Source organism: Butyrivibrio sp. AE2032 (genome assembly GCF_000702965.1).
The window spans coordinates 1,213,015-1,270,685 of the sequence record NZ_JNLF01000003.1; the positions used below are offsets into that span (position 1 = coordinate 1,213,015).

Annotated in this window: 46 protein-coding genes and 1 tRNA gene (2 of these 47 only partly in view); 9 read left to right on the forward strand and 38 right to left on the reverse strand. The window is 44.1% G+C overall.

Features of this window, described 5'->3' with window-relative positions; genetic code table 11:
- The 16 genes from BO18_RS07425 to BO18_RS07500 all read right to left on the reverse strand — a co-directional run.
- Nucleotides 1-602 carry the 5' portion of an AAA family ATPase gene (locus BO18_RS07425; RefSeq protein WP_081860948.1) on the reverse strand. 589 nt of this gene lie to the left of the window's left edge, so only the first 602 of its 1,191 coding nucleotides appear in the window; it begins with the start codon at nt 600-602; the stop codon falls past the left edge of the window.
- 119 nt (nt 603-721) lie between these two features.
- Nucleotides 722-2,371 (reverse strand): DUF5722 domain-containing protein, encoded by a 1,650-nt coding sequence (locus BO18_RS07430; RefSeq protein WP_185752372.1) that lies wholly within the window; start codon nt 2,369-2,371, stop codon nt 722-724.
- Nucleotides 2,372-2,394: 23 nt separating this feature from the next.
- Complete coding sequence (locus tag BO18_RS07435; RefSeq protein WP_034444994.1) at nt 2,395-3,591, reverse strand: FprA family A-type flavoprotein; 1,197 nt, start codon at nt 3,589-3,591, stop codon at nt 2,395-2,397.
- Nucleotides 3,592-3,642: 51 nt separating this feature from the next.
- A complete protein-coding gene (locus BO18_RS07440) occupies nt 3,643-6,720 on the reverse strand; it encodes a hybrid sensor histidine kinase/response regulator (protein WP_051688563.1) in 3,078 nt (1,025 codons plus the stop codon).
- An 11-nt stretch (nt 6,721-6,731) separates the two neighbouring features.
- Nucleotides 6,732-8,030, reverse strand: coding sequence for an ABC transporter substrate-binding protein (locus BO18_RS07445; RefSeq protein WP_034444995.1), 1,299 nt, complete (start codon nt 8,028-8,030; stop codon nt 6,732-6,734).
- 31 nt (nt 8,031-8,061) lie between these two features.
- Nucleotides 8,062-8,574, reverse strand: coding sequence for a flavin reductase (locus BO18_RS07450; protein WP_034444997.1), 513 nt, complete (start codon nt 8,572-8,574; stop codon nt 8,062-8,064).
- A gap of 16 nt (nt 8,575-8,590) precedes the next feature.
- The gene (locus BO18_RS07455) at nt 8,591-9,094 is read right to left on the reverse strand and encodes a GreA/GreB family elongation factor (RefSeq protein ID WP_034445000.1); all 504 of its coding nucleotides are present in this window, start codon (nt 9,092-9,094) and stop codon (nt 8,591-8,593) included.
- Nucleotides 9,095-9,176: 82 nt separating this feature from the next.
- Nucleotides 9,177-10,040, reverse strand: a complete 864-nt coding sequence (fba, locus tag BO18_RS07460) for a class II fructose-1,6-bisphosphate aldolase (protein WP_034445002.1) — start codon at nt 10,038-10,040, stop codon at nt 9,177-9,179.
- 85 nt (nt 10,041-10,125) lie between these two features.
- Nucleotides 10,126-12,219: an alpha-glycosidase gene (locus BO18_RS07465; RefSeq protein WP_034445004.1), complete on the reverse strand. Its 2,094-nt coding sequence runs from the start codon at nt 12,217-12,219 to the stop codon at nt 10,126-10,128.
- A 214-nt stretch (nt 12,220-12,433) separates the two neighbouring features.
- Nucleotides 12,434-14,293 (reverse strand): ATP-dependent zinc metalloprotease FtsH, encoded by a 1,860-nt coding sequence (gene ftsH / locus BO18_RS07470; RefSeq protein ID WP_034445006.1) that lies wholly within the window; start codon nt 14,291-14,293, stop codon nt 12,434-12,436.
- Nucleotides 14,294-14,332: 39 nt separating this feature from the next.
- Nucleotides 14,333-14,857 (reverse strand): hypoxanthine phosphoribosyltransferase, encoded by a 525-nt coding sequence (hpt, locus tag BO18_RS07475; RefSeq protein ID WP_034445009.1) that lies wholly within the window; start codon nt 14,855-14,857, stop codon nt 14,333-14,335.
- Nucleotides 14,850-16,280, reverse strand: coding sequence for a tRNA lysidine(34) synthetase TilS (gene tilS / locus BO18_RS07480; protein ID WP_051688564.1), 1,431 nt, complete (start codon nt 16,278-16,280; stop codon nt 14,850-14,852). The genes hpt and tilS overlap by 8 nt, the downstream gene beginning before the upstream one ends.
- Nucleotides 16,281-16,342: 62 nt before the next feature.
- On the reverse strand, nt 16,343-16,654 hold the full coding sequence (locus BO18_RS07485) for a septum formation initiator family protein (RefSeq protein ID WP_034445012.1): 312 nt from the start codon (nt 16,652-16,654) through the stop codon (nt 16,343-16,345).
- A gap of 75 nt (nt 16,655-16,729) precedes the next feature.
- Nucleotides 16,730-16,969 carry an RNA-binding S4 domain-containing protein gene (locus tag BO18_RS07490; protein WP_034445013.1) on the reverse strand — a complete coding sequence of 80 codons (240 nt, stop codon included), beginning with the start codon at nt 16,967-16,969 and terminating at the stop codon, nt 16,730-16,732.
- Between the two features lies 1 nt (nt 16,970).
- The gene (locus BO18_RS07495) at nt 16,971-18,824 is read right to left on the reverse strand and encodes a PEGA domain-containing protein (RefSeq protein ID WP_081860951.1); all 1,854 of its coding nucleotides are present in this window, start codon (nt 18,822-18,824) and stop codon (nt 16,971-16,973) included.
- Nucleotides 18,825-18,836: 12 nt separating this feature from the next.
- Nucleotides 18,837-20,180: a CCA tRNA nucleotidyltransferase gene (locus BO18_RS07500; protein ID WP_034445019.1), complete on the reverse strand. Its 1,344-nt coding sequence runs from the start codon at nt 20,178-20,180 to the stop codon at nt 18,837-18,839.
- A 77-nt stretch (nt 20,181-20,257) separates the two neighbouring features.
- On the opposite strand from BO18_RS07500, the gene BO18_RS07505 reads away from it, so the two are divergent.
- A complete protein-coding gene (locus tag BO18_RS07505) occupies nt 20,258-21,982 on the forward strand; it encodes a GGDEF domain-containing protein (protein ID WP_034445022.1) in 1,725 nt (574 codons plus the stop codon).
- Nucleotides 21,975-23,657: a GGDEF domain-containing protein gene (locus tag BO18_RS07510; protein WP_034445024.1), complete on the forward strand. Its 1,683-nt coding sequence runs from the start codon at nt 21,975-21,977 to the stop codon at nt 23,655-23,657. Before BO18_RS07505 ends, BO18_RS07510 begins: the two co-directional genes overlap by 8 nt.
- A 61-nt stretch (nt 23,658-23,718) precedes the next feature.
- Here the strand turns inward: BO18_RS07510 and proS are convergent, their stop codons facing one another.
- The 4 genes from proS to murI form a co-directional block, all read right to left on the reverse strand.
- Nucleotides 23,719-25,152, reverse strand: coding sequence for a proline--tRNA ligase (proS, locus tag BO18_RS07515; RefSeq protein WP_034445026.1), 1,434 nt, complete (start codon nt 25,150-25,152; stop codon nt 23,719-23,721).
- Nucleotides 25,153-25,236: 84 nt separating this feature from the next.
- On the reverse strand, nt 25,237-25,794 hold the full coding sequence (nrdG, locus tag BO18_RS07520; protein WP_034445028.1) for an anaerobic ribonucleoside-triphosphate reductase activating protein: 558 nt from the start codon (nt 25,792-25,794) through the stop codon (nt 25,237-25,239).
- 112 nt (nt 25,795-25,906) lie between these two features.
- Nucleotides 25,907-28,144 (reverse strand): anaerobic ribonucleoside-triphosphate reductase, encoded by a 2,238-nt coding sequence (gene nrdD / locus BO18_RS07525; RefSeq protein WP_034445031.1) that lies wholly within the window; start codon nt 28,142-28,144, stop codon nt 25,907-25,909.
- A 123-nt stretch (nt 28,145-28,267) separates the two neighbouring features.
- Nucleotides 28,268-29,080, reverse strand: a complete 813-nt coding sequence (gene murI / locus BO18_RS07530) for a glutamate racemase (RefSeq protein WP_034445033.1) — start codon at nt 29,078-29,080, stop codon at nt 28,268-28,270.
- A gap of 34 nt (nt 29,081-29,114) precedes the next feature.
- On the opposite strand from murI, the gene BO18_RS07535 reads away from it, so the two are divergent.
- Nucleotides 29,115-29,564: a hypothetical protein gene (locus tag BO18_RS07535; RefSeq protein WP_034445035.1), complete on the forward strand. Its 450-nt coding sequence runs from the start codon at nt 29,115-29,117 to the stop codon at nt 29,562-29,564.
- Between the two features lie 25 nt (nt 29,565-29,589).
- On the opposite strand, the gene BO18_RS07540 is transcribed toward BO18_RS07535, so the two are convergent.
- From BO18_RS07540 to trmB, 3 genes are read right to left on the reverse strand one after another with little or no spacing between them, the layout of a single operon-like run.
- The gene (locus BO18_RS07540) at nt 29,590-30,288 is read right to left on the reverse strand and encodes an SH3 domain-containing protein (protein WP_034445036.1); all 699 of its coding nucleotides are present in this window, start codon (nt 30,286-30,288) and stop codon (nt 29,590-29,592) included.
- 28 nt (nt 30,289-30,316) lie between these two features.
- Nucleotides 30,317-30,637, reverse strand: coding sequence for a thioredoxin (gene trxA, locus BO18_RS07545; protein WP_034445038.1), 321 nt, complete (start codon nt 30,635-30,637; stop codon nt 30,317-30,319).
- Nucleotides 30,637-31,326 carry a tRNA (guanosine(46)-N7)-methyltransferase TrmB gene (trmB, locus tag BO18_RS07550; protein ID WP_255350949.1) on the reverse strand — a complete coding sequence of 230 codons (690 nt, stop codon included), beginning with the start codon at nt 31,324-31,326 and terminating at the stop codon, nt 30,637-30,639. Before trmB ends, trxA begins: the two co-directional genes overlap by 1 nt.
- 115 nt (nt 31,327-31,441) lie before the next feature.
- On the opposite strand from trmB, the gene BO18_RS07555 reads away from it, so the two are divergent.
- Nucleotides 31,442-32,809, forward strand: coding sequence for a D-alanyl-D-alanine carboxypeptidase family protein (locus BO18_RS07555; protein ID WP_242856530.1), 1,368 nt, complete (start codon nt 31,442-31,444; stop codon nt 32,807-32,809).
- 53 nt (nt 32,810-32,862) lie between these two features.
- On the opposite strand, the gene BO18_RS07560 is transcribed toward BO18_RS07555, so the two are convergent.
- On the reverse strand, nt 32,863-33,672 hold the full coding sequence (locus tag BO18_RS07560; protein WP_051688565.1) for a YlmH/Sll1252 family protein: 810 nt from the start codon (nt 33,670-33,672) through the stop codon (nt 32,863-32,865).
- Between the two features lie 137 nt (nt 33,673-33,809).
- Nucleotides 33,810-34,352 carry a glutathione peroxidase gene (locus tag BO18_RS07565; protein WP_034445044.1) on the reverse strand — a complete coding sequence of 181 codons (543 nt, stop codon included), beginning with the start codon at nt 34,350-34,352 and terminating at the stop codon, nt 33,810-33,812.
- A gap of 234 nt (nt 34,353-34,586) precedes the next feature.
- On the opposite strand from BO18_RS07565, the gene BO18_RS07570 reads away from it, so the two are divergent.
- Complete coding sequence (locus BO18_RS07570) at nt 34,587-35,525, forward strand: 3'-5' exonuclease (protein ID WP_034445046.1); 939 nt, start codon at nt 34,587-34,589, stop codon at nt 35,523-35,525.
- Between the two features lie 22 nt (nt 35,526-35,547).
- Here the strand turns inward: BO18_RS07570 and BO18_RS07575 are convergent, their stop codons facing one another.
- The 8 genes from BO18_RS07575 to BO18_RS07610 all read right to left on the reverse strand — a co-directional run bounded on the left by BO18_RS07575 (nt 35,548) and on the right by BO18_RS07610 (nt 48,432).
- On the reverse strand, nt 35,548-38,043 hold the full coding sequence (locus BO18_RS07575; protein WP_034445048.1) for a clostripain-related cysteine peptidase: 2,496 nt from the start codon (nt 38,041-38,043) through the stop codon (nt 35,548-35,550).
- A gap of 70 nt (nt 38,044-38,113) precedes the next feature.
- Nucleotides 38,114-39,760, reverse strand: coding sequence for an ABC transporter ATP-binding protein (locus BO18_RS07580; RefSeq protein WP_034445050.1), 1,647 nt, complete (start codon nt 39,758-39,760; stop codon nt 38,114-38,116).
- A gap of 2 nt (nt 39,761-39,762) precedes the next feature.
- Nucleotides 39,763-41,589: an ABC transporter permease gene (locus BO18_RS07585; protein ID WP_034445051.1), complete on the reverse strand. Its 1,827-nt coding sequence runs from the start codon at nt 41,587-41,589 to the stop codon at nt 39,763-39,765.
- 90 nt (nt 41,590-41,679) lie between these two features.
- Nucleotides 41,680-43,065, reverse strand: coding sequence for a hypothetical protein (locus tag BO18_RS07590; RefSeq protein WP_442856566.1), 1,386 nt, complete (start codon nt 43,063-43,065; stop codon nt 41,680-41,682).
- A gap of 189 nt (nt 43,066-43,254) precedes the next feature.
- Nucleotides 43,255-44,022, reverse strand: coding sequence for a response regulator transcription factor (locus BO18_RS07595; RefSeq protein WP_034445056.1), 768 nt, complete (start codon nt 44,020-44,022; stop codon nt 43,255-43,257).
- A complete protein-coding gene (locus tag BO18_RS07600) occupies nt 44,019-45,770 on the reverse strand; it encodes a sensor histidine kinase (protein WP_034445058.1) in 1,752 nt (583 codons plus the stop codon). Before BO18_RS07600 ends, BO18_RS07595 begins: the two co-directional genes overlap by 4 nt.
- Before the next feature lie 2 nt (nt 45,771-45,772).
- On the reverse strand, nt 45,773-46,834 hold the full coding sequence (locus tag BO18_RS07605) for an extracellular solute-binding protein (RefSeq protein WP_034445061.1): 1,062 nt from the start codon (nt 46,832-46,834) through the stop codon (nt 45,773-45,775).
- On the reverse strand, nt 46,834-48,432 hold the full coding sequence (locus BO18_RS07610; protein ID WP_034445064.1) for a GGDEF domain-containing protein: 1,599 nt from the start codon (nt 48,430-48,432) through the stop codon (nt 46,834-46,836). Before BO18_RS07610 ends, BO18_RS07605 begins: the two co-directional genes overlap by 1 nt.
- Before the next feature lie 155 nt (nt 48,433-48,587).
- Between BO18_RS07610 and BO18_RS07615 the strand changes: the two genes are divergently transcribed.
- Together BO18_RS07615 and BO18_RS07620 are read left to right on the forward strand one after the other, a co-directional pair.
- Nucleotides 48,588-48,661 (forward strand) — tRNA-Arg (locus BO18_RS07615).
- A 399-nt stretch (nt 48,662-49,060) separates the two neighbouring features.
- Nucleotides 49,061-49,909 carry an AraC family transcriptional regulator gene (locus tag BO18_RS07620; protein WP_034445066.1) on the forward strand — a complete coding sequence of 283 codons (849 nt, stop codon included), beginning with the start codon at nt 49,061-49,063 and terminating at the stop codon, nt 49,907-49,909.
- A 1-nt stretch (nt 49,910) separates the two neighbouring features.
- Here BO18_RS07620 and BO18_RS07625 read toward each other — a convergent pair whose 3' ends face one another.
- Nucleotides 49,911-51,041 carry an SLC13 family permease gene (locus tag BO18_RS07625; protein WP_034445068.1) on the reverse strand — a complete coding sequence of 377 codons (1,131 nt, stop codon included), beginning with the start codon at nt 51,039-51,041 and terminating at the stop codon, nt 49,911-49,913.
- 440 nt (nt 51,042-51,481) lie between these two features.
- On the opposite strand from BO18_RS07625, the gene BO18_RS07630 reads away from it, so the two are divergent.
- Both BO18_RS07630 and abc-f read left to right on the forward strand, forming a co-directional pair.
- The gene (locus tag BO18_RS07630) at nt 51,482-52,768 is read left to right on the forward strand and encodes an MFS transporter (protein ID WP_034445071.1); all 1,287 of its coding nucleotides are present in this window, start codon (nt 51,482-51,484) and stop codon (nt 52,766-52,768) included.
- Between the two features lie 27 nt (nt 52,769-52,795).
- Complete coding sequence (gene abc-f / locus BO18_RS07635; protein ID WP_051688566.1) at nt 52,796-54,256, forward strand: ribosomal protection-like ABC-F family protein; 1,461 nt, start codon at nt 52,796-52,798, stop codon at nt 54,254-54,256.
- A 112-nt stretch (nt 54,257-54,368) separates the two neighbouring features.
- Here abc-f and deoD read toward each other — a convergent pair whose 3' ends face one another.
- The 4 genes in view from deoD to BO18_RS07655 are tightly spaced (at most 25 nt apart) and all read right to left on the reverse strand, a layout consistent with a single transcriptional unit that may run on beyond the window.
- Complete coding sequence (gene deoD / locus BO18_RS07640) at nt 54,369-55,076, reverse strand: purine-nucleoside phosphorylase (protein ID WP_034445073.1); 708 nt, start codon at nt 55,074-55,076, stop codon at nt 54,369-54,371.
- A 14-nt stretch (nt 55,077-55,090) separates the two neighbouring features.
- On the reverse strand, nt 55,091-55,978 hold the full coding sequence (locus BO18_RS07645) for a DUF3881 family protein (RefSeq protein WP_034445074.1): 888 nt from the start codon (nt 55,976-55,978) through the stop codon (nt 55,091-55,093).
- A 5-nt stretch (nt 55,979-55,983) separates the two neighbouring features.
- Nucleotides 55,984-57,276, reverse strand: a complete 1,293-nt coding sequence (serS, locus tag BO18_RS07650) for a serine--tRNA ligase (protein ID WP_034445076.1) — start codon at nt 57,274-57,276, stop codon at nt 55,984-55,986.
- A gap of 25 nt (nt 57,277-57,301) precedes the next feature.
- Nucleotides 57,302-57,671: the 3' portion of a DUF4446 family protein gene (locus BO18_RS07655; protein WP_034445078.1), read on the reverse strand. Its footprint extends 152 nt past the window's final position; 370 of the gene's 522 nt are visible here — the last part of the coding sequence; its start codon lies off the right edge, out of view; the stop codon is at nt 57,302-57,304.

Consider the following 57,671-nt stretch of genomic DNA (forward strand, 5'->3'; position numbering starts at 1 on the left):
GCTTTAGCAATCTGTTCCTGGGTCTTAATAGCTGTCTGGCCAACATATCCTGCAACCAGTCCTGATCTGTCAACCTCCACCAGCTGTCCCTTTGAGAGTACTCCAATCTGCTTATAGATCTGAGCAATTATCCTGGCAACGGTTGTCTTACCTGTTCCGGGATTTCCTGTAAACACAAGGTGTAAAGATACAGGCACTGACTTAAGCCCCTGTTCCTGCCTTGCCTTCTGTACCTTAACAAAAGCCGTAAGCTCTTTTACATCCTCTTTGATAGTTGTAAGACCGATGAGCTTCTCAAGGGTCTCCATTGGGTCTTCCTCTGGCTCAGCAGGTTTTTCCTCTTCCTTAGGTGCCGGGGCTCCGCCTCCATTAGCGAAAAGAGCTTTTGCCTCCTCTAAAGCCTCGTTGGCGCTTGTCATTGCATCCTTTTGTGAAGTCTCATTTGCTTCATCAGCTCTTTTCTCGGGCTCTGAAACCTGTGGCTTATCAGAAGGCTTCGATGCATCATTTGTCGAGAAAAAATCCCCATATAAGCTTCCCAGAAGGTCCTTTTGCATGTTAGTGATCTTCTGGAGTGTCTCCAGTTCCTTATTTCTTTCCATACCTGTCTCCATCCAAAATAATAATTACTTAATTCATTATAACTTTAACTTCAAAAAAGCTAAAGAATAAAATACGGCATATCCCCAAGCAGGATACGCCGTATCAATAGTATCTTTTATCAGTCGTTCAAGAACCATCCGCCTCTTGATAAGAAGGTTCTGTTTGTAACGAGAGCATCCACATCCTGTCCAATGATCTGAGATGCCTGTGCCTTGTAGGTAGCTGCATTGGCTGTTCCAAGGTTCTTGTAGAAGTCATAGGCCATCTTCTTGCTTCCATCAAGGTTCTTAAGTCCCTGTGCAATGTGGCTCTCCATCTCGTGGGCATCATCTGTCTCTCTAAAGAGAATGAAGCTTGAGATGTATGGATTGTTCTCAGCCATTGTGTAAGCATATGTGATTGATGCTGCCTGAGCATCCTCACCAAAGCTTGATGTAAATCCAATCTCTGAAAGAGAAATGTCTCTTACCTTTCCACCTGGTGCAAGGAATGAAGCCTGGCACATGTAATCAGTCAGAAGATAAATGTTCTCCATTGTGATGTAAGGAGTCGTAAGCTTTGTGCTTACATACTGTGACTGCTGCTTCCAAGCATAAGGATCATACAAAGGTGCATTGTATGGGTGGAATGAAAGTGACCAGTCAATGTTACCCTCACGGTTCATGTAGTAATTAAATCTGTCCAGATACTCTTTTGAAAGGAAGCATCCAGGGTTAGACTTTCTGTTCCACTCCTGATCGAAGGAGGTGTAAACCCTTGCATTAGCATTAACAGCCTTTATCTCGTTGTAGAAGATACGGAAGGCCTTTACGTACTCACTAACGTTGAGCTCGATATTTGTTGAATTCAAGTAGTACCACTCAGTTCTTGCGTTAACTTCGTTTCCTACAACCCAGTTATCAACTGTTCCGTAGGTTCCGCCTGAGTATCTCTGAGCAAGAAAAGCAGCGATAGCCTTAAGATGCTGTGTACCGCCATCCTCATCTGTGTTCATGGCATATCCGGGACATACATGTGCATCCCTTGAAAGAGGATGGATAAGGTCAGCGCCTGCCTCTGTCTTGTTGTTGAGGATTGTCATGGTAAGCTGGAAGCCGTTTAAGCTGCACCAGCGAACAAATCCGTCATACTGTGCAAGAGCAGTTCCGTTGAACTGATAGTCCACTCCATTGTATGAGAAAGGAATCACATTTGAGCCATCTCCAGGTCCAACGATATCGCCCATGTAAAGGTTGTAAACCATCTGAGCAACTCCGAGGTCTCTGAAGGTAGCAGCATCTGCGCTGTTAGGAAGGATTCCCTTCATTCCATGGTCATTTCTTCCTGCAGTCTTTGTGGCAATAGCCTCAGGGTTTGTAATGTAGTGCTCATCACTGACCTGAACCATTGATCCGCCGCTCTTAACTGCAACAAGGAATTTCTTATCAAGGTTTGATCCCTGCTGATAGTGGTTTAATGGGAAGGTAAAAGAAGCATTTGGCGATCTGTCAGTAGTAGCAACTATTTCGCCAACTGTTCCATCCTGATAAACCTCATCGGCATAAAGATAATATTTTCCGTCATCGGAAGATGGAAGGGAAGAAGAAGAAACATCCACTACCACGTTTCCACCTGAAATAACGCAGGAATTGATCTTCACTATTCTTCCTGCTGCCTCTGCTACAGTAGCATTTGTTCCCACTACAGCAGATGTCTTACCAGCCAGTGCTACAGTTGCAAAAACCATAATGCCGGCAAGAACTCTTTTCATCACACACTTTTTTCTCACAACAAACCTCCACATACTTTCACTTACGCGTTAACGATAGCATCAGTGAAGCTATTAAGTGCTTCTGCATCCTTTGCATGAAGCGCACTTTTGATAGTCAAAATGTTTTCCAGAATTGTCACATTTTGAAGCTGTGACAGCTTTTCGCTCATAAGCTTACCGGTAACAGGTGCCCAGGTTCCGTTCTGAGCCAGAGCAAATACCCTGTTCTTCACTCCAAGAGCCGCCATGTCGCTAAGGAAGTTCTCCATAGGAGTGTAAATTCCGTTGTTATAGGTCGGGCACATGAGAACAATTCGTCTGCAGCGCCAAACCTCGCCGATAAGGTATGATACGTCGGTTCCGGATACATCGTAGACCTTCACGCCCTTTTCCCCTTTTTCTCTAAGGGAAGAAGCAACTGCCTCTGCAGCACTTGCCGTGTGACCATAAAGGCTACCGTATATTACTATAACACCATTTTCTTCAGATTCATAGGTGGACCATTTCTGATATTTCTCTAAAATTTCGTCCAGATTCTGTCTCCATACCGGTCCGTGAAGTGGAAGTATCATCTGAACATCCAGTCCTTGCGCCTTCTTAAGCACTGCCTGGACCTGAGGACCGTACTTTCCGACAATGTTTGCATAGTACCTTCTTGCAGAATCAAGGAAATCCTTTTTAAAATCATACTCATCTGCAAATATTCCACCATCAAGAGCCCCAAATGTACCAAATGCGTCAGCAGTTAAAAGAGCTTTTGATGCCTCATCATGCGCAAACAAAACTTCCGGCCAGTGAACCATTGGCGCTGCAATGAAGCTGAAGGTATGCGCTCCTGTTGAAAGAGTATCCCCTTCCTTGACCTCAAGACGATTATAGTCCTTAGCCTCCGGGAAGAACTGTTCCATAAATACGAAGGTCTGCTTTCCTCCAACCACTGTAACCTCAGGGAAAAGAGCTATAACCTTGTCTATACATGAGCAGTGGTCGGGCTCCATGTGGAGCACTATAAGATAATCCAGATTCCTTCCGCCCAAAGCTTCCTTAAGATTCTCAATATACTGATCTGCAACAGTTACATCAGCAGTATCAAAGACAGCTGTCTTTTCATCATCAACGAAATAGCTGTTGTAAGACACCCCTTCGGGTATAGGAAAAATATTCTCAAATCTCTCAAGTCTGCGGTCACTACCGCCAATCCAGAAAATTCCGTCAGTAATCTTTTTAAGTCCCTTCATGAATATCTCCTTCCCGATACTGTTATTTGCGCGTATATTTATTTTATCACGTTAATTCTTAAATTCCAAAATAGTCTTTTCCACAACTCTGATATCAATAGGCTTGGTAACATGGGCGTTCATTCCTGCATCAAAGGCCTGCTGAACATCATCTGCATAAGCATTGGCTGTCATCGCTATGATAGGTATCCTGTGAGCCCATTCGCTGTCTAGCGCCCTGATGGCAGCTGCTGCCTCATATCCGTTCATGACAGGCATCTGGATATCCATAAGGATCATATCGTAATCACCTTCGTTGGCAGCCTTGAACATCTCAACCACTTCCTGTCCGTTGACGCCACGGGTAACAGTAGCTCCGTACATATCCATAAGCTCTGTGAGGATGTCTGCATTGATATCATTGTCCTCGGCAGCAAGGAACTTCATGCCCTCAAGAGGATTCTTAACCTCCTCTTCTTTTTCTTCTACTACATTAGTAAGCTCTTTTATAGTCTGCTTCAGGATGTACGGGAATACAGGCTTTTGCAAAAGCTCATTTGCTCCTGCTGCCATGATCTCATCCTGAACCTGATCATAAAGGGATGTCACAGCAATGATAAGGCTGTTACTGCTCTTACTCTTGGCTCTGATATTCTTTATAAGCTCGGCCTGAGTCATATCCTTGATATTATCATCTATGATCATCATGTCAAAATGCTTGTTTTCTTCTGCCAGCTCATCAATGAACTTAATCGCCTCAAATCCAGAGTAAGCTGCTGTCACATCCAGATCTTCATTGGCAAAGTTGTTCCTGTGAGCCTCAAATACCTTCTCTTCATCGTTTACCACAAGAAGCGATCTGATTCCATGGGCGGTCCAGAAATCAACCTCCTCCAGATCCACAGCCTTAAGACGAAGGTTAACAACAAAGGTACTTCCCTTTCCTTCTTCAGACTCAACCCTTATAGTTCCGCCCATGAGCTCAACAAGACTCTTTGTAATGGCCATGCCAAGTCCTGTTCCCTGGATAGTCTTTGTGGCGCCCTTCTCCTCTCTCGAGAATGCATCAAAGATCTTGTCCTTGTACTCAGGCTTCATACCGATACCATTGTCGGCAATTGTAAACTTCAAATTCTGGAAGCCCTCTGAGGATGAGGAAGACTCCTCGATAGTAAACTCAATCTTTCCTCCTTCAGGAGTATATTTAATGGCATTTCCAAGAATATTCATCAGGATCTCATTGATCCTTTGCTTGTCTCCCATAAATACATCATGCTGAATGTTTTCAGCCTTCATGATATATTCCTGGTTCTTTGCTTTAGCCTGGAAGCTGATAACCGAATTGATCTCTTCAAGCACCAGACCCAAAGGCATTTCCTGGATATCCAGCGTGGTCTTTCCACTCTCGATCTTACTCATATCAAGAACATCGTTGAGCAGAGCCAGAAGATTATGGGATGCAAGTGATATTTTATGAGTATACTCTTTTACCTTATCAGGCTCATCTGCATGCTTCTCAATAAGCAGATTGAAGCCGGTGATGGCATTCATAGGAGTACGGAAGTCATGGGACATATTTGCCAAAAAGCTCGTCTTAGCTTTGTTGGCTGTCTCCGCAGCATTAAGCGCTTCCTGAAGAGTATGATTCCTTCTGATCTCCTGAGTTCTGTCATAGAGAGCCACAGCAAGTCTCTTACCGCCATCATCTATAGTACATACTATGATTCCACGATAATACAGATGCTCATTGGTCTTCACATTGGCGAACCGGATCTCTTCAAGTACCACCTCTTCGCCAGTCTCCATGGCTTCTGTGATCACGTCATTAAGCCTTCTGTCTTCACCCTCACGCTGAGCCTTGACCACATTCCTTATATCAGCTTTTAGCTCATCAAGAGGTATTCCAAGAACCGCCTCTGCATTGGCGGTAATAAAGCTTGGCTCAAAGCTGCCCTCATTTACCACAGCAAGAATATCGTTATTGTTTTCAACCACAAAATCGAAGAGCCACTCTCTGTAATGGATGTCATTGTCCTTGAGCTTTAGCTGCTCCTGGTTCATCCTGTCGATCTCAAGCACCATCTTAAGGAGCGTATCTGCCATCTCCTTCATGGAGGTGGCCAGCTGACCGATCTCATCAGAGTGAAGGTCAACATCCTCTACGTAGAAATTACCTCTGGTGATCTCTCCGGCCACTGCTGTCAGCTTATTTACACGTCCGCTAAGATTATTGGCAAATGCTGTTCCTATGAACAGGGCCACCAGGAAAAGAGCTATTGCAATCACAAGGACAGATGCCAATATTTTGAAAACATCTGCAGTAATCTCACGTCTGTCAATATAGTAATAAAGCGTCCATCCGTTGCTTGTATGCTCCGAGGGGCAGAGGAAGTAATCATTTGTAGTAACAAAGGATTTTATGTCTCCGCCTTGGATATGCTCAACTATCCTGTTATCCAGGTCGGAATCCTCAATTTCTCTATGGTTGATCTCGTTTCCCTCGCTATCAAGGATAATTAGACCGTTCTCAAGATAATTTGACTGCTGGACAATGGAAAAGAAGGTTCTTTCATCTACTTTTAGAGCTATCATTCCGATTCGCTTTGAAGAGGTTGCAGAATCCACCAGGGCTTTGATCAGATAAACGCCGCCCTCACCATCTGTGACCCAGGTAGCAGCATATTCCTCATTGGAGAGCTCATACCATTCCTTTTCCTTGTCTGTTTCAGGTTGCAAAAGGAAATCTCCCATGTGTTTTTCTTCAATGAGATGGGTATAAATAGCGATAGATTCAATATTGGTATCACTACTTAGGTAGTACCAGATCAAAGGCTCAATTGTGTCGTTCAGCTCTTCCGTCAGTGTATAAGGATCTACCAGTCCTCTTTCAAGGGCCTTTCTGAAGGAATCTTCATAGGAAAAGAACTTTACAACGTCATTTTCTTTTTTGACATTACTTTCTATTCCATGGGAAATAACATCAACATTACCTTCCATGGCAATCTTGGTCTGCTTAATAAGATTAGTTCTTGCAACCAGATAGGAATAGGTACCCAAAATCAGGATAGGGATAACAATTAGAGCTGTAATAGTCCTGATAAGGGTTTTCTTTATGCTGTCTGCATAGCTAAATCGGCCAATTCTACTCATATTTTCTTGCCTCATCCGTTTTGAAGTATGTCTTTTACCAGTGCATCAACGTTATCAAATGCGTCTTCCATGGTTTCCCTGTTAAGGAGCACCTTTTGAAGCTCTCTGCCAAGTTTATAGTGAACCTGCTTATTCAGTTCAAAACTCCAGTCCATCCAGGGCGTAAATACCAGTCCGTCTCTGTAGCAGCTCTCTATGCCTCTGAATTCATCTCCGTTTTTGAATGAAGTATCCTTTAGATAGGTTTGACTTCCGGGCCTGTCCTTCCAAAGAGCCATCTGACCCTCGTAAGTAGTAAGTGATTCAACCACCTCTTTTGCCCTTTCAGGGTTCATGGAGTTTGCGTTTATTGCTATACCCACATCACAGCCACCTATGATAGCTTTTCTTGCTCCGTTTGTGCCATAGAAAGGTAGTGTACCAATATTCATATCAGGGTTGGCTTCAATGACAGCCTTATAGATATCCGGACCTCCTACTATCATGGCAGCCTGTTCTCCCACGAACTTCTCCACCGCAGTCCTGTTATCGATGACATACATTTTCTTGGTAAGTATCATATGGGTAAGTAGTTCTTCCCAGTCACCCATATAAGGGTGCAGCTCTTCCTGGAAGGTTGTCCTTCCATACTGGAGCCTACCTCCAAAGCCGCTTCCTCTGTCGGTAGAGAAGTAATTGGCAGAAAGAACGCCCAGGGCACTGTCAGCCACATCATAAGGATCCTCAAGGCTTGCTATTACAGGCTGAACTCCGGCAACAAGCCTAAGGTAATCACAACTTGCCAAAAAACTCTCAAAAGAAACCGGTATGGGCGCCTTTGCTTTCTCAAGAAGGTCCTTATTGTAATAAATACACACAAACTGGGAAGTGTTTGGCACAGCATATACTGCATTTCCATACTCAAAGGCCAACCTTCCTTCATCTGTAAAATCACCGCACATATCTGTCAGATTAAGGATATAACCTGTCCTTGCATGCTTTTCTGCCATCTCCTGGTCCACATAGATTATGTCAGGAGCCCCTTTATAGGAAAGCTTTGAGTCCATAATGGGCTCATAGTTACTCTTTGCAATATATTCAAATTCAAATTTGTAATCAGGAAATGTTTTGACCAGATAGGCCTTTAGATATTTCAGATCCTCCTGGGTGTACCAGGAGCCTATACGAATAATATTGTCTCTATTTTCGGTATTTACCGCAGCAAAAGACAAGTTCGCTTTACCGGACCATGAACCCAAAAGCGCACCTGTCATGATTGTTATTGTGGAAATGATACTTACAAAGATCTTCCTTAGCTTAACGCCTTTCATCTGTTCCCTCATAAGAAAATCGAAAGTCCGCTTATCTTACCAGTATCTTTGTTATCTCCCCAATATACATATAGTGATAATCACCATCTTTATAGACCTCATCCACTATGGAATCGTCTATAAAACCCTCTTTTTCATACAGCTGTTTATAGAGTACCCTGCAGGTGATGACATTATCTGCCTCATCAATAAAAGGGATACCCTCGTAATAATTTACGTTAAGCCTTGCCCCTGCAATCTTGTCCTCATCGCGGCCGGAAACAGCCTCCATGTACTTTAATGCTCCCCTGTAGTCATTCTTGTTAAGAAAACTTATGGAGAACTCTCCGGAAGCATCAAGAAATTCCTTTGTATATCTGCTGGAACGCACATAAACAATGACAACTCTCTTACCCCATAGATAACCAACACAGCCCCAGGAGCAGGCAGTAGAATTGACCTTATCTCCATTGGCAGCTGTCACCAGCATCTTTCCGCCATCAAAGGTAAATGGTCCTTCATCCACTTCTTCTGGGTTAACGGGCTGAAATACATGAATAGGCATAGGTATCCTCCATCTGTTAGAAGTCTCTTATCTTATCCTCTTCTGTCAAACCGGTGTTCTCAATATTCGTTATGGTAACATCATACGAAATTTCATTACTTACTGTAATAGTAACACGTTCACCCACCCTATGTCCAAGCAATTGTTTGCCAAGTGGTGATTCTATGCTTATAAGACCTTTTAGAGAATTCTTTCTCATGGTGGTCACGATCTTATAGGTCTCTACAGAGCCGTCATCCTCCATCCTTAAGGTTACCGTCTTATTGACTCCAACCTCGTCCTCCTTGGACTCGTCATCAATGACTCTGGCAGTCTTTACCATCCTCTCAAGGAATCTGATCCTGCTCTCATTCTGGTTCTTCGCTTTTTTAGCTGCGTAGTACTCGAAGTTCTCAGACAGATCCCCATGAGCTCTTGCCTCTTTTACATGCTCCAAAAGCTCTTTTCTCACAACCACTTTGCGGTGTTCGATTTCTGCCTCCATGTCTTCAATGTCTTTTCTGGTAAGCTCGTTATTCATATTGTCCCCCTGATGTTAGTAGTAAAAAAGAAGGGTAAAGCCGGTGGCTCTACCCTTCCAAAGAAATTCTTTATTTTCCGTATCAAGCCTTGCCAACTGATCCGAAGAGTTCCATCTTCTCCTTAACTGTAGCCTTGATAGCCTCAGCACCAGGAGCAAGAAGCTTACGAGGATCAAATCCCTTGCCTTCAAGATCCTTGCCTGCCTCAACGTACTTACGTGTAGCATCAGCAAATGAAAGCTGGCACTCTGTATTAACATTGATCTTTGAAACGCCAAGATTGATAGCTTTCTTGATCATGTCTGCAGGAATTCCTGTGCCGCCGTGAAGAACAAGTGGCATAATGCCTGTCTTCTGCTGGATAGCATCAAGAACGTCGAATCTGAGTCCTGGCCATCCCTCTGGATACTTACCATGGATGTTACCGATACCTGCTGCAAGCATATCTACACCAAGATCAGCGATTCTCTTGCACTCATCAGGATCAGCGCACTCACCCATACCAACAACGCCGTCCTCTTCGCCACCGATTGAACCAACCTCAGCCTCGATTGAAAGGCCAAGCTGATGAGAAACATTTACAAGCTCTGATGTCTTTGCAACGTTCTCTTCGATGTCATAGTGTGAACCATCGAACATGATTGATGTGAAACCAGCCTTGATGCACTTGTAGCATCCTTCGTATGTACCATGATCAAGGTGAAGAGCTACAGGAACAGTGATTCCAAGGCTCTCGTCCATAGCCTTAACCATTGCTGCAACAGTTGTGAAGCCTGTCATGTACTTGCCGGCACCCTCAGATACACCGAGGATTACAGGAGACTTAAGCTCTTCAGCTGTTAAAAGAACTGACTTTGTCCACTCAAGGTTGTTGATGTTGAACTGGCCAACTGCATAGTGGCCTTCTTTTGCTTTTACAAGCATGTCTTTTGCGGATACTAACATTTTGTTTCTCCCCTTTGTTCGTAGATTTGATAGTTAAAGATATTATATACTCGTTGCTTTGAAAAATAAAGCAAGAACCTCATATTTAGTCGAATTTGAAGAAGTTGTCTGACCAGAATTCCTCGTCACTTACTGCCTCGAAACTGTTGTATCTGAGAACATAACCTGTGTTCCTTGACATTGTCAGGCACATAACGCCGTCCTTAGCAGTTTTTGTGGTTGGTGCAGTATCAAATCCGGTTCCATCTGAAACCAGAAGCTGCTTGAACTTTGCATTCCTTGGAATACCCAGTGGCCATACCTGTATGTCCCTTGTAACCTCAAAACTATTGTTGTTTATAGCTACTATTATTGCAGCAGTTCTGTTGAATCTTCCGTATATGATTATGTTATTCTCTGCGTAAAGTTCCCTTATTGAACCGGTCTTCAGCTCAGGGCAGGCCTTGTGGATCCTGATCATCTCCTTGTGGAAACGGATCATCTCCTTGTCCTCATGGCCCCATGGGTAGGTTCTCCTGTTGTCAGGATCGGTAAATCCGCAAACTCCCGCCTCATCGCCGTAATAGATAGTTGGCGCTCCCGGCCATGTAAACTGCACTATAACAGCCTGTCTCATCTGATACTTCTTAATTCCGGTATCTGCTGACGCTGACATAAGGGTGTCACATCTTCCAACCTTCTGGCTGGTCCTTGTTAAAAACCTGGAGTGATCATGGTTTGACAGCTCGTTCATTGAGGTGTAGAGAGATGGCATGGAAAAGTTCTCTCCTGCCTGATAGAGCATCGTGTCAAAAAACTCCCTGGCATTTCCCACACGGATTGGCTTAAACTCGTCACTGTGCTTATCCATACCTGTAAGGAACCAGGTAAGTGGCTCCATGAAGGCGTCATAGTTCATGACAGTGTCCCATTCGCCTCCCTTAAGCCATTCTCTGGCAGGACCATAATGCTCCGCCAGGATTATCGCCTGAGGGTTAGCTTTTTTGACTTCCTGTCTGAATCTCTTCCAGAAACGGTGATTATACTCCGCAGAGTGTCCCAGATCTGCTGCCACATCAAGTCTCCAGCCATCTGCGTTGTAGGGCTCAGATACCCATTTCTTTCCGATACCGATTATATAATCTTCAAGCTCTTTTGAGCCCTCGTAATTAAGCTTTGGAAGTGTGTCGTAGCCCCACCATCCATCATAGTTTCCGTTATAGGGCCACTGATCTCTGGAAAAAGAGAAGTAGTTTCTATAGGGGCTTTCTCCGGAAATATAGGCGCCCTTCTCATATCCCCTGGCATCCTCGTATATTCTCTCTCTGTCCAGCCACTTATTAAAGGATCCGCAGTGGTTAAATACTCCGTCCAGGATTACCTTGATATCCCTTTTATGGGCCTCTTCCACCAGCTTGGCAAAGAGTTCGTCGCTGGCCTCAAGGTTCCTTTTTGAGGTCACCCTGGAGATATACCTGGAAGCCTTCTTGTTGCTCTTTTCAAATTGAGGAAGTATATCACCGTCATCCTCAATAATCTTTCCGAAATGAGGATCTATATGGTCATAATCCTGAATATCATATTTATGTGAAGATGGAGATACAAAAAGAGGATTAAAATAAATGACATCTATTCCCAGGTCCTGAAGGTAATCAAGCTTACTGATAACTCCGGCAAGATCACCACCATAGAACTCACAAAAGTCGGTCTTTGGGTCCGGATACTGGTTCCAGTCATCTACCTTTTTTGCAGATAGGCCGTTGTAAGAATACTCCCCGTTCATTACATCGTTGGATTCATCCCCATTGCAGAATCTGTCTACAAAAATCTGGTACATTACTGCACCCTTTGCCCAGGCGGGAGTTGAAAAGCCAGGTATTACCTCAAACTTCATGCTCTCAAAAATGTCGTGAACCGGTCCTCGCTTGTCATAGCGGATAAAGCTGCCATCCTTGCCTGTTATCTCAAAGTAGTATCTGAAGGGATCCTTACCAATATTTACTGAAATATCGAAATAATCAAATCCATTGTCTGTCTCGGAAAGCTTCATTTTCCGATGTTCCTGTCCCCACACCAAAAGAACCTGGCTTGCTTCTGACTGGGCACATCTGAATCTGAAATCAGTAATACGCCCAACATCCGGCTCGGCAGGCCTTAGGTAGTCCAAGGTCATATCGTGAAATAAAGCATCGTAATTCATATCGTTTCCTTTAAATATCTGAGTATAGCAAAAAAGACAGCGGGTAAGCTGTCTTTTTAGAGAAGGTATTTCTTTCTTATGGGGTATAGCAAAAAACTATATAATGTATTGGGGGGTTACGCTTATTATACTAGCACCCGCCTATACCCGCGTAAAGACTAATACTTCACAAATTTGTCAAAAACAGCTGATAGTTTTTGTGAATATTGCACAATTATATTTCCACATTCAGGTCTTCGGCAGAGGGCTGATCCTCAAAAAGAGCTTCAAATTCCTCTCTTCCGATCTTTTCCTTCTCCACTAAAAGCGCTGCGCTCTTATGAAGAACATCCTCATACTGGAGGATTACCTCTTTTGCCTTCTGATAGCATCTGTCGATAATGCTCTTTACTTCCTTATCGATCTCGCCTGCCACAAGCTCTGAATGCTTCTTGGAATGTGAGATGTCATATCCGATAAATACATCTTCCTCGTTGTCATCGTAGCTCACAACGCCTATATTATCTGACATTCCATACTTGGTAACCATACTTCTGGCTTCCTGGGTAGCTTTTCTGATATCGCTGGAGGCGCCAGTGGTGATATCTCCAAAGATTATCTCCTCAGCAATCCTTCCGCCAAGTGAAACCATAATATCCTGAAGCATCTTGCCCTTAGTAAGGAACATTTCGTCCTTCTCAGGCAAAGGCATTGTATAGCCTGCTGCTCCAAGACCGGTAGGTATTATTGAAATGGTGTGTACAGGACCTGCATCCGGAAGTACATGCATAAGGATCGCATGTCCGGCTTCGTGATAAGCAGTGATCTTCTTGTCCTTTTCTGATATGATCCTGCTTCTCTTCTCGGTACCAATTCCCACCTGAATAAAGGCCTTGTTGATATCAGCCTGTCTGATAACCTGTCTGTCATCAACTGCTGCATTAATGGCAGATTCGTTGAGGAGGTTCTCAAGGTCTGCTCCGGTAAAGCCTGCTGTGGTCTGTGCCACCTGCTTGATGTCCACATCATCTGAAAGAGGCTTGTTCCTTGCATGGATTCTGAGGATATCCTCTCTTCCTCCAACATCAGGTCTCTGAACAGTGATCTTTCTGTCAAATCGTCCGGGTCTTAAAATAGCCGGATCAAGAATGTCCACACGGTTTGTGGCAGCCATTACAATGATGCCTTCGTTTACTCCAAAGCCATCCATCTCAACAAGGAGCTGATTCAGGGTCTGCTCCCTCTCATCGTGTCCGCCGCCCATTCCGGTTCCACGTCTTCTTGCTACAGCATCAATCTCATCTATAAATACAATACAAGGTGAATTCTTCTTAGCATCAGCAAACAGGTCTCTTACTCTGGAAGCACCTACGCCGACAAACATCTCAACAAAGTCAGAACCGGAAATACTAAAGAAGGGAACTCCTGCTTCTCCTGCAACTGCCCTTGCCAAAAGAGTCTTACCTGTACCGGGAGCGCCTTCCAAAAGAACACCTTTGGGGATCCTTGCTCCAACCTTGGTGAACTTATCAGGGTCTTTAAGGAACTGAATGATCTCATAGAGCTGGTCCTTTTCCTCCTTAAGGCCTGCCACCTCATTGAGAGTAATTGTATTTTCCTCTCCGTTGGTCATTCTGGCGCGGCTCTTTCCGAAATTCATCATCCGGTTGTTACCGCCTCCGGCGTTCTGGGCATTGGTGAACAGCGTAAACATAAAGACCATGACAATAAGCCCCACGATAATGGGGATTATTCCGGTAATAAGGATATTGTCTGAAGGAACATCCTTGACCTCAACATTTATGCCGTTGGTAGAAAGGTAAGTCTCGATCAACGACACATCTGTTGAATAAAAGACTACGTCATCGCTGCCGTCATTAAAGCTGACCCTCACCGATCCGGTGGGCGTCTCAGCATTAGGCGTGATAGTAACAAACCTTACCCTCTGGGCTGTAACGTCGCTCTCAAGGGAGTTTCTTGAATAGGTTGTGGCGTTGGTATTAACCAGTCCTCTTCCATACTCCAGCAGCACTACAGCCACAAGAAGGATTATTACAAACACAAAAATGGAATTAAAACTCTTTGAACGATTCAACTTCGCTCTTATCCCCCTTTAACAAAACTCTTCACACAATCAGTTAAACTCTACTACTCCAATGTAAGGAAGGTTACGATATCTCTGATCATAATCAAGTCCATATCCCACAACGAACTCATCAGGGATCTCAAATCCTGTGTAATCAACCTTTACATCTGTAACTCTTCTCTCAGGCTTATCAAGGAGAGTGCACAGCTTGATGTCAGCTGGTCCTCTGTCTCCAAGCATCTTGATAAGATATGACAGAGTCCTTCCGGAATCCACGATATCCTCTACAATGATAACGTGTCTGTCCTTAAGAGGCTCATCCAGATCCTTAACAATCTTTACTACACCACTGGACTTTGTTGAACTTCCATAGCTTGAAGCAGACATAAAATCCATGGTTACGGGTACTGTGATGCGCTTTGCAAGCTCACACATGAAGAACACACCGCCCTTTAAAACGCAAACCAGATGAACGGTCTTCCCAGCATAATCCTTACTGATTCTCTCTCCCAGTTCTTTGATCTTCTGATCAACCTCTTCCTCTGATAATAACTCGCGTACAGATTCAGCCATTAGTATTTCCTCCATTAGTGATTTTTATAGCTAATATTCTTTTAGTATCTTTACTGACTTTAGCATTGTCGCCCATCCGATATCCCGGAATCCACAATATCTTCTCTCCATCAGCAAGAAGAACCATCCTGTCCCTAAGATCCTGCGGAACCTTTTCATCAGTCATGAACTTTCTCAGTTCCTTCCTGTGAAGACCGTCTTCCTGCTCCAGTAAGATCACATCCTTGGGTTTCCTTGTACGAAAAGCGACTGTTTCTATTCTATCATAATCGAACCATTTCGTATACGTTTCCCGGGGTGGTTCCTTCTTGCCATCATAGAGAAACTCAGCAATTGTGGCCATTCCGAAACCAGGGATTTCTATCTGAGTTTCCTTGCCTGGTGCTACCTCAACGGGTATTTCGTCAAAGGCCCCGTTCTCGTTTTCCTTTGGTCCTATCGATAACTTGTTATAACTTCGTATTGCAATAAGTCCATAGGGCAGGTCTGCGCTGGCTGTTCCAGCCAGATTCTCCAAAAGTCCCAGGACCATCTCCACATGTACGGCTGCAATATCCTTCCTTCCGGGCACAAGCTTTTCAAAGCACATAAGAATCACGTTCTGCCTGATGACCTCAGGCTCCTTTAAAAGCTCTTCGCAGTCAAAGCTAAGCTCTTTCCCATCAGTCGTTACCAGCCGTTCATATGCTTTTTTTGCGAAGTCTCTGATAAATTCATCTGCCTTTTCAAAAGACGCTGCTGCCCTTGCAATATGCTCCACGCTCCTTGGATTTATGTCCCTTTCCATCGCAGGGATTATGGTGTTCCTTATAATATTTCTCGTGTGGGTATTTTCAAGGTTTGTCTTATCCGTGCAAAAAGAGATATCTCTTTTTGCCAGGTACTCCTCAATCTCACTTCGGCTCACACATAAAAGGGGTCTGATTATATTGTCCCTGACCGGCCTTATACTGCTGCCTCCATGTAGTCCTGTGCCCCTAAGAAGGTTCAAAAGAAGTGTCTCCGCCACATCATTTTCATGGTGTGCTACAGCGATATACTGCGCTCCAAGGTCCCTGGCATACTCATTAAAGGCCTCATACCGTACCTTTCTTCCGGCTTCTTCCTCAGTGAGCTTAAGCTCTTTTGCCATTTCAGGTACATTTACACTGACAATTTTGCATTCAATGCCGCGGCTTTCGCAGAACCTTTGGCAAAAGCTCTCATCCTCAAATGCTTCTTTTCGTATCCCGTGGTTTACATGGAGTGCATAAACCTTTATGCCAAGGATATCTTTAATATCCCACAAAACATTTAATAAAGCTGTGGAATCCGCGCCACCAGAAAAGCCCACCACCACAGTTTCTGTACCGGTGAGCATGTTGTTTTTTCTTATGAAATTCAATACCTTTTCTGTAAACTCGTCCATAGCTCTTTTTGTCATATAAAAACGCAGACCCCATACGAACAACGTAATGATGTCTGCGTCATTGCCACATAGATCAACTAGTTATCCGTATTCTTAAAGATTATCTCCCCCGGATAAACCAGCCCCAGCTTCTCCTTTGCTGTGTCCTCTATATATTTACGCGTCTGCGTATATCTCTCGAAGTCTGCGATCTCTTCGCTGCGAGCATTCTCATACTCGATCTGCTCTTCGAGAGTCTCCTCACGGGCCTGTAATTCATTGGCTTTCTGCAAAAGACTGATGCTCTTGATTGACACTACTGTCACAAGAATGAGCACCACAATGCTAGCCCAGACAATTCCAGCCCGGTTTTGAACACGACGCCTTTTATAGCGTGCTCTGGTTGCCATATTTCACCCCACTCACAAATAAAATAACACTTAATATCTCTAATTATTGTAATACAGCCGTTTCCGGGCTGTCAATCAGATGTATCTGTAGAGATTTGTCACATCTTCCTTGTGGATTGTCTCCTGAACATCAAGTACTTCTACAGAAACATCCTTGTTCCCAAAGCCTATGGTTATCTTGTCTCCGACCTTGACCTCAGCTGATGCCTTGGCAGGTTTTCCATTGATCTGTACTCTTCCTGCATCACAGGCCTCGTTGGCAACTGTCCTTCTCTTTATAAGTCTGGTTACTTTTAAATACTTGTCTAATCTCATTTCATCCGCCCGAAGCAGCACTTGCTGCGTCTGTGGCTTCCTCCTTACTATTTGATGATCCGGTACTAGCCCCTTCTGATGGACTATCCTTTGATTCTTCTGTGTTATTGGTGCTTCCGCTTGTTGCCACGGTGCTGGCATCCTCACTTGATGTTGTGGTATCAGCAGTGGAAGAAGCCCCGGTTCCGCTGGAGGTATCTCCTGTGGATGCCCCATCTGTTGAAGATCCTTCCTTTGATGAAGAACCATCTGTAGCCGAAGTTTCCGCTGAAGAAGCATCTGTTGAAGCTCCTGTACCACCTGATCCCGAGTCTCCCGTAGTCGCAGAATCTCCGGTAGATGCAGAGCTGCTGCCTGACGAATCATCAGTACTTGCTGATGAAGCGCTGCTGGATGCACTGCTTGATGAGCTGCTGTCTTCGGACTCTATCTTAACAAGATCCGGGAAGGTATAATTCAAATCCACTTCATCTGAATCAACATTTATCCTGTAGCTCTTGGTCTCATATCCATCCTGTTTAAGTATGACCTCATGGGTTCCGGATATCTTTGTTACGCTTGTGGGGATCATACCAATATATCCCCCATCAAAGTAAAGCTCTGCTCCGTATGGCTTATCAAAGTAAAGCTTGTATCCGTCAATTACCTGATTGGTGCCCTTTTTCTTTTCATCGGATGAGTTGGCACTTACTGTTGAAGCAGTAGATGCAGCAGAACTGGTTATTGAAGATACATCTCCAACGCTGACTCCTATGCTGTTTGCAGTGGAGCTTGCGCTTGCAACATTACCAATATCACCGACAGTACTGCCTGTTGTTGAGGATCCTGAAGATCCAGACTCTGCTTCCAGCTCAATGCTTATGACAGACTTAGGTGTACCGATCTTCAGATATTTATCCTGAGTAATATATCCATCAGCCATTATCTTAAGGCTGTGGTATCCGTATCTTATTGACTGTGGAACGTCTGTCAAAACCTTCTGACCGTCAACAAAGACTTCCGCATGATCCGGAATGATCTCAAAGGTAACAAGTCCTTCCTTAGGTTTTGTGATGTTCACGTTGCTTGTGTCAACCACCGTTTCCTGGTTTCGACTGATATTGACTTCAGACTGGTAATTTGCACCATTTCCCAGTATCTGCAGGTTGTAATCTCCTTCCGGAGCGCTAAGCAGCATGTTGGGAGATATCTTGTAGATAACTTCATTATCGAGTTCTATCCATGCGCCCACCAGACTGTGATCCTCTACAGTATCTGAGGAAAGACTCACATACCCGTGGCCTCCTGTCACCATAACGCTGTAAATATCTTTTCCGATTCCGCTTACGGTAACTGTATCAGTGGAAAGTACATCCTCAGCAAGAGCCAGGGCTCCATCAGCCATAACAAGGGTCCTTGCATCTATCTTGTAGATCTCGCCCTTTACCTTAGCTGTGCCATCTCCCCTTACAAGCTCATGATCTCTGGTGTTTTCCACCACCCAGGCATCCTTCGACACATTTAAAGTGGTTATATGTTTGGTGCTTTTTAAGAAGGTCACATCAACAATTTGTCCCACTTCAAGCAGAGAGGCAGAAAGAGCTGTACCCCTGGCATCATAGATCATGCTGGTATTGTCATAGTTTAAAGTATAGGTTTTACCTGTGGAATGATTGCGAAAACGAATCTGTTTTCTGACAGTATCGATATCCCTTATGGCAGCAGTATCTGCAGAATCGTACTTGCCGATCAAAGAGACACTGACCTTGTCAGCGCTCTCACCTGCCCATACTATGCTCTTTGGCGAAGAAACCAGCATTACTGCCACCAGGAAAAGAGCTGGTAATGTCCTGTAAAATTGTTTCGATCTTTTCATTTTCCCCTCGATTCAACAATCCTTTTTGAACTCACTTAGGCGCTCCGGCTCTAGCAAATACTCCTTTGTGTTGTGGGTCGGCTCATCAATCACATCCTTTAGCATATTGCCAAGGATCTTCCCAAGTTCCTTCCCGGGATTTACACCAAGTTCAATAAGATCCCTGCCATTTACAGCCAGAGTCTTTAAACTGGTGCAGTCCTTTCTTTCAATCACTTTTTCATACACAGCCTTTGTATCCTCTATGAGCTTAAGCTTTTCTTCCCTCATATAGGTACTCTGGGCCATTGTATCCGCATACTGTATCTCAAAAAGGAGCGGATAATCCTCTTCTCCAACCCTGTGGATCTGCCTCCTGACATTCTTTTCCGTGGCAGGGAACCTGTCATCATGGTAAAGGATCAGGTTGCAGACACGATCCATGGTGTCTCTGTCAAACTTAAGGCGCCGAAAAATACCATGAGCAATCTTCTTTCCTTCCTCTGCGTGCCCATAGTAATGATTGATGCCCTTTTCATCTATACTTATTGTAGCAGGTTTTCCCATGTCATGCATCAGCATTGTGAGCCTCAAAACCCTGTCAGGCCTGATATTTTGAAGTGTTGCTATGGTGTGTTCACCAACACTGTACATGTGATGGATATTATTTTGCGGAGTTTCCATGCATCTGTCGAACTCCGGCAGGATCTGCTTCGTTATCCCAAGTTCATAGGCCAGTCTTATCTTTTCCGGATGATCAGACAAAAGAAGCTTTACCAGCTCTGTCTGTATTCTCTCCGCGCTGATATTCTTAAGATTTGGAGAAAGCTCTTTTACCGCATCCCTTGTATCCTGCTCTATGTCGTAATCCAACTGAGCTGCAAATCTCACTGCCCTCATTATCCTCAGGGCATCCTCGGAAAACCTCTCCCTGGGGCTTCCCACGCACCTTATTATCCTGGCGTTTAAGTCTTCCACTCCGCCAAATCTGTCGATGAGACCTTCCTCATCGTTGTAGGCCATGGCGTTTATGGTAAAATCCCTTCGCTTCATGTCCTCTGTAAGGTCTCTTGTAAAGGTCACTTCGCTTGGGTGCCTTGAATCCTCGTACTTGCCATCTATCCTGTAGGTGGTAACTTCGTAGCCTTCCTTTCCCACCATTACAGTCACAGTTCCATGTTCTATCCCGGTGTCGATAGTTCTTTTAAAAAGCTTTTTCACCTGAACCGGAAGGGCATTTGTAGTGATGTCCCAGTCCCCGGGCTCTCTTCCAAGAAGGGCATCCCTAACACATCCCCCAACAACGTAGGCCTCATACCCTGCCCGGTGCATGGTATCCAATATCATCTTTGCATTCTCTGGAATAGTTATCTTCATACCTTCATAATATAATTCTCTATGCTTTTTGTGCAATAGGATATATACTTAATATATGGAATTATGAGGATAAATATATGAAATTGTGGAATTATCAGCGCTTAAACCGGATAATTGCTGCATTTATCCTACTGTCAGCTTTAGCCGTTGTAGCGCTATTTTTTTCCAAAAACTATCTTCAGCCCAACTTCGCTATTTATGATCTTAACGAGGGCTGGGACATATCCTTAAATGGTGTTAAGCAGAGCTCAACCTCTCTGCTTGATTCGAATGTAGGCGTTATCGGAGCTGGTGACGTTATCACCATCAGCCGGACTATCCCGGATTTTGGGCTTGATAGTCCCTGCGTTTGCACAACCAGTATCCATGCAATGATAGATGCCTATCTTGATGATACACTTATCTATTCCTTCGGCCGTGACTATCTTTTTGCCGAAAAAACTGTCCCCAAAAAGACAAATTACTTTCCTCTGGGTCAGGATTATGCCGGTAAAAAACTGACTATCGTTCTTTCTGGTTCCAGAAGGGATACTTTTACCGGTGTTTCTCCCGTTACAGTTGGAGAGAGAAACGATCTTCTGTCCAGTCAGATCATCAAAAACCGCTACAATATTTTGGCCGGGATGTTCCTTATAATCCTTGGTCAGGTTCTCATGGTGCTTTCTCCCTATATGATCGTCTACCATAACAATGATTACAGACTGTTCTTTAGCGGATTAGTATCATTGTTGTTTGGCATCTATACCTACTCCTTCTACGGACTTATTGACTTTATATGTGACAATCCCAATGTCAACACCATCTGTGAATACTCATCACTATACAACATTCCTACAGCAATCCTTGGATATCTTATGTCCGTTTATCACGGAAAACTCAAAAAAGTGTTCAGGCTCCTGTTTTGTGGGAATATTGGCGTGTTTCTGACAGTGTTTTTCTTATGCGTTATGGGAAAATATCGTATATTTGAATTCACAGTTCTTTTGCATGGAATGGCCATGTCCGAAGCTGTATTTTCAACAATTGTCATCGTAACGGATGAGTTCAAAAAAAGGAAGGAGAAAGGACACTGGGTCTTCACCTCCGGAAATGTTTTTTCTATTGGACTTATTTCCTTCATGGCTTTGTCACTTGTGGATATTGTCCGGTATAACTATGCCAAATACTTTGGTTCAGGAGGCGAGCCGGCATCAACTATAGACGGTTTTGTTCTGGGTTCAATTTTCCTGGTTTCCAGCCTTCTTATAAGCTACATACTTTACATCATCTATAATTCAGATCTTGATTCCATGCAGAACAAGATCGCATCCCTGGCCTACACCGATCCATTGACAGGCCTAGCTAACAGAGCAAGGTGCGAGCAGGTGATGGATATGCTTTCTCAGGAGCATATTGCCTATACCATAATCAGTCTTGATCTGAACAAGCTCAAGGAAGTAAACGACACTCTTGGACACCATGAGGGTGACAGGCTTCTTCAGGGCTTTGCCACCATATTGTCTGACTCCTTCATGGATGCTAATCTCGTCGGAAGAATGGGCGGAGATGAATTCCTTGTCATCATGACTGAAGAAAGAGCCCTAAATACAACCAGAAGGATCCATGATCTTTACTCAATGATAAACGACTGGAACCGAAAAGAGCAGATGTTCCAGTATAGCGCTTCCTATGGCTATGCTTACAGCTACGAGGTTCCAACAGGTTCTGCCCAGGAAGTTTACATGCTTGCTGACAACAGAATGTATGAGATGAAAAAAGAGCACCACAACGGCAGGTACAAGGGGGTGGTAAAGAATGCGTAAACTCCTCACCTTCCTTGGATCAGCCCTGTTTATAATGCTTGCCCTTTTGTTCCTGTCCATCAGGTTTTTCAGCTTCACCCCTAAGTACCCGATAATACGTCTTGAAAAAGGCTGGACAGTAACCTATCACAACCAGCAATTCCTTAACACAAATCTGGAGTCCATGGGAACCCAGACCGGACAAACCTTCTCGAGAGGCGATGTTATTATACTGTCCCTTGATCAGCCCCTTCCGGATATGAAGGTTCCTTTCCCATACCTGTTTTTCAAGACCCAGTACTGTGGCTATGAAGTCCATTTGGATAACGATCTTTTGACCAGTGCACACCTGGAAAACACCAGAGACAGTCGCTTTGTAGGAAACGGCTACAATTTTATCCCTCTTTCAACTGATTATGCAGGGAAAAGAATCTTCATCAAGTTATACGTCACTGAAAATGGCACCAAGGCCGATATCATTACACCTATGATGGGAGATTTTGAGGATCTTTACAGATACCTCATTACCTCAGCAATATTCCCCTTCGCCACAGGTCTTTTCCTGATCCTGTTCGGTACAGTATTCCTGATCATTTCACTGCTGTTCTCAATGAGATCCTCAGGACTGTCCACCCAGATCCTTTGTTCCTTCCTGACCATGGCCCTAGGATTCTGGATGCTGGCAGCCTACGACATGTTTGACTTCATATTATCTGCTCCGGTTGCTACCACTTTCGGTTACTGCTTCCTGTTCCTTATTGTTCCACTGATGTACATGATCATTTGGAACCTTCACAGGAGAAGCAAAAACACTGTACTGGTGATACTCACCCTGTCATCAACTGCCTTTTCACTGCTGTTCATGGGGCTTCACTTCTTTGGCATTGTACATATCAATCACTTCCAATATTCTTACTACCTCGTTGCCGTTGTGGGACTTGTAGTGCTGATAGTCTATGAATATGTGGATATTAAGAGCAAGGTCCGCAACTACGCCGTAAGGATACTCATGGCAGGACTGATAACACTTGCTTTATCACTTATCGTTTATGTTATCGCCGCCATGACTCAGAAGGTCGCAGACTACAGGCAAAGCTTTGTACTCACCAATTCCGTACCTGTAGGTGCCATTTTCTTTGTATTTGCGCAGCTTCTTAACTACTTTATCTTCATGACCCACTCCTTCGCTCAGAAGAAGGAATATGCTGCCCTTACAAAAATTGCTTACATTGACAATCTCACCGGACTTTCAAACAGAGTAAGATGCGATGAGATGATGTTTGAATTCAATAAGCTCAAAGAGGATTTCTGTATCATCAGTCTTGACCTTAACGGACTAAAGGAAGTTAATGACAACTCAGGTCATCCGGCAGGAGACAGGCTTCTTAAATCTTTTGCCGATACCCTTGCCACAGTATTCGCAGACAAAGGCTCCTGCGCAAGAGTAGGGGGCGATGAATTCCTGGTTCTCATAAAATCCATAGAAAAAGAGGAGCTTGATAGTCTGCTTAGGGAACTTGACAGGAGGCTTTTGATCCTGGATGAAGAAGACCAGGAGATAAACCACAGCGTATCCTACGGATATGCCTACAGGCATGAAACAGAAGAAAAAGATACTCACGCAGTAAGTATGCTTGCAGATCAGAGGATGTACGAATACAAGCGTGAGCATTATGCACACATGATGGCAAGATAACGAAAATAAAAAAGATGCGCAGCAAGGAACTCTTGCGCGCATCTTTTTTATTATAGTCAAATTAGTATGCTCTTCCCCAGTAAACCATCTTCTTAGCTGGCTGTCCACACATTACGCATGTGTCTGAAAGGTTTTCCTGCTCGAAAGGAATGCATCTGCTGGTAGCTGAGAACTCCTCTTTTACCTTCTCCTCACACTCAAGGCATCCACACCACATAGCCTTTACAAAGCCCTTGGTCTCCTTGAATGCCTCAGCAAACTCCTCTTTGTTGTGAGCTGCAAAGGTGTGCTCCTCAAGGTGCTTCTTTGCTCTATCAAACATATCCTTCTGGATCTGGTCAAGAAGCTCTCCAACCTTTGCTGGAACTTCAGAAATTGCACACTCTGTCTTTTCTCTTGTGTCTCTTCTTACAAGTACACACTTACCTGCCTCAAGGTCCTTAGGTCCGATCTCAACACGTACAGGGATTCCTCTCATCTCCTGCTCAGCAAACTTAAAGCCTGGAGTTCTGTCTGTATCATCAGTCTTTACCCTGAAATCTGAAAGGCTCTTCTGAATATCGTAAGCTGCCTCAAGAACGCCTTCTTTCTTCTGCTGGATAGGAATTACAACTACCTGGATTGGAGCGATCTTAGGAGGTACTACAAGTCCTGAGTTATCACCGTGTACCATGATCATAGCGCCAATGGTTCTTGTGGTAAGTCCCCATGAAGTCTGGCATACATAGTGAAGCTGATTATCTTTTCCTGCATACTGGATGCCAAATGCCTTAGCAAAGCCGTCGCCAAAGTTGTGGCTTGTAGCAGACTGAAGAGCTCTTCCATCGTGCATAAGAGCCTCAACTGTATAGGTAGCCTCTGCTCCGGCAAACTTTTCTTTATCTGTCTTTCTTCCCTTTACAACAGGGATAGCCATGTCGTTCTCAAGGAAGTCAGCGTATACATTAAGCATCTGCTGTGTACGCTCCTCAGCTTCCTCCATGGTTGCATGTGCTGTGTGGCCTTCCTGCCAGAGGAACTCACGGCTTCTAAGGAATGGTCTTGTCTCCTTCTCCCAGCGAACAACGCTGCACCACTGGTTCAGCACCTGTGGAAGGTCCTTATATGAATGGATCTCTCCCTTATAATAATCGCAGAAAAGAGTCTCTGATGTAGGACGTACACAGTATCTCTCTGTAAGTGGCTCAAGTCCGCCATGTGTTACCCATGCTACCTCAGGTGCAAATCCTTCAACGTGATCCTTCTCCTTCTGAAGAAGTGACTCAGGAATGAACATAGGAAGGTATGCATTCTGTACCCCTGTCTCCTTGAATCTGGCGTCGAGGTGCTTCTGGATAAGCTCCCAGATTGCATATCCGGCAGGCTTTATAACCATACATCCCTTGATATTGGAATAGCTTACCAGATCAGCCTTGATACATACGTCTGTATACCATTGTGTGAAATCCTCATCCATTGATGTGATCTCAGCAACTAATTTCTTATTTTCTGCCATTTTATTTCTCCTTTTCTTATCAGAAAAATTCTAGAGTCAAAAGCTAGTGTTGTCAACCCTGACGGTTAAGATTACTTTTCCTTATTACTCTCCCACATATCTTGATTCATCCCTGTCATTGTACTTGGAAAGAACGATCTTTCCCGCTTCCAGTGTTGCAGGAACGTCAATAACTCTCTGATTTGATGAGCCCCTGAACCGGAGCATAAGGTTCTTTTGCTCCTCTATGAATTCTCCATCCACCAGCACATCCAGCATTCCTAGGATAGCCTCAGTATCCTCTCCGTGACAGCGCTTGTTGTTCTTATCCGTCAACTCCTCCCAGGTGTAACCTGAGTATATCCAGATGGTTGCCTTTGGAACTTCTTTTTTTATCCGCTTCAAAAGAGGTCTGATCTCCTTCTGGTTCACTATTTCCATGGGTTCTCCCCCAAGGATAGTGAGTCCATCTATGTACCCAGGCTTAAGGGATTCAATGATCTCGTCCTCAACCTCTTTTGTATAATCTTCTCCATAGTTAAAGTCCCAGGTCACCTCATTAAAACACCCCTTACAATGATGGGTGCAACCCGAAACAAAGAGGGCTGTCCTACAGCCCACTCCATTGGCAACGTCATTATAGTAAACTTGTCCGAATTTCATGACTCTCCTTTTGAAAACAGGGCCGGATGAGCTCCGACCCTGTTCCTTTATATATAAATACTTTTTCAAAAACCCCCAGCGAATACCTACACGGGTTCGCCAAACTAATTTATCAGCAGGAAATCTTTGGATTGGACATGTGGAGAACTCTCTCCTTGATCTCCTGTGTTCTGCCCTGATTCCAAAACTGTGTTCCGATGTAACCACAAGTACGTCTTGCTACATTCATCTTGTTCTGATCTCTGTTTCCGCAGTTAGGGCACTCCCAGATAAGCTTTCCGTCTGTATCTGTAACGATCTTGATCTCTCCGTCATATCCGCAGCACTGGCAGAAATCTGACTTAGTGTTAAGCTCTGCGTACATGATGTTGTCGTAGATGTACTTCATTACAGAGATAACAGCCTCGATGTTGTTGTTCATATCAGGAACCTCAACGTAGCTGATTGCTCCTCCGGGTGAAAGAGCCTGGAACTCTGCTTCGAACTTAAGCTTTGTAAATGCATCTATCTGCTCTGTTACATGAACATGATAGCTGTTTGTGATGTAGTTCTTGTCTGTAACATCAGGAATAATTCCAAATCTCTTCTGAAGAGCCTTAGCAAACTTGTAGGTTGTAGACTCAAGTGGAGTTCCGTAAAGGCTGAAGGAGATGTTCTCCTTTGCTCTCCATGCTGCGCACTTGTCATTAAGGAACTGCATTACCTTAAGCGCAAAGTCCTTACCTCTTGGATCTGTGTGGGATACGCCCTTCATATATCTTGTACACTCGCAAAGTCCTGCGTAGCCAAGAGAAATGGTTGAGTAGTTACCGAAAAGAAGTGGATCAATCTTTTCACCCTTCTCAAGACGGGCAAGAGCTCCGTTCTGCCAAAGGATAGGTGCCACATCAGAAGGTGTGCCAAGGAGTCTGTTGTGTCTTGCCATCAGTGCTCTGTAGCAAAGCTCACATCTCTCCTCCATAAGCTGCCAGAATCTGTCCTCATCCTTAGCTGATGAGCAAGCAACGTCAACCAGGTTAATGGTTACAACACCCTGATTGAATCTGCCGTAGTACTTGTGAGTTCCCTCGACATAGTTCTTAGCCTTTGCCTTGTTTCCCTTATTGCAAAGACCTTCTGCGAGAGCCTCGTTGTCAGGAGTAAGGAATGATCTGCATCCCATGCAAGGATAAACATCGCCCTTTTTGAGCTCTTTCATCTTCTTGGCTGAGATGTAATCAGGAACCAGTCTCTTAGCTGTGCACTTAGCTGCCAGCTCTGTCAGGTACCAGTACTTGGAATCCTCATGGATGTTGTCCTCATCAAGTACGTAGATGAGCTTAGGGAATGCAGGAGTGATGAGCTGTCCCTTTTCATTCTTAACACCAAAGATACGCTGCTTGAGCATCTCCTCGATGACCATTGCAAGGTCATCTCTCATCTGACCCTCCGGAACCTCGTCCAGATACATATATACTGTAATGAAAGGTGCCTGACCATTTGTGGTCATAAGGGTGATAACCTGATACTGGATAACCTGGCATCCTCTCTCAATTTCTTTCTTAACTCGCATCTCTGCGATCTCGTTTACCTGCTTCTTGTTGATCTTCATACCGGCAGTCTCAAACTCAAGAGCAACTTCCTTGCGGAATTTCTGTCTGCTGACATCAACAAAAGGAACCAGGTGTGAAAGGGTAATGCTCTGTCCGCCGTACTGTGAGCTTGCGATCTGAGCAATAGCCTGTGTTGCGATATTACAAGCAGTTGAAAAGCTCTTTGGGCGCTCGATCATGGTCTCTGAGATTACTGTTCCATTAAGAAGCATATCCTCCAAGTTTACCAGACAGCAGTTGTGCATGTGCTGTGCAAAGTAGTCTGCATCGTGGAAGTGGATAAGTCCCTCCTCATGAGCCTTAACTACGTCATCAGGCAAAAGAAATCTCTTTGTGATGTCCTTTGATACCTCACCTGCCATGTAATCCCTCTGAACAGAGTTTACTGTAGGGTTCTTGTTGGAATTTTCCTGCTTAACTTCCTCGTTGCTGCACTCTATAAGAGACATGATCTGCTCGTCAGTTGTGTTGGACTTTCTGACAAGAGCATGCTTATAACGATATGTGATGTATTTTCTGGCAACCTCATACTTGCCGGACTTCATAAGGCCATCCTCAACCATATCCTGGATTTCCTCCACGCTGGCTGCACGAGTAAGAGATGCACACTGCTTCTCTACTGACCTTTCAATATCACTGATCTGGCCATCTGTAAGTTTCTTCTCTTCAGTAACCTCGTTGTTGGCCTTTTCAATAGCGGCTATGATCTTACTTCCGTCAAAAGTAACTTCTTTACCGCTTCTCTTGATGATCTTCATAAAAACCTCCCAGTTCCTTCACTTCAACCCACATAAGAATCTTAAACAAAAGAGTAGCCACAAGAATCACAACATCTTGTGGTTACAATAATATAATAATACATTATATTGATAATTTCAAGCCTAAATATTTCTTATCTCTTCCAGGCGCAAATGCAGTCTTTTCAAGTGTTCCAGGGTTTTTCCCTCTCCAATTTCCTTTCCAGAGAAAAAATATTCTGTATTTCGTAAACACAATATGTTGTGTTCTTCGTCAAGATCTTTATCAGCATCTGGTGCAACCTGAAGTCCTAAAACATCAGCCAGATGCCTTACTGTGCCCTTATTTCCGTCCACCAGAAGAACATTATCTCCAAAGTACTTCCTGTAGGCCGGCTTAAAATAATTAAAGTGAGTGCAACCAAGGACCAGGGCACAATATTTATCCTTATCAAACTGTGAAAACTGCTCCCTTATATAGTCTTCAACAGCTTCCGACTCAAACTCTTCCCTCTCGGCAAATTCCACAAGCTTGGGCATTGGGAGAAGGTCCACTCTGTGATCCTCATCAACTCTGTGAAGCAGGTCCTTAAGCTTGTCCTCCCTGATTGTGACAGGGGTTGCTATGACCATGATCCTTTTTTCTTCAGTGCCTTCAACTGCAGGCTTTACAGCAGGCTCCATTCCCAGTATTGGAATATTATAGTTCTTTCGAAGCTCCTTAACAGCAACGCTTGTAGCTGTATTACAAGCTATCACTATGGCCTGAGCCCCTTTTTGCAAAAGAAATTCTGTTATCTCCTGTGCATATCCCAATATCTGCTCCGGGGTCTTAAGCCCGTAAGGAACGTGATCTGTATCTGCATAGAACATGAATTCCTGCCCGGGAAGCTGATGGTAGGCTTCATGAAGTACGGAAAGCCCGCCAATCCCGGAATCAAAAATTCCTATCTTCATATGTCTTTTCTCCTGGTTATGTTACAATAAGGTCATGAATGAAAAGATCTTAGATGAGCTTCAAAAGCTTTACGACAACAACAAAATAGGCGCACTGGTGCAGGAAATCTGCGAATACTACGCAACCAAGGGTGGCTACGAGGACGGCTCCTACGAGGATGAGATTGAGCCTCCGGAAATAGTGGAGTCTGCTTACATCCTTTTCTGCCTCCAATGCAGAGAGCAGATCCTTGATGAATTTAGCATCGTCAGGAAGAAGTACCCTGAGCTATACACCTGCGTATCGGAACTACATTCCACCCTGCTAGTAAACATGGACTACCGCTCCCTTGAGGAAAAGAGTGCCCTGGCAATCTCTCAGCATGTACCTGATACCAGCATAGAGGACATCCTCTCCCAGGTTGAAACCAGTGTGCGTTCCAGCGAAAGCCTTTTAGAAGCTATCGATAAGTTTTATAAGTGGCTCCACACAAGAAGCCGATAAACCACCGCTCAAAAGACCGGTGGTTTTACTTTTCTTTCAGATATTTCATTGAGGCATAAACCTGCTGCCCCTCATATTCCACCAGTGCCCAGTGGCCATCCTCTGCTAGTGCGATCCTTTTAAGCTCTGTTCCCTCATTAACTGCGGTAATGATAGTACTGCTGGTGTCAGGACCGGATCTAAGGTTCAAAGAGGAAGCTCCTGAAACCACTACTGTGTCATTCTTTTCTGTGAATCCTGCAGGAACTGCCGAAACTACCGTCTGTACTTCGTCAGGGTCTTTAGCAAGATATCTGTCGAAGACCTTGGTCTTTACCACCATGGCGATAAAGAGAAGAATAACAATTCCGGTGATTATGGACGCGATTCGAACCACCAGCTCCATGTTGACGCCCCTTCCGGATTCCTCTTCGTCGGAATACTCCTCATCGTCATATTCCTCATCATATTCCTCTTCATCGTCGGCATCTTCCCCACGCTGCTCGGCCTCCTCAGCCTTCTGTCGCTCGTGGATATACTCCTCTCGCTCCTCCTCATTGAGGAACTTAAAGGGATCTTCTATCTCGATCTCCATAGTCTCTTGAGTCACCGGTTTTCCAATCTGAGTATCCTGTGTCACCGGCTCTTTTGGCCTTTGCTCCTTTATGGGTTCAGACTTTTCATCGATATTTTGTTTGACATCTCTTTTACGATAATCTTCTATGTTCGTGATCTTGTCTGCCAAAACAATTCTCCTTAAAAAGTGCTGGCTATTAAGCCAGCACCTTGTCAATTATTCCCTGTAATTTTGCCTTGTTAAGCGCACCAACAGCTGTCTCAACGACCTGTCCATTCTTGAAGAATGCAAACATCGGAATTGACATTACATTGTACTTCTGTGCGATGTCAGGTGACTGATCCACATTAATCTTTCCTACCTTGAGCTCCCCTTCATACTCCTCAGCGAACTCATCAACCATAGGAGCCATCATCTTGCAGGGGCCGCACCAGTCTGCAGAAAAATCAACCAGAACCGGCAGTTTACTGTTAAGAACTTCTTCTTCAAAATTTTGACTGTTCAGTGTGTAATCCATTAATTACTCCCCTTTCTGCTTATAATATACTTGTAAATTGGGTTGCCCATTTGTGAAAACTTCTCTTCATACTCCGTCATAACATTTCCCTGATTCATGGTCTCATCGTTATGAAGATCGTATGTTACGGCGTCCAGCGTCCATCCTGCCGGCTCAACTTCCTCCAGGGCAAACTGGAAGAGATCCCTGTTGTCTGTCTTAAACTCAACAACTCCCTCTGGAACCAGGATCTTGTCGTACCTTCCGAGAAACTCTCTTGAAGGAAGACGCCTCTTGGCGTGTCTGTCCTTTGGCCAGGGATCTGAGAAGTTCAGGTAGATCTTCTCTACTTCAGAGGGCGCGAAGACTTCACTTATAGCCTCCGCATCCATCCTTATAAAGATGATGTTTGGTAAAAGAAGCTGTTCCTGCTTTTGTATCGCACGAAGAAGGACACTTGAATATTTCTCAATCCCCACGTAATTGATATCCGGATGAAGAGCAGCCATATCCATAAGGAAGCGCCCCTTACCCATTCCTATCTCAATATGTATTGGATTGTCATTTTTAAATACCTCTTTTTTCCAGAGGCCTTTTTTCTTCTCCGGGTCCTTAACGGTAAAAGCACTGTCAGCAATTACCTCTCTTGACCCTGCGATGTTACGTAAACGCATTTGTCTTCTTTTCTTTCTGCCTGCTAATAATACTATATTAAATTATACAGTATTTGCCCCAAGTTTGGAAGTATTGTATTATAAGCATACTATGAAGTCTTTTCCTAAAATATACTTAAAAAATATTATACTTGTGGTGTGTCTTAGCCTTTTGTTTGGCACTACCTCCTATGCAGCTACCGACTATGCACAGGAAGCACAGCTGCGAAAAGAGCTACCGATCCAGACTAACGATATTTCCGGCTGGCCCCATGGTCCCGAGATCACTGCCCAGGCAGCCATAATAATGGAAGCAAACACAGGAACTATCCTGTATGCAAAGAATATCCACGAAGAACTTTTCCCAGCCAGCACCACCAAGATCATGACCTGCCTTCTAGCAGTTGAAAACTCCAGCCTTTCTGATGAAGTAACCTTTTCAAATGAAGCGGTTTTCAGCGTGCCAAAGGGTGGTTCAAATATAGGAATGGATGTCGGACAGTCCATCACCATGGAACAGGCCCTTTATGGAATCATGGTCGGCAGTGCCAATGAGGTGGCAAATGCCGTGGGAGAGCATGTAAGTGGCTCCATATCTGACTTTGTTAAACTCATGAACACCCGCGCCAAGGAGCTTGGATGCACCAATACCCATTTTGCCAATACCAACGGCCTTCAGGCTGATGACCATTACACCAGCGTCTACGACCTGGCCCTTATCTCAAGAGAGTTTTTCAACAACGAGCTTCTTTGTAAGGTTGGAAACACTGCAAGATATCACTTTACAGCTACAGCCACCCAGCCCGATGACTTCTATCTGAACAACAAACACAAACTAATTAACGGAGAGATTGCCTATGAGGGAATTCTTGGAGGAAAAACCGGATATACTGATCTTGCCAGAGAGACTCTTGTAACCTGCGCTGAAAAGGACGGTCTAAAGCTTATCTGCGTTGTATTCATGGAGGAGTCTCCTGCACAGTTCACTGATACCGTAACACTTTTCGACTATGGCTTTAACAATTTCCACGCTGTAAATGTGGCTGATAATGACTTTAGATATATGCCTGATGACTCTTTGTTCTTCGAATCAGACAATGATGTCTTCGGAAGGTCCGGTACTATCTTAAAGCTGGGAAGAACAGATTCCATCATTCTTCCTAAGACTTCATCCATAGAAGATACGGATTATGAGATTCTTTACGACCTGACTGAGGATGAAAAGAGCCAATTCCCAACTGCCATTGCAAGGGTTGCATACAGTTACAGTGGCGTTCCTGTAGGAAATGCCTATGTATGTTACTCCAAGTCATCAGCAGAAAATAGCGCAGAAACCGTAAACAGCAATAGGACCATTTACATCAATGTAAAAATATTGGTACTCGTTGCCGTCATCCTGGTAATAGCCTTCTCAGTACTGGGTTCCGTTTTGACCCGTGTCCTTTCCGGAAGAACTCACTCCAGCAGAAGCGACAGACTAAGATACAACCGAAGGAAAAAAGAATTCAACCACGGAAAATTTAAATCCGGAAAGTTCTAAAATCAAAAGAACCGGCCTGGGGCACTCAAAGCCCTGAGCCGGTTTTACTTTGCTTAAACAAATTTTCTTACCTTAACAAATAGTCTTCCCTTCCTGGTAGTTCCGGAAGGTCCGTCATAGATGAATTTCCCATGACCTCTTACCGAAACCCTGGCGCCAACCTTCAGGTCATATCCTCCGCTATAGGCTGTTCTGCCATCAATAAAAACCGACTCACTTTCAATGAGCTTTTGGGCCTCTGACCTGGAAAGGTGATAGACAAAGGCAAGGATTGCATCGGTCCTTTCAGATGCAACACTTCCTGAAATCTCTTCAAACTCAGGTCTGATGTCACATTCCGAAGGATTGACTACCTGGCACTTTACAGAAGTATGCCTGATGCGGATAAGCTCCTTGCATATCATCTGGGACATTTCCTTCGTTGCAAATACATAGGCTTCGTTTGTCCCGGAAAGAATATCTCCAATCTGGTCCCTCTCGATTCCAAGATTCATAAGGGAGCCAAGATAATCCCTGTGATTTAGCTCATCAGCAAATTTGTTATTAACAGGCGTGATCCTGATACATTCTAAAACGGAGGGCTCAGTCTTTTCTGCTAAAAGAAATCCTTCCTCATCCAGATAATCCGGAAGAAAAACCACCATAGCTCTTTCTGCATCCTCAAAGCCGCCATATATCAGGAATCTAGCTCCGCAGTACTCATGGACATTTGCAGAAATCCCTTCTGATGCCAGAATCTGAAAGAAGGTATTCAGTTCAGATACGGACAGAAAATCAGTATGCGTCACAAAGCTGTTATTATATGCTCTTGTTGCCAGGTCCCTGACTCTTCCCGCCAGGAAATCTCTGCTTTTTTCTTCCACGAAAAATTCACCTCCGATTTTCTTAAAACATTATACTCTAGCAAGCGAAAAACTCCTAATCTCGGACGGTAATCCAAGATCAGGAGTATCTCAAAGGAAAATGTTTAGTGTATTATGAAAGGAGAGTATTAGCAAAATTAAAGGAGTTTCTCAACGCAGCCAGCTACATTCTTCATATCTTCAGTTGGCTCGAAGCGTGCTACAACGTTTCCGTCTCTGTCTACAACGAACTTTGTGAAGTTCCACTTGATGTCAGGATTGTTCTTGTAATCCTTATCAATCTTCTTGAGCATAACGTTCATTGCAAGAGCCTTTGGTCCCTTTCCAAATCCTTCAAAGCCCTTCTGGCTCTTAAGGAAAGCAAAAAGAGGAAGCTGTCCCTCGCCGTTAACATCTGACTTCTTCATCTGTGGGAACTTTGTATTGTAGTGAAGCTGGCAGAACTCGTGGATCTCTTCATCTGTTCCCGGTGTCTGACCTGCGAACTGGTTGCAGGGAATATCAAGAACCTCAAAGCCCTGATCGTGGAATTTCTCATACATGTCCTCAATATCCTTGTAGTGAGGAGTAAATCCACATCCGGTTGCAGTGTTAACTACGAGTACAACCTTTCCTTTGTAGTTATCTAAAGAAAAATCATTTCCCTGTGCATCAGTTACAGTGTAATCATAAAAGCTCATGTTCTTTCCTCCTTATATGTTTTGTGAGTATACATAGACAAGACTCGGAAATGTAAACATTTCCTCGTTGGCGATACTCGCCAAATGAAATGGGATAAATGTGCATGTATTCATGCAAGCATGATACTTGCATATTTATCTCATTTCGCTTGTCTCTGTATACAATCATATTGTACACAATTTAAAATGTCAATACCCTGTTGCAAAATTTTTTCCAGCTTATATGATTAATCTATGAGCAACTACATCGTTTTTGACCTGGAATGGAACCAGGGAGAGGCTCCGGTCACCCAAAATGGTAAGACTCTTACCTTTGAGATTGTAGAGATCGGCGCCGTAAAACTTAATGAAAAAAGGGAAAAGACCGGAGAGTTTTCCTGTCTGATAAAACCACAGGTTCATCGGCACATGCATCGCATAACCGGTAAGCTTATTCATCTTTCTATGGAGGATCTGGACAAGGGAGATACCTTTGAGAAGGCTGCAAAAGACTTCCTTTCCTGGTGTGGAGAGGATCCGAAGTTCTGTAGCTGGGGCCCACTTGACCTTACAGAATTCCAGAGAAACCTGGATTTCTTTGGACTGCCTCTTTTATCTGACAGACCTCTGGCCTTTTATGACGTGCAAAAATTATATAGCCTTGCCTATGATGATGGAAGATCACGACGTTCTTTGGAAGCAGCAATAGACGAACTGAACCTTGAAAAAGGTATTCCTTTTCACAGAGCTTTGGCAGATGCTGAATACACAGCTAAGATCTTTCAGACCTTCAATGAAAGAATACTGACCAAAGTCTCTTTTGACACCTATGTCACTCCCAAGACCAAGAGCCAGGAGATCCACATAGTTTTTGACAACTACGAGAAATATATCTCCAGAGAGTTTAACAGTAAGGAAGATGTTCTTGAGAACATGGAAGTCATGAGTACAAGGTGTTACCTATGCCACAAGAATATCAAAAGGCAGGTAAAGTGGTTTTCTCCAAACGGCAAACACTATTATGCCGTGGCCTACTGCGATATGCACGGTTTCATGAAGGCGAAGGTCCGGATTAAGAAAGCTGAAAACGGAAACCTATACGTGGTAAAGACCTGCAGATTCATATCCCCTGAGGATGTGGAAGACATGAAAAAGAAACAACGGAAAGTAAAGAAAAGGCAGAACCCATCATAATTGCGGGTCCTGCCTTTTTTCATTAGTATGTAAGTGCATCTGTCCAGTAGTTCTGACCATAGATATCTGTGAATCTGTAGGTCATAAGTACATCCCCGTCTCCCACAGGGAGATTCTGGATCACCATATCTGACATATCCCCTTTAACTGTAAGGGTGTCACCGATATAGTAGCTTGCCTGATACTGTTTGTCGTATGTGTAGTAGTCGCAGATGAAATCAATCTCATCACCCTCTACTATTTCTGCAAGGTTCTTTGCGATAGTGTCTGTCTCACCTTCTACGTAGTCGTAACAAGCTCCGGCCACATAGCCATCCTCATGCTCTGAATCAAATACAAGGATAAGGTTGCATCTGTCGCCATTGAGCTCACAGGGAACTCTTGCTGAAATGCAGTAGTCATCTGCTGTTCCCTGGATGTCCAGAGTGTAGAAAGCAACAATCTGTCCATTGATAGCAGGCCAGGTCTTGTCGCTTTGAGCGATGAGATTTCCCTTATCATCAAACTCCATAATGTTATCAAGACCAAGATTTAAGTATCCCTCGCCGTCATCATAGAACTCGTTGAGGCGAAGATCCTCTACCATTGCCCACTGCTCAGGGGAAAGACTTATCACCTCATCTCCCTCTTCATTGGTGGTCCAGGTAAGGGCTGAAGAATCAAAGCTATGACTTGCTATATACTCAGAAGCTTTTTCTATATCAAGGCTCTTTCCAAGGAAAGAAGTATTTGATGGAGTAAGTCCTGAAATAGAGCTAAAGTCACTGGACATAAAGGTTGTAAGGAGCTGAGCCACCAGTTCTGTTGATGATCCGGCTGAGCTTCCTGAAGAGGATCCACTCATTCCGCCAAATAGTGATGGCATAGCGCTTCCTGTACCGCCTGATGCAACCTGTCCGGCAACACCCATGGAAGCAAAGCTCTGAATACACTTAGCATAGTCCTCATCCATTCCGATATCCTCATAGGTATCAACCATTGTGTCTACCTTGTTGGTCTTTGAATAAGGGAAATAGATGGAAAGGCCATAGGCATTAGTCATATTGGAGCTGGTCCTGTTATATTTGATGGAACTCTTTAATACCTCTGCCAGCTCTTTTGCTTCCTTAGTTCCCATGCGGTTTGCAAAATCTACAAGGTCAACCTGATCGATCCTGGAGGAGGTTGCAAACTCCCTGGTACTGCTTCTTGCAGTTGATACTGCCTGGAAGTCGTTTGAGTTTATCATCTCTGATGTGTCCTTGGAAAAGTCTGCCAGCTCTGCAGGAACTGTCTGGGACAGCTCACAAAGGTCTACCAGAGAAAGAGTGGTCTTTTGTCCCGGGCACTGCTGTGCACAAGCCTGGCTGAAATCATCAATTATGTTCTTGCCAATCTGAACAGTCTCCATGGAAGTGTTCTTTCCAAGGGCTGTGAGCCAGTTTGTGTAGTACCAGCCGATACCAGGCTCTGTCTCCTCTGAGGAAACAAGATAATCTGCATAGTTTGAAACCACAAGGGCATTTTCAACAGTTGCCATAAGACAGGTGTCAAAGCCCACAAAATCAAAGGTAACTCCGCTGTCCTTAAGGGCCTTATTGATTCCTGCAAGACTCATGGAACCTGCTGTAGGGAATCTCTCATCATAGCCATATCCGCCTGTTGATCCGCCGCCGTGATTCCAGAAGATCAGGATATTCCTGTTAGCAGGGAACTTATTAGCTGCCCAGCCGATGAATCCGGAAAGCGTCTCGGGCTTAGTCATAATGGCATTTCCAAGATTATCCTGTAAAAGCTCAAGCTTTCCATTCTTTACCTGATAGATCTGATTGGTCTTACTTGATACCACATTGTTCTGCCACTGCTTTGCTCCACCGGTGTAAACAATAAGGTTGATATTCTCACCAAGGTCTGCAGCAAGCATCTCCTGAAGATCCCTTGAAGCCATTCCGCTTCTGGACTCAAGATCAGCTCCGCACATATATACCATGATCGTTACGATATCCTGACCGTTACCCTTTATGACAGTTCTTTTCTCCCTTGCTGCTGAAGAAACAGAAGTGTCAAGCTTGCCGGTATTGGCTGTATCGCTCCAGGCTGCATTTGCTCCGCTGCTTGCACCGGTGTAGGAACCATAGCCGCCTCCAAGAAGTGAACCAAGCATGGACATACCTGAACTCATTGAAGAGCTTCCTGTTGTTCCGGTGCTGGTACTGGTCTGAGTCTGAGGCTGGGTCTGAGTTGTGACCGTACCATAATCAGACTGGGTATCTGTGTCCCCAAGACCTCCACCAAGGAATGATGTCAGTCCGCCACCACCTCCAAGGATAACAACCAGGGCAATTACTATAAGCATAATAGGGCTCATTCCACGGGATCTCTGAGGGCCACCTCCTGAGGGAGCGCCGCCGGATGGAGTTCCAGGGGCATGATCGTCGCTACTTCCCACAGGGCCGCCACTTAAGGCTTCGCCTCTTTTGTGGACGCCGGATCCTCCTGTGCCTACATTCTTTTTTCTACCAAAGGGCCTGTCTTCCATAACAATCCTCCCAACAAAAAAGTAAGATAGATAGTTTTACCTATCTATCTTACCACTTAAATGCTGCGTTTTACAGTTCAAGGCTTCCTGAACAAATGAGTTTTCCTGATCTTCTGTCAAAGAGAAGAATGTCTTTTCCACTTATATTGATCTTCTCTTCCTGACCGATCTGATAGATCACGCCACCAAAGATAACACTGGTAAGAAGGAACTCTCCAACCTTGAGCTTAAGAGTTGACTCCATTCCTGTAGGCATTGCGCCATAAACAGTTGTGTCGATCTTACCATTTGCATCGATATCGATTGCTTCAGGTCTGATTCCGATTACGAAGTCCTCATCAGTGATCACAGGCTCGTCCATGATGGAATCATCCTGCTCCTCAACCTTCTGGATATGGTACTTAAATACTTCGTCCTTGTTGCTCTTTTCAACAGCGCCCTTCTGCTGGAGTCTCTGGCGCTCAAACTCAGCCTTGTCAGCAGCTGCCTTATCTCTTTCTTCACGCCAGTTTACAAGATCTATCTTCTCTGTAGGAACAAATTTTGCCTTGATTCCTCCAAGGATGTCAACTGCAATACTTCCGTCGCTCTGCTGAGTTCCCTTTGCATCTACGAAGTTCATGGAAGGATTTCCAACGAAGTCTGCAACAAAGAGGTTTGAAGGTCTGTTATAAACCTCAAGTGGTGCTGCGTACTGCTGAAGAACACCGTTACTTACAAGGCAGATCCTTGTTGCCAGTGTCATAGCTTCCATCTGGTCATGAGTTACGTATACAAAGGTTGAACCTGTCTCTACATGGAGTCTCTGGAGCTCGTATCTCATCTCAAGGCGAAGCTTTGCATCAAGGTTTGAAAGTGGCTCATCCATGAAGAGAACCTGTGGCTCCGGAGCAAGGGTTCTGGCGATGGCAACTCTCTGCTGCTGTCCGCCGGAAAGCTCTGCAGGGTATCTGTCCATGAACATTCCGATCTTAACGATCCTTGAACATGCTCTGACCCTTGAGTCGATCTCTTCCTTGGAGAGCTTTCTGTTCTCCAGTACTACCTGTCCGTTCTTTGTTACTTCGAACTTCTCGTTAAGTGCTTTTCCCTCTTTTTCATAACGGGCTTTAATTCCTGAAAGCTTGCTCTCGTACTCAGCAAGCTTTGTCTTTGCAGTCACAGTTGGATCTGCTGCTGTATGTATCCCTATTCCAAACAGCTCTTTTGCTGTATAGATTGACAGGTTGTAGTTGTCGATGAGCTTAACGTATGCCTTGTTCTCGTCAAGCTTTCCGTTCTTATCCCTGCATTCCTCTATTATCTCTTTTACCTTGTTGCCGTTAGCAAGGGCTCTGACCATGTCAGCTGTCTGTTTGGCTTCAACGTCCAGTACAGGCATCTCCTCATGGATATTCTTAAGACCAAAAGAGATGTTCTCGTAAACTGTCATGTTTGGCCAAAGGGCGTAGTTCTGGAAAAGGAATCCAACCTTACGCTTGTTGGCAGGCACATTGATTCCTGCGTTTGAATCAAATACCACCTTGTCTCCGATGGTGATACGACCTTCAGTTGGAGTCTCAAGTCCTGCGATCATACGAAGGATTGTTGTCTTTCCACAGCCTGATGGTCCCAGAAGTGTGATAAAAGAATTGTCGGGGATATTAAGGCTTACATTGTCTACACCAAAGAATTTTCCCCAGCGCTTTGTTATATTTTCTAAGATTATTTCCGGCATGATCACTTTCCTCCTATGCCACTGTCAAGACTTGCGCCTGTCAGTTTGTTTACTAATGTGTTGAATACCAGGATCGTAACGATGAGGATCAGGTTGATGGCACTTGAGAATGCGTAAAGACCCATCTCATCGAAGTAGTCCAGTGTTGTTGAAAGGATAAAGCCCTGTGTGCAAAGAAGCAGGAACAATGACAGCTCACGAAGGCAGGTCATAAATGGAAGAAGATATCCGCTTATGATGGAAGACTTCTGGATCGGAATGATGATCCTTGTCATTCTCTTTATCCATGATGTATTCATGATTATTGCTGCTTCCTCCAGCTCGTTGGAGATCTGGAGCATGGAGTTAAGGGAACTCCTGGAAGCAAATGGTATGTATTTAACTACACCTGCAATGATCAGCAGTGTATATGTATTGAACAGATTGATGTGCTCGTTGGAGAAGAGGATGAAGAAGGCTGCACCAACTGCGATTGATGGCATAAGGTAAGGAAGGAATGCCACATTGTTTACGTAGTTTGCCCACTTGTTTCTTCTCTTTTTAGCTACGGCATAACCGATGAGTGTACCGATTGTTCCTGCGATAAGTGCACAGACAACTGCCAGGAACAAGGTTCCGAAGAAGGCGTGCCAGATTGTGTTGTTGTACAGGATACCGGGCTGACCGTACATGCCGTTCTCTGTAATGTTCTCGTTTGTTACCCACCATTTTGTTGTCAGGTGTGCCAGGTTTCCTGTGTACAGGAAGCTGTAGTCACCTGGGTTAGGCAGGAAGGTCTCCAGTGCGAACAGAAGGATTGGCCAGATACTTGTAAAGAAAGTAATGATTATGAAGATGATTCCCACAATGTACTTTCCGGCTTTTCCGATGGAGAGCTTTGTGAGCTGACCGGACTTACCTGTTACTGTGGTGTAGTTCTTACGGCTCTTTAAGCTCATCTGGTTCATACCAAGGATCAGCACTCCGAATACCATCATGATGATGGCCAGGATAGAAGCTTCACCTGTGTACTTACTGTTCATGGAGATGTACTTGGTTGAAAGTGTTGTAAGGTTTAAGTAATGAGGAACAGGATAGCTTCCCATTGCGCTTCCGAAAACAAGAAGGATCGTTGAAAGGATCGCAGGCTTGATCATTGGAAGTGTTACCTTAAACATTATCTTCCACTTTGGTGTATCGAGGATTGTTGCTGCTTCCTCAAGGTTTGCATCCATGTTCTTGAAGATTCCGCCGATGAGGATGTAAGCAAAGGGTGCGTAGTGAAGGCCAAGAACCATGGCACTTGGGAACACGCCCTGACACCACCAGTGGGGGAAGTAAACATGGAAAATAGCTGCAAGAAGCCCGTCTGAAGTTCCCGTAACCTTGTTTGAGTAGAACATGTGCTGCCAAACAACAGCCAGTGTCCACTGAGGCATGATATATGGGAAAATGAAGATTGAACTTAAGTACTTCTTGAACTTCATATCAGTCCTTGTTACCAGGAAAGCAAAAAGTCCACCGAACAGGATTGAAATGAGGCAGGTTAATACTGAAAGAATTACTGTGTTTAAAAGAGGTAACCAGAGATTTGTCTTTGCAAGTCTGCTGGTAAAAAGATCTATGTAGTTTACTATTGTGTATCCTGTAACCCGACCGGTTAAGTGCTGGTCAATGGTTCCGGGATGGATACTGAAGGTATCCTTAACGATTGCGACGATAGGTGCGACCGTACTGAAGGTCAGAACAATCCCAAACAGCAAAAGTATAATGTTCTGAGGTTGGGAAAACCATGTCTTTACCTTATTCTTGAAAATCGCACTTTTGTCTGGTTTTGCGATTGTCTGCATGTTGTCTCCTTTGAGCATCCCTTTATTTGGGGTTACTTTGAAAAATCACAAGGGCTTCATGAGCCCTTGTGACCTGAAAATCTACTTTTATCACTCGCCTGGTGCATAGTGATCAAGCACGTCGATCCAGCTACCAACTGAGAATGAAACTTCTGAACAGTAAACAGGATCCTCGAGAACGAGCTCGCCGTCTGTTGTCCACCAGTCATATCCACGGTCATTCTTTGCAGGGAACTCATCTCCGCCACCCTGTGAGTGATGGAATTTATCTTCGATTTCTTTAGCTACGTTAGGATTGGATGAGTATCCGCCCATGTCCTTACCCCAAGCTTCGAAACCAGCTTCTGTGCATGTCATGTAAGCGATGAATGCGCATGCTGTCCAAGGAAGTGGAGAGTTCTTTGTAAGGAACAGGTAGTGGCAGTAACCGTATCCGCCGATTCCTGTGTAGCCATCCTGATAAGCTGCTACGTCGATGTTGTTAACTGATACTGTAGCTGACTCCTCAACTGAACGAAGCTTTGAATAAACAAGGAGTCCTGACTGATCCTTAGCTGAAGCATCTACAAGTGTGTTGCAGATAGGGCCGTCATCAGTCTGCTCGTTATAGTTGTTAACCCAGAGCTTGATCCATGCAAGAGCATAAGCGCCGTTTGCGCCAAGACCAAGGTCGTTAGCATCAGCCTGCATTGCCTGGATTGTAGGCTCGAAGTATGCCTTCTTTGTGTCATCAAGCTTATCATAAGCTTCCTTAAGCCATGTAGCGTACTTGTCTTCTGTGAGCATCATAAGGAAGTTCTTTCCTACGATCTCAGAATCAACACCCATGAAAAGAGGATGTGATCCTTCATATACGAAGTCCCAGCAGTTTGTGAACTTAGCTGAGCCGTTGTTGTTGTACATGAATACCTTGTTAAGTGTCTGAAGTGGAAGGAATCCTGTATACGCATCAGCTGTTGTGCTGTTAGCCTCTGCCCACTCCTTAGGAATGAATGTCTTAAGGATATCGGTGTCAACCATCTTTGACTGGATCTGGTTACCATCCTGGATAAGAGTCATTGCAAATGTGCCTTCGCTCTTAAGGGAATCAGATGTGAGCTGCTCGAAGATCTTGTTGTTCTTTGGCTGCTGCCACTCGAATTCCATTGTGTAGGATGGATCGATTGACTGTAAGTACTCGATGAATACTGGAAGTGCTGACTTACCACGGCTGGAGTTTCCTACGCCGTAGAAGGTCTTGCCGTTTGACTCTTCGATAGCCTTCTTTGCAAGCTCTTCCATTGACATTGTTTCTGCCTCAGCGATGATGGCATCGATTCCTGTAAGCTCTGCTGCAGGAGCTGCTGTCTCTGTAGCTGTTGCAGCTGCTGTGTTATCTGTAGCTGTTCCGGCATCAGATGTTGTCTGCTGAGTGTCTGATGTAGTTGTTGTTCCTGTTGCTGCGCTTCCGCAACCTGCAAGAGCAGATACAACCATTGTGAATGCTAAGACTGTAGATAATACTTTCTTTTTCACTTTTAACCCTCCTTTTAATGCGTGCACAAAAAAATGTAGTTAACACGCTGTTTCATGTTAACTACATTGTAGTTGTATCAGTTTTTTATTTGCAGAAGACAATTCTGATATTATTTGTAAATTTTTAACATTTTATTTATAAATTTCTTATCATTCCATGAGACCCTTGGTCTGATAGTCAGACGGGGTGCGACCCACAAGCTTCTTAAAGGTGTTGGAAAAGTATGCAATATCCTGATATCCAACCTTCTCTGCAACCTCGTATACCTTCACCTGGACATCCTTAAGATAGTCCATGGCCATTCTGATGCGGTATTTGGTGAGATAGTTGTTTATGCTCACATCTGTCTCTGCCTTAAATAGCCTGCTTATGTGTCCGTCGCTGACTCCCATAGACTGGGCAAGCCCAGTCACAGAAAAGTCCATCTCAGCAAAGTGCTCCTCAATATAGGCTATGGCTGTCTGAACGTATCTATTGGAAATGTCTTCCTTTTTCTTAAGAGGTATAAGCTTCTCCTCAAGCTCTTTTGACGAGGCGGGAGCATTGGGATGAAGGTGCAGAAGCCTCTGAATTGAGGCCTCCAACTCGCCGTCCTGAAAGGGCTTTAAAAGATAATCCGAGACACCGATCCTTATGGCCTGTCTTGCATATTCAAATTCATTGTAGGCAGTAAGGAATATAACCTTGGTCCCGGGATATTTTTCAAGGAGCTTTTCTGCCAGAGCAATGCCGTCCATCTTTGGCATTCTGATATCAGATACCACAAGGTCCGGGCGAAACTCGTCTGCCATTAAAAGAGCTTCTTCCCCGTTTGAAGCCTCTGCCACAACCTCACACCCGATAAGGGCCCAGTCGGTCTCACTCCTTATTCCCATTCTCACGTATTTCTCATCGTCAACTATCAAAACCTTTGTCATGTCTCACCTTTTGTATCTATGGTCGTCTTATCATCAGCTCTTACTGGCTCTTTTTCCGAATAGGGCAAAGTTACGATCATGACTGTTCCGCCACCTGAGGGCCTTACAGCCAGCACTCCATACTCCTTGCCATAGTAGAGTCTGATGATGGTATTTACATTGTTAAGGCCAAGATGTCCCTTCAAGGTCTCGGGATCATCATTGTTAAGGGCTGTCAGCATCTCATCGCTAATGCCCTTTCCGTTGTCCTGAACTGAGATCTTCAAAAGGTCCGGTTTGTCATCAGTGCCCTTTTCCCTTATGGCTGCCACATATATGTGACCGTTTTCCATCTCATCCATTCCATGTATTATGGCATTCTCAACTATCGGCTGTAATATCAGCTTGGGGATGATGGCCTCCATTATCTCATCAGGAATATCTATGGTTATATCAAACTTGTCATCAAACCTGATCCTCTGGATCTCGCAGTAGTTCTCGATGAGCTTTATCTCCTCAGAGAGCTTCACGAACTGGTTTTGGGAGATGCTGGTCCGAAGGATCCCTGCCAGTGAAGCCGACATTGTGGCAACCTCCGGCACCTGATTGGCCTTAGCCACCCACTTGATGGTATCAAGAGTGTTGTACAAGAAGTGAGGATTAAGCTGAGCCTGCATCATCTCGATCCTGGTCTCGTTGACCTTTCTCTCTGCAGCCACTCTCTCTTCCATGGTTTCCTTCAGCTTGGTTGTCATCTTATTAAAACCAACAGCCAGCTGCTCGAACTCATCCTCACGCTCCAGCTCTATCTTGGCATCAAAGTCACCCTTTCTAAAGCGCTTCATTCCTGCTGCCAGAGTAGCTATGGGCTTTGAAACGTAGTTACTCATCCTGTTTGCCACAACAAGACAGACTATAACACTTATAACTGCCAACAACAAGATGATCTGATAGCCTGCCCTTACAGCTGTCTCGTCCAAAGCAGGAGGTGTGACATAAACACTAAGGAGCCCTGTGTCTCCCATTGGTGTGATATAGATATTGCTCTCAAATCCCGCATTGTATAGCTGCCCGGAAAAGAGATTTCTCCTGATCCCCGAAAGAACTGTTCCATCCTGAGTTGTACCCATCATGCAAAATGGCCTAAAATGCTCGTTGGTCAGCATGAAGCCATCCCTTGAATTTAAGCTTCCTCCCAGCTGCTCCTTAAGACTGCTTTGCTCAATCCTTATTACCGCATATCCCGGCTCATCCTTATTTACGATACGCCTTGCGATCAAAAGAGCTGCACCGGACTCCGAAGCATTTCCCGGATCCAGGGCATAAACTGTCTTTCCGCCGCTGTTTTTGGCATCATACAAAACCGAGTAATAATCAGGAAGGGGATCTGACTTGTAACCACTTCTTGTGCTGTACATACATCTGCTTCCGATGTACAGATCCACCACAGAGAAGGTCCTTATATCCTGAGTTACCTCATAAAGGTTTGAATATATTTCCAGTGAATTCTTTCTTCCCTTAAAAAAGGAATTCCTAAGCACTTCGTTCTGGGAGATGGCATCAAGGGTTGCCTCAGATCTTTCCAGAAGATCCAAAACCCTTCCGGATACCAGCTCTTCCTGCTGGGCATCCATCCTCTCGTAGTCAGCAACCACCCTTGCCTGGAAGCCTTGAACTGTAAGGATTCCACCAAAGATGACCAGGAAAAGAGTTACTGCCAGGAATACTACGAAGATCTGCCTCTTAAAGGACTGTCTCACAAATCCCATACTCACTCTCCTTCCTGCCCTCTAAGGGCATTCCAGAGAGAAAAGACCTCTTCCTCTTCTCTGGCAGACTTCTGAACATCAAATTTTATGAGATTTATGGTGTTTCCCATGGACTGTCCAAGGTCCTTTCTTACTGACCTTCGATAGAACTTATCCTGGGCATATTTCTGGGTGTCGTATCCCACCACAAAATCAATGAATTTTCCTGCATTATAGCTGTGTGGCGCATTCTTTACCATGGCACAGCCGTCGGGAACTGCGCTGGTCCCATCCTCCGGGTAAACCATGTCTATGTCTTCGCCCTGATCCATGGCTTTCCTTGCTGTCTCCTCAAGGGTTATCCCTATGAGATAGGTTCCGTCTGTAACCTTAGGTATAACCTGACCTGAGGAATTTAAGACCTTTCCATCCAACTGCTCATAAAACCTAGGCACCAGGCTTTCAGCGCTCTCGTTAAATATCTGTTCCATGGTGGAGATAATGGTATAACTGGTTCCGGAATTTGTTATATCAGCAAAAGAGATCTGGCCCTTCCACTTGTCGTCAAACAGCTCCTGCCAGGTCTTTGGGACCTCTGAATAGGATACGAGTTTTTGGTTGTAGATAAAAACTATAGGTAGCTCCGTGAAGGGAGTCCAGAAATCATCCGCGTCAACGTAATTGGGGTCCAGATTCTCTTTTCCCGCTGTCTCATAGGCAGTGAAAAGATCCTTTTGGGCCTCGTAGCTTTCGATTCCGCCTCCAAACATAATGTCGCACTGACCGATTGCCGAAGCCTCTTTTACCTGAGAGAGCATCTCGGCCGTACCACCTGCGTGAATTTCCACCCAGATTCCGGTCCTGTTCTCAAACTCCCTTATTATCGGCAGATACACCTCTTCCTTGTGGGAGGTGTAGACGATGAGCTGCTTTTCTTCAGGGACATTGTAACGCTCGGAGAGCTCCTGTATGGCTTTTTGACGCTCGGTTCCTGCGCACGACGAAAGCAGAAGCATTGCTGCTCCTGCCGTCAGAATTGTCACTATTCTTATTAGTCGTTTTGTCTGATCAATGAAAATGTTCATTAACTGTTACTTTCCCGGGCTTTCATTTCCTCTTTTCGTTTGTACATGTTTGTGTCAGCCCTCTTAAACACATCTGATACGGTGAAGTCCTTCTCAGGATCAAAAAGAGCTACTCCGATAGCCGCAGAAATCCGCTGCCAGGGTTCAAGACTGTCATCTGCAAGGCGCCTGTCTATCTCTGCATACAGTTCCTCCACCAGTTTCTCTACGTTCTCATAATCGCTGTTTTTCAGGATAACGGCAAATACGTCTCCACCAATTCTGAATACCGGTGAGTGCTTGAATACATTACAAACCAGCATACACAGCTCTTTTATCGCGGTATTTCCGCTGTCGTGTCCGTGCTCTTCGTTGATGGCCTTTAAATTGTTAAGGTCTACCATTGCAAGACCGAATTTATCTTCTCCTCCAGCCACATCCCACTCAAGCTTCCTGATCTCATCCTCGTAGGCGCTTCTGTTTCTGATACCGGTAAGGGCATCTCTGTTGGCCAGGGCCTGAAGCTCGCTGGCCTGCCTTCTGGTCTCCGTCAGCTCGTTGGTGGCTGTGCTAAGATGCTTCATGAACTTATCCATCTCAAGCATCATTTCTGCCGTATGATTCGCAAGGGCTGAGATTTCGTCGCCGCCTCTGGCATCATACTCGATAACATGGGCAATCTTTGGATCCTTGGTCTTTGTATACTTTTTGATGTTAGTTACCAGGGCTTCCAGCTTTGCAATATAATTCCTCTCCATGAAAGCGAGGGTAAGAATTACGCCTACTATAAGAATGAATCCCATTGTGGTTATAAGAATAAGAGTATTACGAAGTATTGTAGCATTGATTGAGGAAATTGGCACATCAACGGCGATGATTCCCATCTTTTCCCCATATATATACAGCGGATAATAGTAGGTATATACATGTCCGTACTCGTTGCTTACCTCATCATGCTCTGGAAGTATCTCTCCTGTTTCCCATACTTTCCACATAACAGGGAATCGGTCCGCAGCCTCATAAATGTCCATGCAAACATTTATGCAGGACTTGCCATCAACAATTTTTTCTTCTCGCACAGCATCTATGACGTAGTACATATGATAAGGCTCACCTGTTGATGTTACATAGTAGGTGTAGTCCACTTCGAACACTTTAGTCGCAGACTCAAACACATAAAGCCAGTATTCATGTGTATAAACCGCAAAGGCATTTTTCACTTCATCAGACAGCTCGTCAAAAGAGATATCATAGCCCAGGACTTTTCCCGGGTACTGCTCAGCAAAAAGCTTCTGATACCTGTCCAGCGCCGGCAGGTAATCTCCGTCAAAATCAAAAGGGATAAGTACTTCGTCCCCATGCTCCTTCATATACTCCTGATATTGGATAAAGTCCTCTCCATCAGCTTTTATCAGAGCCTGCAGATATTCTGACAGATTCTTGACGTTATCCTCTATCCTCTGCTCATAGATCCTCTCCTGGAGTCTGTATGTTGCAATTCCTCCAAGGACCAGTGTAACCACAGTAAATACCGCAAAAGCCACGCCAAACTTAAAGAGCAGGCTCTCACTCTTTTTCCCGGTCAGAGATTTTTGATTAGTTGCACTGTTATCTCTCATAAGCCACCTATAAGAAAACATACCATTTTACGATATCAACATATCTATATTTTACTACACTTTTCTTAACCTTTGCACTTTGTAATTCCAAAGCCTCCCTCCTGCCCTGTCTGCCTTGATTTAACACCATCTTTGTGATAATATACTTATTGCATGTTTCCGTAGCTCAGCAGGATAGAGCGTTCGCCTCCTAAGCGAAAGGTCGTGCGTTCGAATCGCATCGGGAACATTCGCGAAGGCTACAAGCCATGCAAAAAAGGATACATAAAGCTCGACGGGAGTTTACTCACGAGAGAGCTTTTATGTATCCTTTTTTATAGGGCGACAGCCCGCGACGAAGGAAGCTTTGCTTCCGAGTTTGAGCATGGCTTGTGGTCTTTTTCTATGGCGACAGCCCGCGACGAAGGAAGCTCTGCTTCCGAGTTCGTGCATGGCTTGTAGTCTTTTTCTGCTCCGCCAGCCCGCGACGAAGGAAGCTCTGCTTCCGAGTTTGAACATGGCGACAATGATCGTTATTTACGGATTATTCTTCGTACACTACTATTGCCGACAAAAGAAAGCATTTTTTGTCGGGAACAGTATGTACAAGACCTCTATACTAAAGTTACAATCAAGTTGGAGGTTATTTATGAACTGGAGCAAGATCATTGAAGACGCCATAAGGTTTATTGAAGAGAACATCACTGAAGATCTGACGGTGGGCAGGATTGCCAAGGAAGTGAATACATCCGCGTTTTATTTCCAAAAGGGCTTTTCCATGCTGTGCGGACTAACCGTTGGTGAATATGTTCGAATGAGAAGGCTCTCCCTTGCAGGAGAAGAACTGCTCTCTACAGACATCAAGGTGATCGACCTGGCAATGAAGTACGGCTATGACTCAGCAGACAGCTTCACCAAGGCGTTTACAAGATTTCATGGAAGTACCCCAACTGATGTAAGGACGAATGGTGCGAATATAAAATCCTTTGCACCACTGCATATCAAACTGACATTATACGGAGGAAAAACAATGGAGTACAGAATTGAAAAGAAACTGGCATTTAAGGTAATGGGCGTATCAAGGATAATCGGTTATGGAGATGGCTACACAACAATCCCCAAGTTCTGGGATGAAGTCTTTTCTGGCAGTGATAACAAGCTTATGGGGATGTATGGCGTTTGCCTTGATGATGAAGTTCCCGGAGATGAGTTCCGCTACATGATCGCAGATGATTATAACGAAGACCTGGCAGCCTCAAAGGGCTATGAGGTAAAAGAAATACCAGAATACACCTGGGCTGTGTTCCCTTGCCGAGGCGCTATGCCAAAGGCTCTTCAGGACGTCAACACCCAAGTATTTAATGAGTGGCTCCCTGCCAGCAACTATGAGATCGCTGCAGGATTCAACATTGAGTTTTACACCGACGAGACCAAGTACAAGCTTGGAACTCAGGACCCTGACTACTACTCAGAAATCTGGGTTCCTGTTAAGGCCTGATTCAGCGACCTAAAAGTAGTGCAAAACAAACCAGAATAATAAGGAATACTACGTTAACAGCGGTGAATACCAACAGGTATTTGCCGCTGTTTTCTCTATATTCCTTACTATAGGCCTTATAAGAAATCAGCGATGCCATGGATGCAATAAGTGTTCCCAGTCCTCCAACATTAACTCCAAGAAGAAGGTCTTTGTAATTGGTGGTAAATCCTGAGAGCATCAATGTAGCAGGAACATTACTGATGACCTGGCTTAAGGCAATTGAAATTGCAAACTCCCTTCCACTTAGTACCCTTTGAAGAAAAGAGCTTATGGCACCAATATTTCCCATGTTTCCTGTAAAGATAAAGAAACCAATAAAGGTCAGCAGCAGTATATAGTCAGCTCTGAAAAGGATCTTGAAATCCATTCCGCCAACAATTACAAGCACTATGATTGCAAACACATACCAGGGAAGGATTCTTACAACGGATAAAAGAGCTATCACAAAAAGCACGCCATAGATTATGATCTGGCGCTTACTTCCAAAGTTGCTGGTGATAACTGAATCCTTGCTGGTGGAAAGGCTCTTTTGCCTGTCAGGCGTTAAGAGAAAAAGAGCTGCAACCAAAAGGAGTGCTGAAACAAGGCTGTAAGGAAGAAGTGTCAGGATAAATTTCCCAAGTCCCATACCTGTAAGGCCATAGAGATAAAGGTTCTGAGGATTTCCTATAGGAGTCAGCATGCTACCAAGATTCGCTGCCACAGTCTGAAGTACTACCGTTGGGATCATCATATCTTCTCTGTTGCAGTCATGAAGGATCATAAGTGCAAAGGGAACGAAGGTGATCAGCGCCACATCATTAGTGATCAGCATACTTCCAATAAAGCACATGAAGATCAGTACAGCAGAAAGCTGCCATCCGTTTTTTACCTTTGATAAAAGAACTCCGGCAATCTTTTCAAATACTGCATTTTCCTTAAGTCCCTGGATTATTACCATCAGTCCCCAAAGGATTCCAAGAGACCTAAAGTCAATATATCCCAGATACTCTTTTCCGGGATGTACAAAAAAAGCTGAGATTATCGCCAGTACCCAGGCGATGGTCAGAACAGTATCAGGCTTGTGTATCTTTTTCTTTATATTATTCATTGAATGTTACCTCTTTCTAAACAACGCCTACTATATTACCACAAAATAATGTTTCTTCAAATCACCGGGTTGACTAATCCAGGCAAACGTGTTACATATAAATTTAGTAAGTTTCCAAGCACAATTCGGAGGTAGAGAGGGATGTTGCGTAGGTGATATTGATTCAATAAGTAAAACACTTGCCCGAAAGGGTTATTGCGTTGCGCTTAGTAGTAAGGACAATGTTTGTTCTTATGTTGTGGATCATGTCATTTATTGCATATTCTGATACCGGGAATAGGTGCTTTTTTTGTGGGATAAAGCCCGTTTTCTAAGATAAAGCCTTTGTTTTCAAGGCAGGCTCAGGGTATAGTAATATGATTTAGTGAATCCGTTTGCGTAACGCAGGCGGATTTTTTATTGCCGCGAAATTATTATTTTGACTTGCTTAGGAGGACATAATGGAAACAAATTTATCAAAAGAAATTTCAAAAGAATTAACGGTCAAGAACCCCTTATGGACAAGGGACTTTACCATAATAACAATTGGCAGCGTAGTTTCAATGCTTGGAAACAGTATGGCTGGCTTTGCAATGAGTCTTATGGTCCTAGATTTTACCGGATCAACCATGCTCTATGCCATATACCTTATGACCTATACTGTACCACAGCTTCTGGTTCCCATTTTTTCAGGAGCTATCCTTGACAGGTTTTCAAGGAAAAAGATGATATACACTTTAGACTTTATGATGGGCGGATTATATTTACTCATGGCAATTCTGCTTACCAGCGGATGGTTCAGTTTCCCAATATTTGCACTGTTTAGCCTGACAGTTGGATCAGTGAGCAGCATTTATATGGTGGCTTATGACAGTTTTTATCCACTGCTGATCTCGGAGGGAAATTACTCAAAAGCCTATTCCATAGCCAGTGTGCTTGAGACCTTGGCAGTTTTCATGGTTCCTGTGGCCACATTCTTTTACAACATGTTTGGTATGGGGCCACTTATGATGGCCAATGCCGTATGTTTCCTTGTTGCTGCAACTTTGGAGATGCGCATTGAGGCAGAGGAAAAGTACATTGAAAAGCAAAAGAAGTCGATAGAAGGTGAAAACCTGGGTCATGTGCAGAGGATACTTGTGGATATCAAAGAGGGCTTTAGATATCTCTTTTCCGAAAAAGGACTTCTGGCAATTGCACTGTACTTCCTGTTTAGCAATATCGCTGGGGGAGCATCTAATGTAATATGCCTTCCCTACTTTAAGAGTAATTTTCCAAATGGAGAGTATCTCTTTATGTGCATATTCGGAATGGCATTTGTGGGAAGAGGTATTGGCGGATGGTTCCATTACAGAAAAAAGCTGCCTACAAAATATAAGTTTTACATAGCTCTTGTGGTCTACATAATGCTGGGAATCTGCGAGGGATTATATCTTTATACTCCTGTGGCAGTTGCCATGGTCCTCTCCTTCCTGACTGGAATTGGAGGAGTCACAAGCTACACCATAAGGATATCTTCAACTCAGAGCTATGTTCCCGATGAAAAGAAAGGCAGATTTAACGGTGCTTTTCAGGTGCTTAGCACAGCCGGAACACTTTTTGCAGAGCTGATGGCTGGTATTCTTACGGTGTATCTCGATGAAAGAGCAGTTCTTTTGCTATTTGAGATGTTGGCAGTTGTGGCAGCTATTGTGATCATCGGTGGAAACAAGAAATACGTTAAAGCAATTTATAATAGAAATATGTAATCAGATTCCTTCGAAAGGAGGTGTGACATGTCTAAGAAAATTCTTATCAGTGCAGAAAATATAAAACAGATATATGGCGAACAGACAGTTCTGGATTTTGAAAGGTTCTATCTGTATGAGGGAGAAAAGGTTGGATTAGTTGGAATGAACGGAGCCGGGAAAACAACTCTCTTGCGGATTTTAGCCGGACAGATAGAGCCTTCGTCCGGAAGCGTTAAGCTTGATTGTATCCCGTTTTACTTTGAGCAGTTTGGAAGCGGAAACTCATATTTCGATACTGATTATACCGAGGCAGGGAAGATGGGGGTCAGCGACCAGATGTGGCAGGAGAAAGTCAGCGGAGGTGAGGATACCAGAATAAGACTTGCAGAGCTCTTTTCAAGTCAAAGGGCTGTGGCGTTTTTGGATGAGCCCACATCAAATCTGGATAGCGCCGGTGTTGAGCTTTTGAAAAAGAGACTTATAGAGATAGAATCTATGGTCCTTATCAGTCACGACAGATCCTTGTTAAATGAAGTATGTGACAGGATCGTAGAGGTTTCTTTTGGCGAGCTCCATTTTTATAATGGAAATTACGATGATTACCTGGAACAAAAGGAGCAGCAAAGAAAGACAGAATATGCCGAGTACGAAAGTTACCAGGCTGAAAAACAAAGGTTAACAAATGTCTATCGGCAAAAGAAAGCCAAGGCTAAGTCCATTGAGAAAAAACCAAAGAATATCTCAGCCAGCGAAGCTAAAGCCATTGCCCTTTGCGGAAACAGAAAGCCGGAGGACAAGGCTCGTAACATGGAAAAGAGTGCTGAGAATGTCCTAAAGCGCATCGAGCACATGGAGGTTAAGCAAAAGCCAAAGGAGGAACCGGTTGCCAGACCTGATTTCAGATTGACTAATCCGCCGAGGAATCCCATTGTTATAAGAGGTGAGCATCTTACCTTTGGTTATGATGACAAGCTTATCTTTGATGATGCTGACTTTATGATACGAAACGGGTCAAAGGTTGCTCTTGTTGGTGAGAACGGAGCAGGAAAGACTACACTGATCGAGCTTATCGACAAGGGAGAGTTAGTATATGTGGTTCCGGGAGCCAAGATAGGCTACGCAAGACAGAACATGTCCCAGATAGATATGGAAAAGACTGTTCTTGAAAATGTAAGGGATGTGAGCATCCAGTCCGAGAGCATAGCACGTATCATACTGGCGAGACTTCTTTTAACTGAAAGAGATATCCGAAAGAAGGCAAAAGAGCTGTCGGGTGGGGAAAGAATGAAGCTGTCCTTTGCCATGCTCTTTGTGTCGGACGTAAACCTGCTAATACTGGATGAGCCCACAAACTACCTGGACATTCCTTCTATTGAGGCCTTGGAAAAACTTCTGGTAGAATATGAAGGAACGCTTCTTTTCGTATCCCACGACAAGACTTTTGTGGATCATGTGGCAACAGAAAAGCTCCTTATTAAGGACGGAAAGATCAAGAAAAGTGAATAAGGAAAAAAGTATTTACAATAAAATATGGGTAGTAGCTCTGCCCATCATAGTACAGAACGTCATCGACGCTGCGGTAAACAGCGCCGATGTACTTTGTAACTAATTTAAGTAATTAAAGCGCAATTGCTGTCTTAAGTGCGATCTCCATCATATCAGTGAAGCTGGTCTCACGCTCTTTTGCTGTGAGCTCTTCTGTCTTGAACAGGTGATCTGAGCAGGTAAGGATTGTGAGAGCATTCTTCTTAGCCTCTGCTGCGTTCATGTAAAGAGCTGGTGTTTCCATCTCAACAGCAAGAGCACCGTAGTTTCTGTAGAGCTCACTTTCGTTGCACTTCTTGTAGAAAGCATCTGAAGAAAGTACATCACCAACATGGTAAGTTACTCCTTTCTCCTTGGCAATTGAAACTGCCTTCTCAAGGATCTTGTAGCTTGCTGTTGGTGCAAAGGTTCCTGGAAGTCCAAACTGGAATCCATAATTAGAATCTGTGTGAGCACCCATAGCAAAGATGATGTCCATTACGTTAACGTCATCCTGAAGTCCACCGGCACTTCCAACTCTGATGATGTTATCTACATCATAGAAATTGAAAAGTTCATAGGTGTAGATACCGATAGAAGGGATACCCATTCCGTGTCCCATAACCGATACCTCTTTTCCCTCATACTTACCTGTAAATCCGAGCATTCCTCTAACTTCGTTAACACACTTAACGTCAGTAAGGAAATTCTCTGCAATAAACTTTGCTCTGAGTGGATCCCCAGGCATGAGGACGGTCTTGGCAAAATCGCCTTTTTCTGCACTGTTGTGTGGTGTTGCCATATGTTTTTTCTCCTTTAATTTGATTCTGGATAGTTTATCACGCCCTGCATCCAGATGTTTCCCTTAAATCTTCTGCCGACAGCCGGCTCACCTAGAAGATCTGCTTCGTTGATGCAAACATCAAACTCTATTCCGTTGCAATCGATCTTCATGATGTAGACAGCTTCATCGGTAAAATGATTTATGACCTTCTTTGATTCCAGCACTTCCCCAAGTACTGAGTATTGGTCGCACTCAACTCCATAGGGCATGAAGTATGTATCTACAAGAGAATAGATATCCTGTTTGCGGATTTTCTTGGAAAGTGTTGTGTAAAGATCCATATCATCCAGAGTGAGAGATTCGATTGCTGTCTCATCTCCCCTTCTGGCATTGTTTATAAGTTTGTTACGATAGTTTATCTTTTTCTTGGCTACTTCCTTTTCCTCTTCAGTCTTTGCAATGGGCATCATTATCTGTCCCTTTACAGAAAGAGCTGAAAGGCTCAAGGTCGTTCCCCTTATTGGGAACTTGCCCTCATTCTCATACTTAATGTATGGAACCATATTCTGAAGATAAAAGATCAGTGTAACTCCAAGTCTGGGCTCGTTGCACACTCCTGCATAGGAATAGGTGGCTGCGTGTCGTTCAACATTCAGATCTTCTTCAGTACTTACTGCGCTTGGAATCAGATAAGGATAATAGTATTCATAAATAAACTTATCATCATCATCAAATTCTCCACAGACTGCAATTCCGATACCATCAGCATAATCTCTGGCAAACTCTGCAAGGATCATGTTTTCGTTGTTTGTAACATAGTTGCGCTTCTGAGCATTCTGAATTGAACTGGTGATCAAACTTGTGAGTTCTTTTCTGTCTTTAATTTTTGAAAATCCAACTGCTCTCAAAAATTTATGCATAATTCTTAGTTCTTCTTTGTTGGAACGAGAACTTCTTTTCCTCCCATGTAAGGACGGAGAACTTCTGGAATTCTTACGCTTCCGTCAGCCTGAAGGTTGTTCTCAAGGAATGCAATAAGCATTCTTGGTGGAGCAACAACAGTATTATTAAGTGTGTGAGCAAGATAGTTTCCATCCTTGCCCTTGATTCTGATCTTAAGTCTTCTTGCCTGAGCATCTCCAAGATTTGAGCAGCTACCAACCTCGAAGTACTTCTTCTGTCTTGGTGACCATGCTTCAACGTCGCAGCTCTTGCACTTAAGATCTGCCAGATCACCTGAGCAGCACTCAAGAGTTCTTACAGGAATATCAAGAGTTCTAAAGAGGTCTACTGTATTCTGCCACAGCTTGTCGTACCAGGTCTTTGAATCCTCAGGCTTACAGATTACAACCATCTCCTGCTTTTCGAACTGGTGGATTCTGTATACACCTCTCTCCTCAATACCATGAGCGCCCTTCTCTTTTCTAAAGCATGGAGAATAGCTTGTAAGTGCCATTGGCATCTCTTCCTCAGGAATAATCTGATCAATGAACTTACCGATCATTGAATGCTCACTGGTTCCGATAAGGTAAAGGTCCTCACCTTCAATCTTGTACATCATTGCTTCCATCTCAGGGAAGCTCATAACACCTGCTACAACATTTCCGTGGATCATGAAAGGAGGAACGCAGTATGTAAATCCTCTGTCGATCATGAAATCTCTTGCATAGCTGATAACAGCTGAGTGAAGTCTTGCAATATCTCCCATCAGGTAGTAGAAACCGTTACCTGCAACTCTTCTTGCTGCATCAAGGTCAATACCACAGAAGCTCTCCATGATATCTGTATGATATGGAATCTCAAAATCAGGAACTACGGGATCACCGTACTTCTGGATCTCAACATTCTCTGAATCATCTTTACCGATTGGAACTGACTCATCAATGATCTGAGGAATGATCATCATCTTGTTTGTTACTTCCTCATCCAGTTCCTTCTGCTTTGCTTCAAGCTCTTCAAGACGCTTTGCCTCTTTAGCAACTTCGTCCTTAAGTGCCATTCCCTCTTCCTTCTTGCCCTGTGCCATAAGCGCACCGATCTCTTTTGAGATCTTGTTTCTATGAGCACGGATCTCATCCGCTTCCTGCTGATTGGTTCTTCTCTTCTCATCAAGAGCGATTACCTCGTCAACCAGTGGAAGCTTCTCATCCTGAAACTTCTTCTTGATATTTTCCCTTACTACGTCTGGGTTTTCCCTTAAAAACTTAATGTCGATCATTTTGATCTCCTCCACTAAATATTATTTATCTTGTTGTGCTTGAAAGTGCCTTGTCCAGTGCTTTCCTTTCATCTTTTGAAAGCTCCACATCTGCAACTCCGGCATTTATTGCCTTTGAATAAGAATAATTCATTCCATCTGAATTGTGAACTGAGTTAAGAAGGAATCCATTATCATTTTCATCAAGCATGCAAAGAGCAAAACTTAATTTACCACCATTCATACTGAAGGCATCATATTTTTCAAGGCCAATCTTTTGAAAGGAGTGGTTAAGCCTCTTGTTGATATCGATAATGTCCTTCCTATTCTTTTCGTTCTCGCTTCTTATCATTCTGTTGTCATGGAAAAGACCTATTATCTCATCTTCCAGTGACTCAGCTTCCTTACCCTTCATG

Bases quoted from the DNA above. Each gene is read 5' to 3' on its own strand.
- BO18_RS07435 (WP_034444994.1), bottom strand. From the start codon at position 3,591: ATGAAGGGACTTAAAAAGATTACTGACGGAATTTTCTGGATTGGCGGT.
- BO18_RS07440 (WP_051688563.1), bottom strand. From the start codon at position 6,720: ATGAGTAGAATTGGCCGATTTAGCTATGCAGACAGCATAAAGAAAACC.
- BO18_RS07445 (WP_034444995.1), bottom strand. From the start codon at position 8,030: ATGAAAGGCGTTAAGCTAAGGAAGATCTTTGTAAGTATCATTTCCACA.
- BO18_RS07450 (WP_034444997.1), bottom strand. From the start codon at position 8,574: ATGCCTATTCATGTATTTCAGCCCGTTAACCCAGAAGAAGTGGATGAA.
- BO18_RS07455 (WP_034445000.1), bottom strand. From the start codon at position 9,094: ATGAATAACGAGCTTACCAGAAAAGACATTGAAGACATGGAGGCAGAA.
- fba (WP_034445002.1), bottom strand. From the start codon at position 10,040: ATGTTAGTATCCGCAAAAGACATGCTTGTAAAAGCAAAAGAAGGCCAC.
- BO18_RS07465 (WP_034445004.1), bottom strand. From the start codon at position 12,219: ATGAATTACGATGCTTTATTTCACGATATGACCTTGGACTACCTAAGG.
- hpt (WP_034445009.1), bottom strand. From the start codon at position 14,857: ATGGCTGAATCTGTACGCGAGTTATTATCAGAGGAAGAGGTTGATCAG.
- tilS (WP_051688564.1), bottom strand. From the start codon at position 16,280: ATGACAAAAAGAGCTATGGACGAGTTTACAGAAAAGGTATTGAATTTC.
- BO18_RS07485 (WP_034445012.1), bottom strand. From the start codon at position 16,654: ATGGCAACCAGAGCACGCTATAAAAGGCGTCGTGTTCAAAACCGGGCT.
- BO18_RS07490 (WP_034445013.1), bottom strand. From the start codon at position 16,969: ATGAGATTAGACAAGTATTTAAAAGTAACCAGACTTATAAAGAGAAGG.
- BO18_RS07495 (WP_081860951.1), bottom strand. From the start codon at position 18,824: ATGAAAAGATCGAAACAATTTTACAGGACATTACCAGCTCTTTTCCTG.
- BO18_RS07500 (WP_034445019.1), bottom strand. From the start codon at position 20,180: ATGAAGATAACTATTCCAGAGAATGCAAAGATGATATTGGATACCATG.
- BO18_RS07505 (WP_034445022.1), top strand. From the start codon at position 20,258: ATGAAATTGTGGAATTATCAGCGCTTAAACCGGATAATTGCTGCATTT.
- BO18_RS07510 (WP_034445024.1), top strand. From the start codon at position 21,975: ATGCGTAAACTCCTCACCTTCCTTGGATCAGCCCTGTTTATAATGCTT.
- proS (WP_034445026.1), bottom strand. From the start codon at position 25,152: ATGGCAGAAAATAAGAAATTAGTTGCTGAGATCACATCAATGGATGAG.
- nrdG (WP_034445028.1), bottom strand. From the start codon at position 25,794: ATGAAATTCGGACAAGTTTACTATAATGACGTTGCCAATGGAGTGGGC.
- nrdD (WP_034445031.1), bottom strand. From the start codon at position 28,144: ATGAAGATCATCAAGAGAAGCGGTAAAGAAGTTACTTTTGACGGAAGT.
- murI (WP_034445033.1), bottom strand. From the start codon at position 29,080: ATGAAGATAGGAATTTTTGATTCCGGGATTGGCGGGCTTTCCGTACTT.
- BO18_RS07535 (WP_034445035.1), top strand. From the start codon at position 29,115: ATGAATGAAAAGATCTTAGATGAGCTTCAAAAGCTTTACGACAACAAC.
- trxA (WP_034445038.1), bottom strand. From the start codon at position 30,637: ATGGATTACACACTGAACAGTCAAAATTTTGAAGAAGAAGTTCTTAAC.
- BO18_RS07565 (WP_034445044.1), bottom strand. From the start codon at position 34,352: ATGAGCTTTTATGATTACACTGTAACTGATGCACAGGGAAATGATTTT.
- BO18_RS07570 (WP_034445046.1), top strand. From the start codon at position 34,587: ATGAGCAACTACATCGTTTTTGACCTGGAATGGAACCAGGGAGAGGCT.
- BO18_RS07575 (WP_034445048.1), bottom strand. From the start codon at position 38,043: ATGGAAGACAGGCCCTTTGGTAGAAAAAAGAATGTAGGCACAGGAGGA.
- BO18_RS07580 (WP_034445050.1), bottom strand. From the start codon at position 39,760: ATGCCGGAAATAATCTTAGAAAATATAACAAAGCGCTGGGGAAAATTC.
- BO18_RS07585 (WP_034445051.1), bottom strand. From the start codon at position 41,589: ATGCAGACAATCGCAAAACCAGACAAAAGTGCGATTTTCAAGAATAAG.
- BO18_RS07590 (WP_442856566.1), bottom strand. From the start codon at position 43,065: ATGGTTGTATCTGCTCTTGCAGGTTGCGGAAGCGCAGCAACAGGAACA.
- BO18_RS07595 (WP_034445056.1), bottom strand. From the start codon at position 44,022: ATGACAAAGGTTTTGATAGTTGACGATGAGAAATACGTGAGAATGGGA.
- BO18_RS07600 (WP_034445058.1), bottom strand. From the start codon at position 45,770: ATGGGATTTGTGAGACAGTCCTTTAAGAGGCAGATCTTCGTAGTATTC.
- BO18_RS07605 (WP_034445061.1), bottom strand. From the start codon at position 46,834: ATGAACATTTTCATTGATCAGACAAAACGACTAATAAGAATAGTGACA.
- BO18_RS07610 (WP_034445064.1), bottom strand. From the start codon at position 48,432: ATGAGAGATAACAGTGCAACTAATCAAAAATCTCTGACCGGGAAAAAG.
- BO18_RS07620 (WP_034445066.1), top strand. From the start codon at position 49,061: ATGAACTGGAGCAAGATCATTGAAGACGCCATAAGGTTTATTGAAGAG.
- BO18_RS07625 (WP_034445068.1), bottom strand. From the start codon at position 51,041: ATGAATAATATAAAGAAAAAGATACACAAGCCTGATACTGTTCTGACC.
- BO18_RS07630 (WP_034445071.1), top strand. From the start codon at position 51,482: ATGGAAACAAATTTATCAAAAGAAATTTCAAAAGAATTAACGGTCAAG.
- abc-f (WP_051688566.1), top strand. From the start codon at position 52,796: ATGTCTAAGAAAATTCTTATCAGTGCAGAAAATATAAAACAGATATAT.
- deoD (WP_034445073.1), bottom strand. From the start codon at position 55,076: ATGGCAACACCACACAACAGTGCAGAAAAAGGCGATTTTGCCAAGACC.
- BO18_RS07645 (WP_034445074.1), bottom strand. From the start codon at position 55,978: ATGCATAAATTTTTGAGAGCAGTTGGATTTTCAAAAATTAAAGACAGA.
- serS (WP_034445076.1), bottom strand. From the start codon at position 57,276: ATGATCGACATTAAGTTTTTAAGGGAAAACCCAGACGTAGTAAGGGAA.